General features: G+C 61.0%; 44 protein-coding genes and 7 pseudogenes (2 of these 51 only partly in view). 36 read left to right on the top strand and 15 right to left on the bottom strand.

The genetic code is table 11. From position 1 onward, the window contains the following. Together ACMGGN_RS09815 and ACMGGN_RS09810 are read left to right on the top strand one after the other, a co-directional pair. Window positions 1–643, top strand: a pseudogene (locus ACMGGN_RS09815) (RHS repeat-associated core domain-containing protein) (its annotated part extends 2,066 nt beyond the left edge of the window); the annotation flags it as partial. Beyond that, window positions 621–1,058 carry an NTF2 fold immunity protein gene (locus ACMGGN_RS09810; protein WP_414156718.1) on the top strand — a complete coding sequence of 146 codons (438 nt, stop codon included), beginning with the start codon at window positions 621–623 and terminating at the stop codon, window positions 1,056–1,058. The pseudogene ACMGGN_RS09815 and the gene ACMGGN_RS09810, both read left to right, overlap by 23 nt. 267 nt (window positions 1,059–1,325) lie before the next feature. On the opposite strand, the pseudogene ACMGGN_RS09805 reads toward ACMGGN_RS09810, so the two are convergent. Further along, window positions 1,326–2,234, bottom strand: a pseudogene (locus tag ACMGGN_RS09805) (IS30 family transposase); the annotation flags it as partial. Window positions 2,235–2,455: 221 nt separating this feature from the next. On the opposite strand from ACMGGN_RS09805, the gene ACMGGN_RS09800 reads away from it, so the two are divergent. From ACMGGN_RS09800 to ACMGGN_RS09775, 6 genes and pseudogenes are all read left to right on the top strand, one after another. Then, complete coding sequence (locus ACMGGN_RS09800; protein WP_414156717.1) at window positions 2,456–3,052, top strand: hypothetical protein; 597 nt, start codon at window positions 2,456–2,458, stop codon at window positions 3,050–3,052. Between the two features lie 296 nt (window positions 3,053–3,348). After that, window positions 3,349–4,824, top strand: a pseudogene (locus ACMGGN_RS09795) (RHS repeat domain-containing protein); the annotation flags it as partial. Window positions 4,825–4,826: 2 nt separating this feature from the next. Next, entirely contained in the window at window positions 4,827–5,273 is a 447-nt protein-coding gene (locus ACMGGN_RS09790) for a DUF6386 family protein (RefSeq protein ID WP_414156716.1), read from the top strand. A 216-nt stretch (window positions 5,274–5,489) separates the two neighbouring features. Further along, window positions 5,490–7,695, top strand: a pseudogene (locus ACMGGN_RS09785) (RHS repeat-associated core domain-containing protein); the annotation flags it as partial. Then, a complete protein-coding gene (locus ACMGGN_RS09780; RefSeq protein WP_414156715.1) occupies window positions 7,680–8,219 on the top strand; it encodes a hypothetical protein in 540 nt (179 codons plus the stop codon). The pseudogene ACMGGN_RS09785 and the gene ACMGGN_RS09780, both read left to right, overlap by 16 nt. 684 nt (window positions 8,220–8,903) lie before the next feature. After that, a pseudogene (locus ACMGGN_RS09775) lies at window positions 8,904–9,227 on the top strand (hypothetical protein); the annotation flags it as partial. Between the two features lie 29 nt (window positions 9,228–9,256). On the opposite strand, the gene ACMGGN_RS09770 reads toward ACMGGN_RS09775, so the two are convergent. Continuing rightward, window positions 9,257–10,276: an IS30 family transposase gene (locus ACMGGN_RS09770; protein ID WP_414156714.1), complete on the bottom strand. Its 1,020-nt coding sequence runs from the start codon at window positions 10,274–10,276 to the stop codon at window positions 9,257–9,259. 197 nt (window positions 10,277–10,473) lie between these two features. Between ACMGGN_RS09770 and ACMGGN_RS09765 the strand changes: the two are divergent. From ACMGGN_RS09765 to ACMGGN_RS09745, 5 genes and pseudogenes are all read left to right on the top strand, one after another. Further along, a pseudogene (locus tag ACMGGN_RS09765) lies at window positions 10,474–11,149 on the top strand (RHS repeat domain-containing protein); the annotation flags it as partial. A gap of 78 nt (window positions 11,150–11,227) precedes the next feature. Continuing rightward, window positions 11,228–11,548, top strand: coding sequence for an AHH domain-containing protein (locus tag ACMGGN_RS09760; RefSeq protein WP_414156713.1), 321 nt, complete (start codon window positions 11,228–11,230; stop codon window positions 11,546–11,548). After that, a complete protein-coding gene (locus ACMGGN_RS09755) occupies window positions 11,545–12,180 on the top strand; it encodes an imm11 family protein (protein ID WP_414156712.1) in 636 nt (211 codons plus the stop codon). Before ACMGGN_RS09760 ends, ACMGGN_RS09755 begins: the two co-directional genes overlap by 4 nt. 290 nt (window positions 12,181–12,470) lie before the next feature. Then, window positions 12,471–12,818, top strand: a complete 348-nt coding sequence (locus tag ACMGGN_RS09750; protein ID WP_414156711.1) for a hypothetical protein — start codon at window positions 12,471–12,473, stop codon at window positions 12,816–12,818. A gap of 189 nt (window positions 12,819–13,007) precedes the next feature. Continuing rightward, window positions 13,008–13,297 (top strand): annotated as a pseudogene (locus tag ACMGGN_RS09745) (hypothetical protein); the annotation flags it as partial. Window positions 13,298–13,478: 181 nt separating this feature from the next. Here the strand turns inward: ACMGGN_RS09745 and ACMGGN_RS09740 are convergent. Beyond that, a complete protein-coding gene (locus ACMGGN_RS09740) occupies window positions 13,479–13,748 on the bottom strand; it encodes a DUF3077 domain-containing protein (protein WP_281869777.1) in 270 nt (89 codons plus the stop codon). Between the two features lie 164 nt (window positions 13,749–13,912). Continuing rightward, window positions 13,913–14,155: a hypothetical protein gene (locus ACMGGN_RS09735; RefSeq protein WP_115274965.1), complete on the bottom strand. Its 243-nt coding sequence runs from the start codon at window positions 14,153–14,155 to the stop codon at window positions 13,913–13,915. A 476-nt stretch (window positions 14,156–14,631) separates the two neighbouring features. Between ACMGGN_RS09735 and ACMGGN_RS09730 the strand changes: the two genes are divergently transcribed. From ACMGGN_RS09730 to ACMGGN_RS09700, 7 genes are all read left to right on the top strand, one after another. Beyond that, the gene (locus ACMGGN_RS09730; RefSeq protein WP_115274964.1) at window positions 14,632–15,801 is read left to right on the top strand and encodes a M20 aminoacylase family protein; all 1,170 of its coding nucleotides are present in this window, start codon (window positions 14,632–14,634) and stop codon (window positions 15,799–15,801) included. Window positions 15,802–15,861: 60 nt separating this feature from the next. Continuing rightward, entirely contained in the window at window positions 15,862–17,172 is a 1,311-nt protein-coding gene (locus ACMGGN_RS09725) for a citrate-proton symporter (RefSeq protein WP_046786359.1), read from the top strand. Beyond that, complete coding sequence (locus ACMGGN_RS09720; protein WP_414156710.1) at window positions 17,169–18,626, top strand: amidase; 1,458 nt, start codon at window positions 17,169–17,171, stop codon at window positions 18,624–18,626. The genes ACMGGN_RS09725 and ACMGGN_RS09720 overlap by 4 nt, the downstream gene beginning before the upstream one ends. A 69-nt stretch (window positions 18,627–18,695) precedes the next feature. Next, complete coding sequence (locus ACMGGN_RS09715; RefSeq protein ID WP_115274961.1) at window positions 18,696–19,469, top strand: IclR family transcriptional regulator; 774 nt, start codon at window positions 18,696–18,698, stop codon at window positions 19,467–19,469. Between the two features lie 182 nt (window positions 19,470–19,651). After that, window positions 19,652–20,308: an ABC transporter ATP-binding protein gene (locus ACMGGN_RS09710; protein WP_125923090.1), complete on the top strand. Its 657-nt coding sequence runs from the start codon at window positions 19,652–19,654 to the stop codon at window positions 20,306–20,308. Then, the gene (locus ACMGGN_RS09705) at window positions 20,308–22,767 is read left to right on the top strand and encodes an ABC transporter permease (RefSeq protein ID WP_414156709.1); all 2,460 of its coding nucleotides are present in this window, start codon (window positions 20,308–20,310) and stop codon (window positions 22,765–22,767) included. Before ACMGGN_RS09710 ends, ACMGGN_RS09705 begins: the two co-directional genes overlap by 1 nt. After that, window positions 22,757–23,815 (top strand): lipocalin-like domain-containing protein, encoded by a 1,059-nt coding sequence (locus ACMGGN_RS09700; RefSeq protein WP_174141363.1) that lies wholly within the window; start codon window positions 22,757–22,759, stop codon window positions 23,813–23,815. The genes ACMGGN_RS09705 and ACMGGN_RS09700 overlap by 11 nt, the downstream gene beginning before the upstream one ends. Before the next feature lie 69 nt (window positions 23,816–23,884). Here ACMGGN_RS09700 and ACMGGN_RS09695 read toward each other — a convergent pair whose 3' ends face one another. Beyond that, window positions 23,885–24,880 carry an aldo/keto reductase gene (locus tag ACMGGN_RS09695; protein ID WP_039601454.1) on the bottom strand — a complete coding sequence of 332 codons (996 nt, stop codon included), beginning with the start codon at window positions 24,878–24,880 and terminating at the stop codon, window positions 23,885–23,887. Window positions 24,881–24,976: 96 nt separating this feature from the next. Further along, window positions 24,977–25,828, bottom strand: coding sequence for a LysR family transcriptional regulator (locus ACMGGN_RS09690; RefSeq protein ID WP_115274957.1), 852 nt, complete (start codon window positions 25,826–25,828; stop codon window positions 24,977–24,979). 196 nt (window positions 25,829–26,024) lie between these two features. Between ACMGGN_RS09690 and ACMGGN_RS09685 the strand changes: the two genes are divergently transcribed. The 14 genes from ACMGGN_RS09685 to ACMGGN_RS09620 all read left to right on the top strand — a co-directional run bounded on the left by ACMGGN_RS09685 (window position 26,025) and on the right by ACMGGN_RS09620 (window position 41,842). Then, window positions 26,025–26,936 carry a LysR family transcriptional regulator gene (locus ACMGGN_RS09685; RefSeq protein WP_115274956.1) on the top strand — a complete coding sequence of 304 codons (912 nt, stop codon included), beginning with the start codon at window positions 26,025–26,027 and terminating at the stop codon, window positions 26,934–26,936. Window positions 26,937–27,037: 101 nt separating this feature from the next. Next, complete coding sequence (locus ACMGGN_RS09680; RefSeq protein ID WP_161871605.1) at window positions 27,038–27,946, top strand: hydroxymethylglutaryl-CoA lyase; 909 nt, start codon at window positions 27,038–27,040, stop codon at window positions 27,944–27,946. Between the two features lie 11 nt (window positions 27,947–27,957). Beyond that, window positions 27,958–29,151 carry a CoA transferase gene (locus tag ACMGGN_RS09675; protein WP_323614806.1) on the top strand — a complete coding sequence of 398 codons (1,194 nt, stop codon included), beginning with the start codon at window positions 27,958–27,960 and terminating at the stop codon, window positions 29,149–29,151. Window positions 29,152–29,153: 2 nt separating this feature from the next. Continuing rightward, entirely contained in the window at window positions 29,154–29,678 is a 525-nt protein-coding gene (locus tag ACMGGN_RS09670) for a gamma carbonic anhydrase family protein (protein ID WP_046786350.1), read from the top strand. Window positions 29,679–29,743: 65 nt separating this feature from the next. Further along, window positions 29,744–31,060 (top strand): MFS transporter, encoded by a 1,317-nt coding sequence (locus ACMGGN_RS09665; protein WP_046786349.1) that lies wholly within the window; start codon window positions 29,744–29,746, stop codon window positions 31,058–31,060. A gap of 52 nt (window positions 31,061–31,112) precedes the next feature. After that, entirely contained in the window at window positions 31,113–32,396 is a 1,284-nt protein-coding gene (locus ACMGGN_RS09660; protein ID WP_251962759.1) for an OprD family porin, read from the top strand. A gap of 228 nt (window positions 32,397–32,624) precedes the next feature. Further along, window positions 32,625–33,362, top strand: coding sequence for a gluconate 2-dehydrogenase subunit 3 family protein (locus ACMGGN_RS09655; RefSeq protein WP_237858366.1), 738 nt, complete (start codon window positions 32,625–32,627; stop codon window positions 33,360–33,362). A gap of 3 nt (window positions 33,363–33,365) precedes the next feature. Next, window positions 33,366–35,150, top strand: coding sequence for a GMC family oxidoreductase (locus ACMGGN_RS09650; RefSeq protein ID WP_204917902.1), 1,785 nt, complete (start codon window positions 33,366–33,368; stop codon window positions 35,148–35,150). Window positions 35,151–35,161: 11 nt separating this feature from the next. Continuing rightward, complete coding sequence (locus tag ACMGGN_RS09645) at window positions 35,162–36,409, top strand: cytochrome c (RefSeq protein ID WP_204917904.1); 1,248 nt, start codon at window positions 35,162–35,164, stop codon at window positions 36,407–36,409. Window positions 36,410–36,659: 250 nt separating this feature from the next. Then, on the top strand, window positions 36,660–37,682 hold the full coding sequence (locus tag ACMGGN_RS09640; protein ID WP_046786344.1) for a LacI family DNA-binding transcriptional regulator: 1,023 nt from the start codon (window positions 36,660–36,662) through the stop codon (window positions 37,680–37,682). Between the two features lie 72 nt (window positions 37,683–37,754). Then, window positions 37,755–38,534, top strand: a complete 780-nt coding sequence (locus tag ACMGGN_RS09635) for a sugar phosphate isomerase/epimerase family protein (RefSeq protein ID WP_119688986.1) — start codon at window positions 37,755–37,757, stop codon at window positions 38,532–38,534. Further along, entirely contained in the window at window positions 38,527–39,477 is a 951-nt protein-coding gene (locus tag ACMGGN_RS09630) for a sugar kinase (protein WP_046786342.1), read from the top strand. Before ACMGGN_RS09635 ends, ACMGGN_RS09630 begins: the two co-directional genes overlap by 8 nt. 61 nt (window positions 39,478–39,538) lie before the next feature. Next, window positions 39,539–40,831 carry an MFS transporter gene (locus ACMGGN_RS09625; protein ID WP_237858370.1) on the top strand — a complete coding sequence of 431 codons (1,293 nt, stop codon included), beginning with the start codon at window positions 39,539–39,541 and terminating at the stop codon, window positions 40,829–40,831. Window positions 40,832–40,840: 9 nt separating this feature from the next. Next, window positions 40,841–41,842 carry a 2-hydroxyacid dehydrogenase gene (locus ACMGGN_RS09620; protein WP_414156708.1) on the top strand — a complete coding sequence of 334 codons (1,002 nt, stop codon included), beginning with the start codon at window positions 40,841–40,843 and terminating at the stop codon, window positions 41,840–41,842. Window positions 41,843–41,903: 61 nt separating this feature from the next. Here the strand turns inward: ACMGGN_RS09620 and ACMGGN_RS09615 are convergent, their stop codons facing one another. The 9 genes from ACMGGN_RS09615 to ACMGGN_RS09575 form a co-directional block, all read right to left on the bottom strand. Then, window positions 41,904–42,971, bottom strand: a complete 1,068-nt coding sequence (locus ACMGGN_RS09615) for an NAD(P)/FAD-dependent oxidoreductase (RefSeq protein ID WP_251962758.1) — start codon at window positions 42,969–42,971, stop codon at window positions 41,904–41,906. Continuing rightward, window positions 42,968–44,914: a LodA/GoxA family CTQ-dependent oxidase gene (locus tag ACMGGN_RS09610; protein WP_251962757.1), complete on the bottom strand. Its 1,947-nt coding sequence runs from the start codon at window positions 44,912–44,914 to the stop codon at window positions 42,968–42,970. Before ACMGGN_RS09610 ends, ACMGGN_RS09615 begins: the two co-directional genes overlap by 4 nt. A 27-nt stretch (window positions 44,915–44,941) precedes the next feature. Continuing rightward, window positions 44,942–45,949 (bottom strand): hypothetical protein, encoded by a 1,008-nt coding sequence (locus ACMGGN_RS09605; protein WP_119688990.1) that lies wholly within the window; start codon window positions 45,947–45,949, stop codon window positions 44,942–44,944. Between the two features lie 223 nt (window positions 45,950–46,172). Continuing rightward, window positions 46,173–47,360, bottom strand: coding sequence for an MFS transporter (locus ACMGGN_RS09600; RefSeq protein ID WP_182445295.1), 1,188 nt, complete (start codon window positions 47,358–47,360; stop codon window positions 46,173–46,175). A gap of 88 nt (window positions 47,361–47,448) precedes the next feature. After that, on the bottom strand, window positions 47,449–48,822 hold the full coding sequence (locus ACMGGN_RS09595; RefSeq protein WP_115274942.1) for an APC family permease: 1,374 nt from the start codon (window positions 48,820–48,822) through the stop codon (window positions 47,449–47,451). Between the two features lie 178 nt (window positions 48,823–49,000). Then, window positions 49,001–51,535 carry an HWE histidine kinase domain-containing protein gene (locus ACMGGN_RS09590; RefSeq protein WP_414156707.1) on the bottom strand — a complete coding sequence of 845 codons (2,535 nt, stop codon included), beginning with the start codon at window positions 51,533–51,535 and terminating at the stop codon, window positions 49,001–49,003. Between the two features lie 229 nt (window positions 51,536–51,764). Continuing rightward, the gene (locus tag ACMGGN_RS09585) at window positions 51,765–51,965 is read right to left on the bottom strand and encodes a hypothetical protein (RefSeq protein WP_414156706.1); all 201 of its coding nucleotides are present in this window, start codon (window positions 51,963–51,965) and stop codon (window positions 51,765–51,767) included. Window positions 51,966–52,159: 194 nt separating this feature from the next. Next, entirely contained in the window at window positions 52,160–53,167 is a 1,008-nt protein-coding gene (locus ACMGGN_RS09580) for a zinc-binding alcohol dehydrogenase family protein (RefSeq protein WP_414156705.1), read from the bottom strand. 134 nt (window positions 53,168–53,301) lie between these two features. Further along, a complete protein-coding gene (locus ACMGGN_RS09575; protein ID WP_346640653.1) occupies window positions 53,302–54,222 on the bottom strand; it encodes a bestrophin family protein in 921 nt (306 codons plus the stop codon). 169 nt (window positions 54,223–54,391) lie between these two features. Between ACMGGN_RS09575 and ACMGGN_RS09570 the strand changes: the two genes are divergently transcribed. Further along, entirely contained in the window at window positions 54,392–56,461 is a 2,070-nt protein-coding gene (locus ACMGGN_RS09570) for a PAS domain-containing sensor histidine kinase (protein WP_346640723.1), read from the top strand. A gap of 327 nt (window positions 56,462–56,788) precedes the next feature. After that, window positions 56,789–57,671, top strand: the start of a protein-coding gene (locus tag ACMGGN_RS09565; RefSeq protein ID WP_414156704.1) for a tetratricopeptide repeat protein. 1,472 nt of this gene lie beyond the right edge of the window; 883 of the gene's 2,355 nt are visible here — the first part of the coding sequence; its start codon is at window positions 56,789–56,791; its stop codon lies beyond the right edge, outside the window.

Below are 57,671 nucleotides of genomic sequence, written 5' to 3'. Positions count from 1 at the left end.
TTGGCAGGCCATATATCGTTCGTGGGGGGCGATTGAACATCTGACTGTCGATGAAATCGTGCAGAACCTGCGTTTTCAAGGGCAATATTTTGACGAAGAGACTCATCTGCACTACAACACATTCCGCTTCTATGATCCGGAGGTGGCTCGCTTTTTAACTCAAGACCCAATAGGGCTAGCAGGGGGAGACAACCTTTATAGTTTTGCTCCTAATCCTGGCGGCTGGCTTGATCCTTTAGGATGGTGCGTATCAACGAATGTAACCCGTGGAGTAGCAGGTCAGCCGCTTAAAGCCACAGCTAGGATCACCAAAGGAGACCTAAAAACTGGTACTGCAACTAACCAATCATCACGTGCTTGGGCGCGTATGCTGGGTAATTCAGACGACGATGCAGGCCACATCATTGGGAAGCTTTTGGGCGGTTCTGGAGGCAAGGGCGGTGTGTTCCCTCAGCTCTCAAAGGTGAACCGTGGGTTGTTCCGAGATTTTGAAAAGCAAATTGCAAAAGATGTATTTGATAATGGCCCGGTTGATGTTGAATTGATATTTAAATATGGTGCCGGAGGCACAAGGCCTACTAAGGTCCTCTATAACGTGTTCAGAAATGGTGAGCTGCTAGATGGAAAAATATTCAGTAACTAACTTGCGATATGAATATCGAGATGCACTGGTGGGATTCATGCGCGCTATGTATGAGTGGGAGTCATCCGGATACACAAAAAGTTTGGCGGCTTTTTCGGATGATTCCTTAGGCGAGGGTCTGGAGCAGAGTATGAAAAATGATCTTTTGCTGATTTTTAATAAATATGTTGTAGAGGAAGGTAGGAACTATGATCGGGTAGAAAATACGGTTTGCGGCAGATTTCCTGAGTATGATCTTGGAAGTGATGAAATTGAGGTGTGTGAAGATAATGGGAATTCGGTCTCAGTCATTGTCAGAAAAAAAACAGGGTTGCGCGCTTCCTTTAAATTGACTCTCACTATGGAGGGTAATGAATGTAAGGTTAGCAGAAGAGATCTGCAAGATGGTCGGAGATGGCAAAGAACTTATGTTTAGTGGCTGATGCGTGAAGAAATTTTGAGCTCTGGAAAGCGTGGCGTGTTGGGAAGTCTTGTGGAGGTGGTTGTTTTTCATGAGGCGTATTCTTTAAAATTGTAAGTTTTGATTACTGCTATATAAGCCGCCTTTGAACTAAGTAGCGAGTGTTTGCTGCTGCGCAGTACCGCAATTGGGCAGCCCCCTGCATCTTATCTCCCGCGGTTTGCCCAGCAGCCGCCAGAATGCCAAAGGGGCGATTTCAAAGGCTGAGTGCAACACCGGGCTTCATTGAATTAAGGATGGGCTCTCATGATGCCGAGCCATCATCTGCGTCATATCTCGATTGGGCATTGGTAATCAAAACGCTGGCGCGGCCGAATATTCAGTTCATACGCAATGGCATCCAGCTGCTCCTGGCTATGCCCAGACAAGTCGGTGCCCTTGGTCAGGTACTGCCTAATCAGGCCGTATGTTTTCATTGCTGCCGCGCTGCCAGGGGCTATGCGGGTCGCAGAAGTAAACAGCCACTCCGGTACGCTGGGTGATCTCGGCGTGACGCACCATTTCCCGGCCCTGGTCATAGGTCAACGTTTTACGCGCTGCCAGAGGCATGCGGTTCAAGGCGGCACTGAAACCTTCGACCGCCGAAGTCGCTGTGGCGTCATGCATCTTGATCAGCATCAGGTAGCCCGTGCTGCGCTCTACCAACGTACCGACCGCAGAAGCATTGGCTTTGCCCTTGATCAAATCGCCCTCCCAGTGGCCGGGCGTCAGACGATCTTCGGCCTCAGGCGGACGAACATGGATGCTGACGAGATCAGGGATTTGGCCACGGCGGTCTACCCCGCCAGTGCGGGGGCGACGACTGGTTTTACCTTGCCGCAAGCAAATGATCAGCTCCTTGCGAAGCTCACCCACCGGCAATGCATAGATGGCGTTGTAGATCGTTTCGCGGCAGACGTAAGCGTCTTCAAGCTTTGGGAATTCCATGCGTCGGAGTTTGCCGGCAATTTGCTGAGGAGAAAAGCGCTGTCGCAGCAGGTAGGCCACCAGATCGAACAGTTCGCCACCTGGTTCAAGCTTGCGCGCAGGTCGGCACGCCTTGCGGCGCAGGCGCATCTGTTGCTGAGCCTGGCTGGCAGAATAGGGCGAGGCACTGGCGGCATTACAGCGAAGCTCACGACTAATGCTCGAGGAATAGTGTTGAAGGTAATGGTCGGTTAGGTGAAGCATGGAAAGGTGATCCAAGGAATATTGTATTCCTTCAGAATGCCAACCATCCAAGCGGAATAGATGAGCACTTGAATGCCGGTCAGGGGCATCGCGGAAACTACAAGAATCCCGGAAAAGGGCGCCTGATCGACCGCCTTAGAAGTGCAACAAAGGGGTCTTGCGGGTAACTATTGGAGGCTGCAATGAGTGATATCAGAGATGCGCTGAAGGAATTGAGCTTGGTGCATGATAAATACCAGATTGATGGTGGTTATCGAGCGTCACATGCCGCTGGGTCTAATTGGCCTTCTGAGCTTCCTCGTTCTATTGAAACTGACATTTTCTATGATGAATATGAGCCTTGTGGTGTGCGGATTGAGACGGGACTTACTCCTCTTAAGATGTTTGATATAGCTTCATTAAAGAAAGCGCAGCTTGGCTATCGTTGGGTCAATACCGCCGAGGGTGTGGTCTTGAGCGATGACTGGTCACATCAAGATCTGGTCATAATGGATGATAGTGGCGGCGGCAAGCCAATCATCGCTGTCACTGATGTTGAAAAAACTCCGGTTTTCGCAAGTTATGATGTCGTAGAATCTTTCCAGGTTGCTGACTCTTTGGCCGACTTTATATTGGCGCTTTCGAGATTGGTAGATATAGTTTATGGTCGGTTCAACATATTTGATCTTTCTGATGATGAGGGCGTTAGTAGCATATTTCTCACGATGCTGAATGATGAAGTTGCTCCTATTCTAGGTGAGGATAATGCTGCTCGTTTTATAGACTATTTTTATGGGTAAGTAATTGCTGATAGCATTGGTTGACTTCTTGCTTGGTCGCGTATTATTTTGAGCCTGTAGGTTGCTCTTTAAGAGCTTATGCAGGTAGTGGCTGAGCGTTCAGCCACTACAAATTTTTAATGATCGGCAGTATCCGTCCGGATGCTGCCGCGAAGTTGACGACTTGGGTGCGTTGATCACGTATTGTAACAGCCAGTTCCCCCTGCCGCCCCAATCTTCGATGCAAACTCAAGTCCAAGTATTTGTGGTGGAATGCCTGCGCTCAGGTCGAGCGCTTCGACGACTGTTCGGGTAAACACCGCGAGGTGTATCGCACGCAGGGCAAGCTCACCAGTTGCTTTGGCTACGACGCTATGGGGCGCAAGGCGTGGCAGTTTGCGTCGACCCTGCCTGCAGAAAAGCTGTCGAAAGTGCAGAACCCCGGCATCAACACCTCACTGCTGGTGGAGCACGCCTACAACCCGATTCACCGTCGCTACCAGTACGATCCGGCAGGTGAACTGGTACGCACCCTCGACAAATTGCGTGGCGAAATTAAGTACGAATACGAAGCCAACGGCCAGTTGCACAGCCGCGATACTGGTTCCCTCGTAGGCAGCGAAGAGTTCCGCTATGACCCGGCTGCCAACCGCCTGGACTTCAATGCGCGGCAGTTGGAGAAGGTCAAGGACAACCGCATTAAGCGTTGGCGGGATCAGGAGTACCGCTACGATCCGTGGGGCAACCTGATCGAGAAGCGCTCGGGGCATAGCAAGCTTCAGAGTTTTGCCTATGACTGTGAGAACCGGCTGGTGCGTGCCGAAACGCTGGTCAACGGCAAGCTGGAAAGCACCGGCTCGTATCGCTATGACAGCCTGGGTCGACGGGTAGCCAAGCAGTCGGAAATCAACGGCATCACGGAGCAGAAGCGCTTCCTCTGGCAAGGACTGAGGATGCTGCGTGAGGAGACGCCGGGGCAGAACATCTTGTACCTGTACGAGCCAGGCAGTTATGCGCCGCTGGCTCGTGTTGATCAGGCGGAGGGACAAGATCCTAAGGTCTACTACTTCCATACGGACCAGATCGGGACGCCATTAGAGTTAAGTAACAGCGAAGGTGAGATTGTTTGGCAGGCGACGTATCGCTCTTGGGGAGCGATTGAGCAGCTGACGGTCACTGAAATCGAGCAGAATCTGAGATTTCAAGGGCAATATTCCGACAGCGAAACGGGGCTGTATTACAACACTTTTCGATATTACGATTCCGTAGCCGGAAGGTTTGTAACTCAAGATCCTATTGGCTTAGCGGGGAGTCTCAATCTTTACCAATACGGTCCCAATGCTCAGAATTGGGTTGACCCGCTGGGGCTGACATGCTCCACTGCTCTAACCGTAAATAAACCTAAAGCGTTGTCTAACTCCGAGCTTTCTAGCGTGGAAAGGACGTTTTTTGAAAAACAGTTTATGAAAAAGAAAAATGCGCTTAACAGAGCTGTGAAAAGGGGAGAGCTTGTTTGGTCCCCAGGCACACACGATGTCAGGATTTCTTCTCTGCAAGGTTCGTATCGCAAGGCGGTGAGTGATCGATACGAGCGAATGTTTGGTAAAGCACCTGACTTAACTAAATTCAATGCTGATCATCCTGTTGATTTGATTGTTGGCGGATCTGCAACCCAACGGCTGCAAATGCTCAATGAAACGATTAATAAAAGTGTTGGAAGTTCATTGAAAGGTGCTGGGAGGCGGGCTGGCCTTAAGCCTGGTGACATTATTAGTGAGATTATTTGGGAGTAACTATGACTACTGAGTTCTCGGTGATTACAGATACTGCAACATTGGCGATATTTGATCTTGGCGCAATTCGCCACCGTATGAGCGATACGTTTGATTGGTGGAGTATCCAACGCGATGAGATTTATGAGATGAATGAAGGTAATATAGCCTTTTTAAATCTCGTTGAGGATGGAAAGTACGTAGTAAAAGTTCTTGATGACTTGCCTGGTGCACTGGGTAGCCTCTTCTTGTCAGTCCCCTCCGGGCGTGTATTTATAGGCGCGGGCGAGGATACCACGGGAGGAGATTTAGAACCTGATATTTCTGATGCTATACAGGGGGCTTTTATTGATCTTGCTCCAGGTAATTATCAAATGTCATACGCTGCTGAATGCGGGGTAATTAAGTTATCCTTTGCATGTGCTGATAGTCATCGTAACAATTTTTCAGATTCAATCCGGCTTGGTTGAATTGCTAATGACCCAAAATGGTGGATGTAATTGAATAATGCTGATCTTTTTTTGAGAGGCTAGACAAGTCTGGCAGTGCTTTGGCTTGAATATTTGAAATTTGCAATAAGAAGTGTGTGTCGCTCTGCATTTTTTTGCTCCTAAGTTTACTGCTGTAGAAAGTGGTTCTTTAAAAATGAGCGTAAAAAGGCTGGGGCGTAGGTCCCAGCCCATCTTAAATTCGCCCGCCTGCTCGAAGAAACCGACCCGCTGGGCCGCACGATCGCCTACGAATACCATCACCTGACCACCCTGGTAACCAAGGTCACCTACCCGGACGGCAGCACCTGGCAGGCGCGCTACGACGACAAGGGCAACCTGCTCGCCGAAACCGATGCCCTTGGCCACCTGACCGAGTACCTCAATGGCGAAGATGGTTTGCCGCACACCATCATCGATGCGACGTACAAGTCCAAGTACCTGTGGTGGAACACCCTTGCCCAGGTCGAGCGGTATCAGGACTGTTCGGGTAAAAACACCTATTACCGCTACGACGACCGCCAGCACCTGGTGGCCGTGACCGATGCGCTGAACCAGACCACCACGCTGGAACGCAAACCGGACGGGGAGGTGGTCAAGGTCAACCACCCGGACGGTACGGCAGAGACCTTTACCTACAACCCGTACGGCCAGGTGCTGACCCATACCGATGGCAAGGGCCAGACCACGCGTTTGCTGCGCACAGCCCGAGGCCTGCCGAGCAGCCGCCAGGATGCCAAAGGTCAGCGGATTCGCTACGAGTACGACAAGGCCATACGCCTTACCGCGCTGGTTAACGAGAACAACGCGACGTACAGCTTTGCTTACGATGCGTCGGACCGGCTGGTGGAAGAAGTGCGGGTGGACAACCTGACGCGGCGCTTCACCTACAACGACGGCGGCCATCTTACCCGGCTGGATGAAATTGGTTACGGCGAGAACGGTGAACAGCCACAACGCGAAACGCTGTTCGAACGCGACCCCATTGGCCGGCTGATGGTCAAGCTCAACCGTGATGCCCGTCAGGATTATGCATACGACGAAGTCGACCGGTTGTTGAGCATTCAGCGGCAACCCAGCGGCATCGGCAAACAACTCGGCATCACCGAAGAAAAACTCGAATACGCCTATGACCTGCTGGGCCGACTGACCCAGGAAATCACCCCACAGGGCGTGCTCGGCTACGAATACGACCCGCTAAGCAACCTGACCACCCTGACTTTGCCGGACGGGCGCAAGGTCAACCACCTGTATTACGGCAGCGGGCACCGGATCATTGGTGGGCAGCGAAGAGTTCCGCTATGACCCGGCCGCCAACCGCCTGGACTTCAATGCGCGGCAGTTGGAGAAGGTCAAGGACAACCGTATCAAGCGTTGGCGGGATCAGGAGTACCGCTACGACCCTTGGGGGAATCTGATCGAGAAGCGTTCGGGGCACAGCAAGCTGCAGAGCTTTAGCTATGACTGTGAGAACCGGCTGGTTCGGGCGGAGACGCTGGTCAACGGCAAGCTGGAAAGTACGGGCGCTTATCGCTATGACAGCCTGGGGCGGCGGATTGCCAAAACCGCTGAAATCGGCGGCACCTCGGAACAAAAGCACTTCCTCTGGCAAGGGCTGAGGATGCTGCGCGAGGAGACGCCGGGGCAGAGCATTCTGTATCTCTATGAGCCGGGTAGCTATGCGCCGTTGGCACGGGCTGACCAGGCGGAAGGGGACGAGCAGAAGGTCTATTACTTCCATACTGACCAGATTGGTACGCCGATGGAGTTGACCGATAGCCAGGGCCAAATTGTCTGGCAGGCGAGTTATCGGTCTTGGGGTGCGATCGAGCAGATGACGGTCAATGAAATCGAACAAAATCTAAGGCTTCAAGGGCAATATTCGGACTCAGAAACAGGGCTACACTACAACACGTTCCGGTACTACTCACCTGACACTGGACGATTTGTTACACAAGATCCCATAGGCTTAATTGGTAGTGTTAACTTTTATGCGTATGCTGTAAACCCTGTTGGGTGGATAGATCCTTTGGGCTTGTCTGAGCTTTTAGCACTGGTTAGAGAAGCCCATGATCTACTAGATAAGACTGCCCAGAAATTTAAGACAACCGCTATAGGGCTTGATAAAGATGGTGGCATGTTTATCTCCTCAAGTGATAAAACTGTGCCAAGAATACAAAGGGAGTGGGCCCAGCAACGTGGGATATCAGTGGTGAGCGGGGTCGGGCACGCTGAAGAAACTATTATCAAGGCAGGCAAGGGGGCAACGACTATTGACGCATCACGAGGCGTGTGTTTGGATTGCGAGCATTTAATGAAAGAGCATAATGTAAAGACCAATACCCATACAACAGGTAGGAAAAGTAGGAAGCGTATTGGAGGCTCGACATGCAGTGGGGTGTGATTTTTGGAAGTGCCAGTATTCTACAGAGATTTTCTGGCTTGTCTGATAATGAGAAGGCTATAGTTGGAGCTGCTTATTTATATAGGCAGTTGCGGCTGATCGAGCAGTTCGATGCTTGTTATGACGAAGATTTGACTCAGGTGTTCAAGGAGGGGGTGGTCGCTTGTGCCAATACCAATTTAGCAGCAGTACAACTGGTGGAGCGCGTTGAGTCGAAGATTCCGGACACTGACGAGTTTCCGGAGGAAGAAGGGGCATACGCCCAGAATCTATTTATTGCATTGAAGTATCTATTGGAGTTTGTCTTTGAGGGGGGGGTAGAAGCTTTCGAAAGCGCTATTTCCATGGCTATGGAAAATATAGATGTAATCAACTATAATATCGATCCTAATTATGATGAGTCTGCTGCGTTAACTGGAGAGGTAGCAGTTGCGTCATCTATTATAGATAAATTGGCTCTCAGGAGGCAGAAAAGGTCTGGATTGGATCTACTGAACTGGCTCTGTGCAGGGAACTTCATCTGATCTATGTTGGTTGCATAAATCGACGGTGTTAGAGAGGGCTAGGTATGATCGATCTAGTGAAAAGCGATAATTACGATTATTGCTCCAATAACGCTGACTCGGATTAGTTACCCCTAAACGGCACCTGCTCGCGCTTTTCTTGTTTAGATCTGACCTTCAAAAGTTCCTAATGCGAAAGCGAATCTCGGGCTTGCATTCTTCACTTTCTTCTTATGCTACTGATGTTGGTCGGAGTTGAGTGGGTTCGATAGAGTAAAGTCGTTAAGTTGAAGCCAGAAATCCTGCAGTACGTCCGTGGGCTGTTGGTGGTAAGTGCTGAGGTAAAATAAGCCGATCTGACTCTTTGAAGACGCATATTTTAAACCAGCTTAAAGATTGCAGCGGTTGTTGTTCGGCTGATGAGACCCATTAAGTGGTGGTTCTAGTGGCGCTAGCGATTATCTGTCTCTAACTAAACCTCCGGCCGAGAATATGATGGCATGCGGAGCCGAACACACCAATGCCAACTAGTTTCTTGTGGGATGTGATGGATACAAGGTCAAGGACAACCGGATTAAGCGGTGGTCGGATCGGGAGTACCGCTACGATCCGTGGTTAGGTTTAAACCTAATGTTCTTTAACATTGAGTATTTTATGGGGGCATGTGGCCCCCTTAATACATGGCCTATTGACTACAGGGGCTAACGCTACGCCATCGACCTGGACGATTTCGGCAACATGGTCGGCCTGACCCTGCCGGACGGCAACCAGTTGGGCTTCAAGTACGACGAATACGCCCGCCTGCTCGAAGAGACCGACCCGCTGGGCCGCACCATCGCCTACGAATACCTCCACCTGACCACCCTGGTAACCAAGGTCACCTACCCGGACGGCAGCACCTGGCAGGCGCGCTACGACGAGAAGGGTAACCTGCTCGCCGAAACCGATGCCCTTGGCCACCTGACCGAATACCTCAATGGCGAAGATGGTTTGCCGCATACCATCATCGATGCGACGTACAAGTCCAAGTAGGCGGCCTCAGGTTCCAAGTGCAACAGTCAGTTGATAATGTTGAGCCGATTGGTTGCCAGCAGTTGCAGATGATCCGTCAACACTTCAACAGGGAATTTCCAGCCCAATGTCTGACGAGGTCGGGTGTTGAGCAAGTCGGCAATCTCGTCCAGCCGCTCCTGGCTAACCAGCGACAAATCGGTGCCCTTGGGTAAGTACTGCCGGAGCAGGCCGTTCGTGTTCTCGTTGCTGCCTCTTTGCCAAGGGCTGTGCGGGTCAGCGAAGTAGATCTTCATTCCCGTACGAGCTGTCAGCTCTTGATGCTTGGCCATCTCGCTGCCTTGGTCATGGGTCATGGTTTTCAGCAGCGCCGGTGCCATCCGCGAAAGTTCTCGCGTCATCCCCTCTAGCGCGGCGTCTGCGGTGGGCGCATCCAACTTGGCCAGGATCACGAAACGGCTCGTGCGCTCGACCATCGTCGCTACTGCCGAGCGATTGTTCGCGCCCATGATCAGGTCGCTTTCCCAATGACCTGGCACTTGTCGACCTTCGACCTCTTCAGGCCGGTAGCGAATATTCTGTTCAGCTGGATAGCGCTCGCGCCGAGCTGGCGCAGTGCTGCGAGTACGCCGCTTGCTGTCGCCCTGGCGCAGGTAACCAATGAGTTGACGCTTAAGCTCGCCGCGTGGGTATGCATAGATTGTCAGGTAGATCGTTTCGTGACTCACATGCCGCTCAGGATTATCAGGCCAGTAGTCCTTGAGTCTGGCGGCAATTTGCTGAGGAGACCAGCCCTTGGCCAACATGCTGTGTACGACCTGGAACAGTTCAGAACCAGGGGCAAGAATCTTGCTGCGCCTCGGGACGTGTCTGTGGGCACGGGCTCGAGCACCGGCAGTGCTGGCGTCATAGTGCCCAGGCTGCGACTGGCGCCGCACCTCTCGACTCAGCGTGCTGGGTTGGCGCCCAAGAACTTGGGCGATGGCTCGCAGCGAGGCGCCTTGCATACGCATGATCATTAGCGTTACGCGCTCTTCGATGGTCAAGTGGGTGTAGTGAGTAGTCATGCAGCACCTTACCTCGGGTGTTGCACTTGGTCACTGAGACCGCCTAGCCATGTAAGGCTCATCATGTAGCAGAGGAGTGGAAAGACCTAAGTGCGAATGCTGTTTATTGTTTTTTGGCGTCCGATTGGTCTTAGATGTATTTAAGGCAGTCGATCGCAAACCTGCAGTGTTAGCGGAAGTTAGACAAGATCAACTGTATCAACCGCTGGCGAAAACAATAGTATCGCTACGACCCGTGGGGCAACCTGATCGAGAAGCGCTCGGGGCATAGCAAGCTTCAGAGTTTTGCCTATGACTGTGAGAACCGGCTGGTGCGTGCCGAAACGCTGGTCAACGGCAAGCTGGAAAGTTCGGGCACTTATCGCTATGACAGCCTGGGGCGGCGGATTGCCAAAACCGCTGAAATCGAAGGCGCGACGGAGCAGAAGCATTTCCTCTGGCAAGGGCTGAGGATGTTGCGTGAGGAGACGCCGGGGCAGAGCATTCTGTATCTCTATGAGCCGGGTAGCTATGCGCCGTTGGCGCGGGTGGATCAGGCGGAAGGGGAAGGGCAGAAGGTCTATTACTTCCATACCGATCAGATCGGTACGCCGCTGGAGCTGACTGATAGTCAGGGCGAGATTGTCTGGCAGGCGACGTATCGGTCTTGGGGGGCGATTGAGCAGCTGAAGATCAGTGAGGTCGAGCAGAATCTGCGGTTCCAGGGCCAGTACTTTGATAGCGAAACGGGGCTGCATTACAACACTTTCAGGTTCTATGATCCTAATGTTGGCCGATTTTTGACGCAGGATCCTATAGGTTTGGCAGGCGGCTTGAATATATATTCGTACGCTGAAAATCCTATTCAAGAAATCGATCCCCTGGGGTGGTGCTCTACGAAACTGGGCAATAACATGGGGGCCAGAAAGGGCGATGGAATGGCTAATCATCATTTAATCCCCCGAAGAAATCATGAAAAAGCCTCGTTACGCGAAAATGTTTAGCAAACTTCGATCAATGGGTTTTAATGATGATGGTGCTTCCAATGGTGTATTTTTACCGGGTAGTAAGAAGTTAACGCAAAATATAGATTTGCCTGGGCATTGGTCAAATCATGCTAAATATACTAAGATCGTGGAGACTAAGGTTTCTGCTTTGAATGACGCCTTTAGGGCTGGTAAGATTTCTGATGCGCAATTGGTCTTAGGTATAGGTAAAATTCAAAGTTTCGCGAGAGAAAACCTTACAAATAATACATTTGTAGTGGATACGATCACTGAGAGGCTTTTGTGAGTAGTTCTAATTATTACGTTTTGCGCTATAATCCGAAAGATAGTGGCTGTCCAGTCGTGCTGTCGGGCTTCTTTAATTTTACTGAATTTGAATGGGATCCACTTGAACCAAACCCTATGGGGTTGAGTGTAGAAAAGAAATATGTTTTAAAGCTGTCCGGATTGGAAATGGAGTTATCTGAGTTGGAGTTTGATTACTATAGCATAGGTGATACCTATGTTTCTAAAAGGTTTTTAGAGGCTTGCGATAAGGTCGGGGGAGAGTACAAGGCTATTCCTTTGGAAATAACCTATAAGGAACAGTCTAGAAAAGGAGATTTTTTTATTTTCCTTCCTGGTGAAAGTTTGGCGGCTCTGGATAAGGCTGAGTCGTTGTTCGAGGCATCCAAGGACCTAGAAACCGGCCTCGAAATTGAAAGTCATATATATCCTGGGGCTGTGAATATTGATGCTATAAGTAAGTTTGTAGTTTCCTCGGAGCTGCAGTCGGAAATTTTTAGATGCCAGGAAACCTTAGAACTATTTTGTAGTGAGAGCTTTAAGTCAGCGGCAACTGGCTTGAAGGGTGTTTCGTTTGAAATAGTTGATGATACTTACTCGTATGATGCATGGACTGAGTTGAGAGATATTTGAAGGTTTTGAGTGTGTTTTGCAAGGAGTAAGGTATTTTCTATTGTTGTTCGTTACGCCAGATCCTTAAAAATATGCAGCTGCGTTGGTGCGGCCTAGCCAGTGGCAGGGCCAGCGTTGTTTTTTTCTGGTGCTTAATGCTGAAAATTAGCACAACGAGGATAGATTTTGTGGTGCGGGGTCTTAGGCGCTATGGCGCGTTTATTCGGATGTCACCAATTCAGAATTTCATGAGCTGATAGCTCTAAATAAATTAATGTATCCTGGGGTGCGTAAATAAAGGGTTGTGTGGCATGAAAGACAAACAGTTTGTAGAGGCAGTGTTTGGCGAGCTTTTTTACAAAAACTTTGAACAATACAAAGAGGCGCTCCTAAAGCCAGTCAACAAGGATGATGATGCATATGCGCGTGCACGAAATGCTTTGTCACTACTTGACAACACTCAAAAGCAAGATGTTATTGGTTTTCTCAAGCTAGTCATTGCAGATAGTGCCTCCGTCATTCTCGGAACCTTAGATGGGGTTCATTATCTAGATAATCTGGTAGAGGACTTTGTATTGATTTGCGATAGTGAAGAGATTCAAGGTGATTTGCAAGATATTTTCATTGAAAAAGCACAAGAGGAAAATGTTTATGGCTGATCGGCCGTGATCTGTGCCTCCGGTATGGCTGGCTTAGGTGTCGAAAAGTTCTTGATTAAATGGTCTGGTGTTGCGATATGATCTTTAATAAATGGGGTTATTGAAATTAGAAGGGGCTCTAATGGTCCCTTTTTTGTTTATTTTGTTAGGGCTCAGGTGTAATAGCATGTCACTGAAATCTCATTGTGAGACGTGCCGCTGCAACGCATCGAAAACGCCCTCGGCCACTTCCTGCACTTCACCCCACCGCCGAAGGCACGCTGACCGACATCAGCGCCACCGGCGGCACCCGCGTGCACCTGCATTACTAACATCCGCTGGGCCGGCTGACCGACATCAAACGGGTGGTGAATAACGAAGCGGTCGAAACCCTGGCTCAATACCGCTACGACGAACACGGCCAGCTCAGCACGGTGATCAACCGCAACGGCGACACCGTGCGCAGCTTCAGCTCAGCCGACGACGTGATGGCAAAGCATCCGCTCAAGTACCCTGCAACATACTCAAGCAACGCAACCGCCTAGAAAGTGAACAAACCCGGTACGCTGCCTGGAGTGCCCTCGGCCTCACCTTTCATCACTTATGCCATTGCACCTGAACACACACAGAGCTGGCCCAGCACAACCTGTCACACGAGAGGCCAGACTGAAGATTGGATACCTACCGCTGCATCCCCAACTCGGCATCATCCAGCAGCGCCTTGGCCAGCGCGCTCAGGTAATAGGACGCCCAGATCAGTTGCGGGTTTTCTTCCATCAGCCCGGTGATGGTCAGGTCGCGCACACACCCCATCAGCTCCGAGGCTTGCTCCCGGGCATCTTGGCAGGGGATGCCTGGGGCGATGCAGAACAGGGGTTGGGTTTTGCCCTCTGCCTGGTAGAACATGGTTTTGCCGGGTGTGGTGTATTCGTTTGTGCCGTCTTTTGGCATTGGTTGGCTCCCTGAAAATGCGGGTGCCTGGGCTGGCCCTTTCGCTGGCAAGCCGGGCCCACACGGGTTCACCGAGCGCCTAAGGGTCGTCTACAACCTCAGGGGCGGCGCCGTGCGAGTGGTTAGCCTTTGAAAGAGCCAGGCCAGGCCTGACATGATGCGACTTAGTGCAGCGTTCTCGGCTCTGTCGGCATTTGCACTTGCGCCAAGGCCACCTCAAGCAATTTGCGCAAGGTTTCGAGCTCGTGCATGGAGGTCATGATCAACAAGGAGGAGGGCGATTTGGGTTGCATCATCATCGCCTGCTGGGCAACGGCTTCTGCGCAAAGTGCGTAGTCCGCAGCCATCATGAGTGTGTCTTCCAGGGAGTGGGAAGTGTGGGGTGGATCGGGGACTATCTTCAGCATGCTTACGCTCCAACAATGGTTGAGCTGCAAGCCGCCTTGCTGTCAAACAAGAGGGAGGCAGCTGTACGCGGGTTGACAGACCGAGATTGTTGGCACTCGGCGCACACGAAGGTGCCCGCACGTACAGCCGCCATAAGCGTATGCACACGGACAACAATCGACGGCCTGTCAAAGCCGGTCGCTGAATTGGCAGCGACCGGCCGAGACTATGGCCCACGTTTAGCGCGTGCAACGAAAAACAGGCGTCGGCAGTATCTTTGGGAAACGGACTACAAGAAAGGGAATTAATCTGATTTTTTCAGCCGTTTTCTGTAGGAAAACATCCCCGCCCATGTGATGTTCCACCACGTGAAACCACATTCAATTGTGCTCCCGCCCCACTCGCGCTTATCTGTCCGCAACCACGACCTGCCCAAACCGTCGTGATCTCAAAGCGAACAACAAGAACGGGACCCACCCGCGCGAGGAGATTCCACATGCAGCAACACCAGCACATCCTGGCCTGGCTCAACGACGTGGCCAGCGACCTGCACGCCATCCGCCACGATATCCACGCCCACCCCGAACTCGGTTTCGAAGAAAGCCGCACCGCGGCCCTGGTCGCGCAACTGCTCAAAGACTGGGGCTACGAAGTGCACACCGGCATCGGCAAAACCGGTGTGGTCGGCGTGCTGCGCAATGGCAGCAGCCCACGCAAACTGGGCCTGCGTGCCGACATGGACGCGCTGCCCATCGTAGAAGCCACCGGCGCTGAATACACCAGCCGCCATCAGGGCTGCATGCACGCCTGCGGCCACGACGGGCACACCACCATGCTGCTGGGCGCGGCACGCTACTTGGCGGCCACGCGCCAGTTCGATGGCACGCTGACGCTGATCTTCCAGCCGGCCGAGGAAGGCCAGGGCGGCGCCGAGGCGATGCTCGCCGATGGGCTGCTGGAGCGCTTCCCGTGTGACGCCCTGTTCGGCATGCACAACATGCCGGGGTTGCCGGCGGGGCACCTGGGCTTTCGAGAAGGGCCGATGATGGCTTCGCAGGACCTGCTCACCGTGACCATCGAAGGCGTCGGCGGGCATGGCTCCATGCCGCACCTGACGGTCGACCCGTTGGTGGCCGCAGCCAGTGTGGTGATGGCCCTGCAAACCGTGGTGGCGCGCAATATCGATGCGCAGGAGGCGGCCGTGGTAACGGTGGGCGCACTGCAGGCAGGCGAGGCGGCCAACGTGATCCCGCAGCAGGCGTTGCTGCGTTTGAGCTTGCGTGCGCTGAACGCCGAGGTGCGCGCGCAGACCCTGGAGCGGGTGCAGGCGATCATCCTCAGCCAGGCCCAAAGTTACGGCTGCACCGCCAGCATCGAACACCGCCCGGCGTACCCGGTGCTGGTCAACCACGCCGACGAAAACGCCTTTGCCCACCAGGTCGGCGTCGAGCTGCTCGGCGCCGAGGCGGTGGACGGCAACACCCGCAAGCTGATGGGCAGCGAAGACTTCGCCTGGATGCTACAGCGCTGCCCCGGGGCCTACCTGTTCATCGGCAACGGCGTGCAGCGGCCGATGGTGCACAACCCTGCCTACGACTTCAACGACGACATCCTGCTGACCGGCGCCGCCTACTGGGGCGCCCTGACCGAGCGCTGGCTCAACTAGGGAAGCTTCAAGCTGCAGCCCGCCGCCGTTTCTGGCCAACAGATTGATGGAGTGTTCCGCATGCAGACTTCACACACAGGCGCGTCGCGTACCCGGCAAGTGGTCGCGGCGGTCATCGGTAATGCCCTGGAATGGTATGACTTTATCGTGTACGGCTTTCTGGCCAGCATCATCGCCCGCCAGTTCTTCCCCTCCGACGACGAGTACGCCTCGCTGCTGATGGCCTTGGCCACCTTCGGCGTGGGCTTTTTCATGCGGCCGGTGGGCGGGGTGCTGCTGGGTATCTATTCCGATCGCAAGGGGCGCAAGGCGGCGATGCAACTGATCATCCGCCTGATGACGGTGTCCATCGCCATGATCGCCTTTGCCCCCAGCTACCTGGCCATTGGCATGGGCGCGCCGCTGTTGATCGTGGTGGCGCGCATGCTGCAGGGCTTTGCCACGGGCGGTGAGTACGCCAGTGCAACGGCGTTTCTGGTGGAAAGCGCACCGGCCCACCGCAAGGGGCTATACGGCTCGTGGCAGCTGGTGGGGCAGTGCCTGGCGGTGTTCAGCGGGGCGGGGATGGTCGCGCTGGTGACCCACCTGTGCACGCCTGAGGCGCTGGACAGCTGGGGCTGGCGGATTCCGTTCGTGATCGGTTTGCTGATCGGCCCGGTGGGGCTGTGGATTCGCAAGCACATGGAAGAACCCGAGGAATTCCTGGAGGCGCGCAAGCAGGCCAAGGGCCAGGCGCCCGGCCTGTGGCAGGTGCTGCGGGAGCATCGGCGCAGCCTTTTGGTCTCGATGGGCCTGGCCTGTGGTGCGACGGTGTCGTTTTACGTAGTGCTGGTGAACATGCCCACCTTCGCCCACAAAAACCTTGGCCTGCCACTGGACCAGGTGCTGCTGGTGCAGATGCTGGCCGTGGGCCTGATGACCGTGGTCATCCCCCTGGCCGGAGCGCTGTCGGACCGGCTTGGCCGGCGGCCGGTGCTGATGGCCTTTACCCTGGCATTTTTCGTGATGGTGTACCCGCTGTACGTGTGGGTGGCCGCAGCGCCGTCGATCGAGCGCCTGCTGGTGATGCAACTGCTGCTGTGCACCGCCATTGGCGGCTTCTTCGGCCCGGCGCCAACCGCCTTGGCCGAGCAGTTCCCGATCGAGGTGCGCTCCACCGGGGTGTCGGTGGCTTATAACGTGGCGGTGATGGTGTTCGGCGGCTTTGCTCCGTTGATTGTCACTTGGCTGAGCAAGGTGCTCGGCACCCCGGTGGCGCCGTCGTTCTATGTGCTGTTCGCCTGCCTGTTGACGCTGCTGGGCACCTATTGCCTGAAAGAAGCACCCCGCGCTGGCAAGGCTGTCGCTTTCAACCTTGGAGTTAAACCGTGAACCCGTTAGCCATCGACCCGATCGTCGCCCTCGATGCCCAGGCGCTGTCCGAGGCGATCCACGCGCGCCAGTTGTCGTGCCGTGAAGTGATGCAGGCCTACCTGGGCCATATCGAGCGCTTCAACCCGCAGGTCAATGCGCTGGTGTCGCTGCGCGAGGGCGCGGTGCTGCTGGCCGAGGCTGAGGTGCGCGACCGCGAGCTGGCCGCCGGCCAGTCGCGTGGCTGGATGCATGGCATGCCGCAGGCAGTCAAAGACCTGGCGGCCACGGCGGGGCTGCGCACGACGCTGGGCTCGCCGCTGTTTGCCGAGCAGGTGCCGGTGCATGACGCCATCAGCGTGGCGCGGGTGCGGGCGAGCGGGGCGATCATTGTCGGCAAAAGCAATGTGCCGGAATTCGGCTTGGGCTCGCAGAGCTACAACACGCTGTTCGGCACCACCACCAATGCCTACGACCACCGCCGTGTGGCAGGCGGCAGCAGTGGCGGCGCCGCAGCGGCGCTGGCCATGCGCCTGCTGCCGGTGGCCGATGGCAGCGACATGATGGGCTCGCTGCGTAACCCGGCAGCGTTCAACAACGTGTTCGGCCTGCGCCCCTCGCAAGGGCGGGTGCCGTACGGGCCAACGCCGGAGCTGTTCGTGCAGCAGCTGGCCACCGAGGGGCCGATGGGGCGCACGGTGACGGACGTGGCGCGGTTGCTGTCGGTGCAGGCCGGGCACGACCCGCGCGCGCCCCTGTCGCTCAGTGACGGCCCACGTGACTTTGCCGCCGGGTTGCAGCGCGATTTCAAGGGTGTACGGCTTGGCTGGCTGGGCAACTTTGACGGCTACCTGCCGATGGACGAGGGGGTGATGGGCCTGTGCCAGGCGGCGCTGGCAGACTTCGCCGAGCTGGGCTGCGAGGTCGAGGCGTGCCAGCCTGGGTTCGACCTGGGGCGTTTATGGCAATGCTGGCTCACCCATCGCCACTTCCTGGTGCACGGCAACCTGGGCGCGGCGTATGCCGACCCGGGCAAACGCGCAATGCTCAAGCCTGAGGCGCAGTGGGAAGTGGAGGGCGGCCTGCGCCTGACCGCGGCGGACGTTTACCAGGCCTCGCTGGACCGCAGCGCGTGGTACCAGGCGCTGGGTAAATTGTTCGAGCGTTACGATTATTTGCTGTTGCCGGCTGCCCAGGTGTTCCCATTCGACGCAGCCGAGCCATGGCCGAAGGTGGTTGGCGGGCAGGCCATGGACACCTACCACCGCTGGATGGAGGTGGTGATTGGCCCGACCTTGGCCGGCCTGCCGAGCATGAGCGTGCCGGTGGGTTTCAACGCCGCCGGGCTGCCGATGGGCCTGCAGATCATAGGCCCGGCCCAGGCCGATCACGCCGTGCTGCAACTGGCCTATGCCCATGAACAACTGACGCGCTGGGTAGCGCGGCGGCCGCCTGGGTGTTTGCAGGCGCGCTGAAAGCCCTGGGCAGGCCCGTATCTTGCTGGGCATGATGACCAACCACGCACAGACAGGGAGGTCGAACCCATGGGTATTACCGCAGACAGCGGTGGCGTGCGCTCGGTGGAGCGGGCACTGGCGATCGTTGAACTGCTTGGCGAGCACCAGGCGCTGGGGCTCGAAGAGCTGCACTACCTGACGGCACTGCCCAAGGCCACGGTATCGCGCATGCTTGCCACCTTGCAGGAACAGGGTTGGGTTTACCGTGGCCTGAGCGACCGCCGTTACCGCTTGTGTGCCCGGCGCCTGTTTGGCGACCGCCAGCTGCGCTTGAAGCGCCAACTGGTGGAACGCGCGGCGCCGCTGCTGCTGGAGCTTTGCGAGCGCACCGGGTTGGTGGCGGACCTTTCTTCTTTCGACGGCGAGCGGCTGGAGGTGATGGAAAGCGCCATTCCGCAGGTGCTGCGCAAGCGCTACCCGCACAACTGCCAGCTCGTCGGGCAGCATGCCAGCTTGTTTCACTCGGCCATGGGCCGGGCGTGCCTGAAGGAGCTGGCGCCGGCTGAGGTGCAGCGCCTGGCGACGCATGAGCGGGTGGGCGATGAAGCACTGTTGCGCGATATCGAGGCCGATGGGCACAAAGGCTTTGGCCAGCGCACCGAAGGGTTTTGGGAATACCCCGTGCGCTTGCCTTTCCTGATCCGGGCGATTGCCTTACCGGTGCGGGTGGAGGGGCGGCTGGCGGGCAGCATTGCGCTGCACTGGCCGCTGGACCAGGCACCGGTGGAGCGGGTGCTGAGCTTGCACCTGAACAGCTTGGCGGCGACGGTGGGGCAGGTGCAGCACGCATTGGTGAACTGAGGCGGCTGTACCGGCCTCATCGCCGGCAAGCCGGCTCCCACCGGGAGCCCACTGCACTCGATAGCGGTCTGTAGGAGCCGGCTTGCCGGCGATGAGGCCAGTGAAAACAGCACAAGCCATTTGCCCCAAAGCGGCGTTTGCAGCTATGCCTACAGTCTGACCCGGCAAATAAGGCCCCCCCAATGTTGGTCGTCGAGAACCTGTGCAAGTCGTTCGCCACCGCCCAAGGCCCGCTGCAGGTGCTGCGCGGGGTGGACCTGACGCTGGCACGCGGCAGCAGCCTGGCCCTGATGGGCGAATCCGGCAGCGGCAAGAGCACCTTGCTGCACCTGCTGGCCGGCCTGGACCGCGCTGACAGCGGGCGCATCCTGATCGATGGCCAACCCCTGGACAACCGCGGCGAAGCTGCCTTGGCACGTTGGCGGCGCGAGGGCATCGGCCTGGTGTTCCAGCAGTACAACCTCATCAGCAGCCTGGACGTGGCCGCCAACCTGGCCTTCCAGGCGCGCCTGGCGGGGCGCCATGACCCGGCCTGGGTAACGCACCTGGCCACCCGGTTGGGGCTGGCCCCGTTGCTGCAACGCTACCCGGAGCAACTGTCTGGCGGGCAGCAGCAGCGCGTTGCCATCGGCCGCGCGCTGGCCAGCAGGCCCTTGCTGCTGCTGGCCGACGAACCCACCGGCAGCCTTGACGAGGCCAGCAGCGACGAGGTGTTGGCGCTGCTGCTGCAGCTGGTGCACGAGGCGGGTAGCAGCGTGCTGATGGTGACCCACAGCCAGCGCCTGGCCGCCATGCTGCAGCGCCGCTGCGTGCTGCAGATGGGCCGGGTGCAGGGGTGATGAACAGCTTACGGATCACCGTGCAGGCCCTGTGCAGCCATTGGTGGCGTCACCGGCTGCAGTGCATCAGCATCTTCACCGGTTTGTGGCTGGCCACGGCCCTGTGGGCCGGCGTTCAGGCGCTCAACACCCAGGCGCGCAACGACTATGCACAAGCCAGTGCGGTGCTCGCCGGGCCTGCCCGCCCGCAACTGGTGGCACGTTCGGGGCAGCGCTTCGACCAGGCGCTGTATGTGCAATTGCGCAGGCTGGGCTGGCCGGTAACACCGGTGCTGGAAGGGCGCTTGCGCCTGGCTGCAGCGCCGCAGGTTGCGCTGCGCCTGGTCGGGATCGAGCCGCTTGGCCTGTTGCCGGGCATGGCCGTTGCCGGTGCCAATGTGCAGGGTTTTGACCTGCAGGCGTTCGTGGGTACGCCGGGGCAAGCGTGGGTGGGCCCGGACACGCTGCGCCAGCTGGGGCGCCAACCCGGCGAGCAGCTGACCACGGTGGACGGGCAAGTATTGCCGCCGCTTACCCTGCATGCGCAGCTGGCACCGGGTGTGGTGGTGGTCGACATCGGCCAGGCGCAGGCCTTGCTCAATGCCCCCGGGCAATTGTCGTGGCTGCTCAGCGACAGTGACCAGCCACTGCCGAGCGACATTGCGGCGAGGCTGAAGCTGCAGCCGCCCGGGGATGATGCCGACCTGCAGCGGCTGACCGCCAGCTTTCACCTGAACCTCACCGCCCTCGGCCTGCTGGCCTTCGTGGTGGGGCTGTTCATTGCCCATGCGGCCATTGGCCTGGCGCTGGAACAGCGGCGCGGGTTGATCCGCACCTTGCGCGCTTGCGGCGTGAGCTTGCAGGTGCTGCTGGCAGCCCTTGCCCTGGAGCTGGGGTTGTTTGCCGTGCTGGGCGGCGTGGCAGGCGTGGCTGCAGGTTACCTGCTGGCCGCACTGATGCTGCCTGATTTCGCCTCCAGCTTGCGCGGGCTTTATGGCGCCCAGGTGGCGGGGGAGTTGCACTTGCCGGCCACGTGGTGGCTGGCAGGCATTGCCGTCAGCCTGTTGGGCGCGCTGCTGGCGGGGCTCGACAGCCTGCTGCGTGCCGCGCGCCTGCCATTGCTGGCCTTGGCGCAGCCCCAGGCCTGGCGCCTGGCGCAAGTGCCGTGGTTGCGGCGCCAGGGTGTCGCCGGCGCTGTGCTGCTGATGGTGGCGGCGGGCTGCGGCTACCTGGGCAATGGGCTGCCCAGTGCATTCGGCATGCTGGCGGCTTTGCTGCTGGCGGCGGCGCTGGTGTTGCCGGGGTTGCTGGCGCTCTTGCTCGGCGGCCTGGCGCGGGTGTGCAAGCGCCCGCTGGCGCAGTGGTTCGTTGCCGACAGCCGCCAGCAACTGCCGGCCTTGAGCCTGGCGTTGATGGCGCTGTTGCTGGCCTTGGCCGCCAGTGTCGGGGTTGGCGGCATGACCGAAGGCTTTCGCCGCACCTTCATCGGCTGGCTGGACCAGCGCCTGGCCGCCGATGTGTACGTCACGCCCCGCGACAGCGCGCAGGCGCAGCAGATCTACGCGCGCTTGCTGGCAGACCGTACCGTCAGCGCGGTGCTGCCCAGCTGGCGGGTGGACTGGCGCCTGCAGCAGTGGCCGGTGCAGGTACAGGGGGTGGATGATCACCCGTTCTACCGCCAGCACTGGCCACTGCTGCAGCAGGCACCGGGCGCCTGGCAGGCGCTGGCCGCCGGCCGTGGTGCAATGCTCAGCGAGCAACTTGCCCGGCGCCTTGGCCTGGCTGTAGGGCAGACGCTGCAGTTGCCTGGCGAGCCGCCCCAGGCCATGACCGTGGTGGGCGTTTATGCCGACTATGGCAACCCCAAGGGCCATGTGCTGGTCAACGCCGGTTGGTTGGGTAGCCATGCACCAGCGGCCAGCCTCGCGGGTTTCAGCCTGCTAGTGCCGCCTGAACGGGTGGCTGCGCTGAAGGATGAACTGCAACGGCGCTATGCCCTGGATGACAATCAGGTGGTGGAGCAGGCCCGCCTCAAAGCCTGGTCCAGCGAGGTGTTCAGCCGCACCTTTGCGGTCACGGCGGCATTGAACAGCCTGACCCTGGGGGTTGCCGGCGTGGCGTTGTTCATCAGCCAGCTGACCTTGAGCCAGCGCCGCCTGGGGCAGTTGGCGCCGTTGTGGGCCTTGGGTGTACCACGGCGCTGGCTGGCCTGGCTGAGCCTGGGGCAAACGCTGATGCTCAGCTGCTTCACCGTGCTGCTGGCGATCCCCTTGGGCCTGCTGCTGGCCTGGTGCCTGGTGGCGGTGGTGAATGTGCAGGCGTTCGGCTGGCGTCTGCCTTGGCATGTATTTACCGGGCAACTGGTGCAGCTGGCCGTGCTGGGCCTGTTGACCAGCCTGCTGGCCAGTGCCTGGCCGTTGTGGCAACTGGCACGCAGCCAGCCAGGCGCGCTGTTGAGGCAATTTGCCGATGAGAGCTGAAACCTTGCTATTGATGGCTTGCCTGCTGCTGGCAGGGTGCGACCCGCCTGCGCCAGAACCCAAGAGTTATGCGGGCCTGGGTGACGATGCGGCGGCGTTCAGGCAGGTGATACCAGGGCATGCGCTGGAATTTCCACGTGACCATGGCGCGCATGGGGGCTTTCGTATCGAATGGTGGTACGTCACCGCCAACCTGCGCGATGCCCAGGGCCGTGACTGGGGTGTGCAATGGACGTTGTTCCGCTCGGCCTTGCGGCCTGGGCCTGAGACCTGGAACTGGAACAGCCCCAACCTGTGGATGGGCCACGCCGCGCTGACCGGCCCGGGCGGCCACCAGGTCAGTGAAACGCTCGCGCGCGGTGGGGTTGGCCAGGCGGGCGTCGAGGCACAACCGTTCCGGGCGTGGATCAACGACTGGTCGCTGCAGGGCAAACCCGGAGTCGACCGCCTGCAGATGCGGGCCAGGGGCCAAGGGTTTGGTTATGACCTTGCCCTCACCAGTGATCAGCCGCTGCTGCTGCACGGTGTGCAGGGTTACAGCGAAAAATCCGGCAAGGGCCAGGCGTCGTACTACTACAGCCAGCCGTTCTACACGGTTAGTGGCGAGGTCGAGCGCGAGGGGCAGCGGGTCGCCGTCACAGGGCAGGCCTGGCTTGACCGGGAATGGAGCAGCCAGCCGTTGGCCGCCGGGCAAAGTGGCTGGGACTGGTTTTCGCTGCACCTGGGCACGGGCGCCAAGCTGATGCTGTTCCAGGTGCGCGAGGATCACGGGCCGCCTTACCGCGCGGGCACCTGGGTCGATGCCCAGGGGCAGGCGCGTGCGCTGCAGGGCGGGCAAATCGAGCTGACACCGCTTGCCTGGACGCGGCAGGACAATGGCAAAAAGGTGCCCACCCGTTGGCGGGTCAAGGTGCCAGCGGTACAGGTGGATGTCGAGGTTGATGCGCTGGAGCCCAAGGCCTGGATGGGCACGCGCTTCCCTTACTGGGAAGGCCCGGTGCGTGTGGGTGAGCAGGGGCGTGGGTATCTGGAAATGACGGGCTATTGAGGTACTGCACCTGCCTGGGTGCAGTACCTGTGCGGGCATCGGTATGCCGCTGGTGAGGCCCGGGCAGGCCTACTTGAAGCCCGTCACGGCATGCGGCACGTAGGGCGCTTGCAGGCGCTCCACTTCTTCGGCGCTGAGCTCGAACTGCAACGCGCCAATCGCATCATCGAGCTGCGCCACCTTCGACGCGCCCACGATCGGCGCCGAAACCCCTCGCTTGCCCAGTACCCAGGCCAGCGCCACCTGCGCCATGGGCACGCCACGCTCGCGGGCTATCTGTTCGACCACATCGATCACCCGGCCGTCTTCCACTTCGGTTTTTTCATAGAACGACCGGCCGGAAATGTCGGTGCGGGTACGTTCAGTCTGCTGGCCATGCGGGCGGGTCAGCCGGCCGCGGGCCATCGGGCTCCAGGGCATCAGGCCCACGCCCTGGTCCAGGCACAGCGGGATCATTTCGCGCTCTTCCTCGCGGTAGATCAGGTTGAGGTAGTTCTGCATCGACACGAAGCGGCTCCAGCCGTTGCTGGCCGCCACCTGCTGGGCTTTGGCGAACTGCCAGGCATACATCGAGGATGCGCCGATGTAGCGCGCCTTGCCGGCTTTGACCACATCGTGCAGCGCCTCCATGGTCTCCTCGATCGGGGTGTGGTAGTCCCAGCGGTGGATCTGGTACAGGTCGACATAGTCGGTCCCAAGGCGGGTGAGGCTGGCGTCGATGTTGGCCATGATCGCCTTGCGTGACAGGCCCTGTTCGTTGGGCCGGGTGCTGCCTTCCCACATGTTGGCCGGGAAGAACACCTTGGTGGCGATCACGGTTTCTTCGCGGCGGGTGAACGCCTTCAGCAGCTTGCCCAGGATCAGCTCCGAGGTGCCGGCCGAGTAGCTGTTGGCGGTGTCGAAGAAGTTGATGCCTTGCTCCACGGCGTGGCGGATGATCGGGCGGCTGTCGGCTTCGCCGAGGGTCCAGGGGTGGGTGCCGGCGCCCGGCTCGCCGAAGGTCATGCAGCCCAGGCACAGTTTCGAAACATCCAGGCCGGTGTTGCCCAACTTGACGTACTGCATCTGCTTCTCCTCGGTGGTCGTTTGCGATGGGGGAAGCTTAGCGGGGCTGTGGGCGTGCGGAAATCCCGTATCGGTGCAGGCGAGCTCTGCAGAAATTCACAAGCGCAGCAGTGGCTTGACCTGTTGCTGCAAAAAATCGGTTACAGCCTTGATGCGCGGTGTGTTGCGCACGTCTTCATGCACGGCCAGCCATAGTTCGATGCTCATGGTCTGTGTTTCGTCCCCGATGGCCTGCAGGCCATGCTCCTGGGCCATGAATGCCGGCAGGCAGGCAATGCCGATGCCGCCGGCAGCGGCCTGGGCCTGGATGCGCAAATCGTTGCTTTGCACTACAAAGGGCTGGTGGTGGGTCTGGGCGAGCAGCCACTGTTGCTGCGCCGACTTGGCCTGGGACTGGTCGTAGCCGATATAGCGCGGCGTGCTGGTGCTGCGCAGGTAGCCGGGGGCGGCGTACAGGCGGTAATCCAGGTAACCCAGCAGGCTGGCCACCAGGGTGGGCTCGCTGGGCCTGGCCAGGGCCACGCTGATATCGGCCTCGCGGCGTGCCAGCGAGGCGCGCGACTTGCTGCCGACCAGTTTCAGGTGCAGCTGCGGGTAGCGGTTGCACAGCGTGGCCAGGCGCCGCGCAATGAGGCTGCCGAGCAAGGCGGGCGGGGCGGCCAGTACCACCTGGCCTTCAACCTGCTGCTGGCCTGCGCTGGCGAAGTGTTCCAGGGCGAAGGAGGCCTGGGTCATCTGCTCGGCGTAATCGCCCACCCGGCGGCCTTGCTCGGTCAGCACGTAAGCCCTGGGGCGGCGGTCGACCAGCTTGAGGTTGAGCGCAGCTTCCAATGCGGCGATGCGCCGGGCCACGGTGGCGTGGTCGACGCCCAGCTGCTTGGCTGCGGCCGACAGGGAGCCGGTGCTGATGAAGGCGCAGAAATGGCGCAGGTCTTCCCAATCGAACATGGCGGGCCTCTGTGGTGGAGGGCCATGATAAAGCCTCCTGGCGATTCCCACGACCTGAACCGGCCCCAACGCCGGCACACACGTTTCGCGTCAATTTCAAAAGCACCGCCATCGCTGCCAGGGCCGGCTTGCCGGCGATGGGGCAACACAAATAACTGATGCTAGGATGGCTGCCTCTCCTTACCCGGATACCGCCATGCAGCCCCTCGACCACCTGTCCTTGCACCTGTTCATCGTGGTCTGCGAAGAGGGCACCATCGCCCGCGCCGGTGAGCGGGCGTTCATGGCGCCTTCGGCTGTCAGCAAACGTATCTCGGACATCGAAGCGCGCTTTGGCACCACGCTGTTCAAGCGCAGCAAGCGCGGGGTCGAACCCACCCCGGCAGGGCTTGCCCTGTTGCGCCATGCCCGCGGCCTGACCCGGGCCATGGAGCGCCTCGACAGTGAGCTGAGCGAATACGCCGAGGGCGCACGGGGGCATGTGCGGGTGCTGGCCAATGTCTCGTCGATCATGGAGTTTCTGCCCGAGGAACTGTCGGCCTTCATGCTGGAAAACCCGTTGATCCAGGCCGATATCGAAGAGCGCTTCAGCCCCGATGTGGTCCGTGGCGTGGCGGAGGGCAATGCCGACCTGGGTATCTGCAGGAAGCCCACCGCAGTCGGCGGCCTTGAGTTCGTGCCTTATCGGCAAGACCACCTGGCGGTGGTGGTCGGTGCCAGCCACCCGCTGGCAGCGCGCACCAGCATTACCTTTGCCGAAACGCTTGGCTACGAGCACCTCGGGCTGTCGGCGTTCGCCACGTTGAACAGTTTCATGTGCAAGAGCGCCGAGGCAGTTGGCAAGGAACTGCGTTTTCGCTCGTACGTGTCGTCGTTCGATGCGGCCTACCGGCTGCTGCAGTTCGGCCTGGGCCTGGCGGTGTTCCCGCAGGAGGCGGTGGCGCGTTATGCGCCACTGTTCGACTTGCGGGTGATCCCGCTGACCGATGACTGGGCGTTGGGTGAGTTCGTCATCTGCATGCGTGACCGGCACGCGCTGTCGCTGTCGGCGCGGCGCCTGCTGGACCACTTGCTGCTGCGCGCGCCGGCCTGGCAGGTTATGCCCTGATATCCATCGCGGCTGACGATGGATCAGCCCGTGAAAGACGTCTTTTCTGCCCGCCATGCGGCTCTTAGTCTGGCCACACGCTTCAGACAGAGAGCCCCCTGATGACAACAATAACAATCAATGAAGTCGGCCTGCGCGATGGCCTGCAGAGCCTGCAGACGGTCATGCCGACTGCCGCCAAGCTGCGCTGGATCGACAGCGCGTATGCCGCTGGCGTGCGCCACATGGAAGTTGCCTCGTTCGTGCCGGCCAGGCTGTTGCCGCAGATGGCCGACGCCAAACAGGTGGTCGCCCACGCGCTGACCTACCCAGGCCTGCTGGTTACGGTATTGGCCCCCAACCTGCGCGGTGCCCAGGATGCACTGGAGTCTGGTGCGCAACGCGTCGTCGCCCCGGTGTCGGTAAGCAACGCCCACAGCATGGCCAACGTACGCCGCACGCCGCAGGAAATGGTTGAGGAGCTGGGGCGCATGTGCCAGCTGCGCAGCGAGATGGGCCGGCATGACGTGCAGATGATCGCCGGCATGTCAGTGGCCTTCGGCTGCACCCGTCAGGGTGATGTGCCGCTGGGTGACCTGTGCGCATTGACACGCCAGGTGATCGAGGCGGGTTGCGACCTGGTTTCGCTGGCCGACACCACCGGCTACGCCAACCCCGGGCAGGTAGCCATGGTGATCCCGGCGGTGCGGGCCATTGCCGGGGAGCGCCTGCGCGCCGCGCACTTCCACGACACCCGTGGCCTGGCGCTGGCCAACAGCCTGGTCGCCGTGCAGCAAGGTATCCGCGAGCTGGACGCCTCGCTGGCCGGCCTTGGCGGTTGCCCGTTCGCGCCAGGTGCCTCCGGCAATACCGTGACCGAAGACCTGGTGTTCATGCTGCAAAGCATGGGTTACGACACCGGCATCGACCTGCAGGCATTGATCGACTCACGCCAGGTGCTGCGTGATGCCTTGCCCGATGAACCCCTGTACGGCGCGCTCGCCCGCGCCGGCCTGCCGCTCAACTACTAAGGGCTACCCGCATGTCCAGACTCCCCTTGGACGGCATTCGTGTCGTTGAGATTTCGCACATGGTCATGGGCCCCACCTGCGGCATGATCCTCGGTGATCTTGGCGCTGAAGTGATCAAGATCGAGCCCACCCGTGGCGATGGCACACGGCGCTTGCTCGGCGCAGGCGCCGGGTTTTTCCGCACCTTCAACCGCAACAAGCAATGCATCGCCGTGGATGTGCAAACGCCCCAGGGCCGGGATGCCGTGCTCGCGCTGATCGACACGGCCGATGTGTTCATCGAGAACTTCAAGCCAGGGCGCATGCATACGCTCGGCTTTGACTACGCCGCGCTACGCGAGCGCAACCGGCGGTTGATTTACGCCTCGCACAAGGGCTTTCTCAACGGCCCTTACGACAATCGGCTGGCACTGGATGAAGTGGTGCAGATGATGGCGGGCCTGGCCTACATGACCGGGCCGGTGGGGCGGCCGCTGCGTGCGGGCAGTTCGGTGAACGACATCATGGGCGGCATGTTCGGGGCCATTGGTGTGCTGGCCGCGCTCAACGAGCGCAACAGCACCGGCGTTGGCCGCGAGGTGCAGAGCGCACTGTACGAGAACTGCGTGCTGCTGGCCGCCCAGCACATGCAGCAGTTTGCGGTCACGGGGGAGGCGGCAGCGCCAATGCCCAACCGCATCAGTGCCTGGGCCATTTATGACGTGTTCACCTTTGCCGGGGGGGAGCAGATGTTTGTCGCCGCCACAGGGGAGGGCCAGTGGCAGGCGCTGTGCACCGTGCTTGGCCAGGCGGCATTGCGCGACGACCCCACCCTGGCCAGCAACAACGACCGGGTGTTGCAGCGGCCGCGTTTGCTGGCGCACCTGGCCGAGGTGTTCGCCACACTCGATGCGCAGCAACTGGCGGTCGAGCTTGAGGCCAATGGCATCCCGTTCGCGCCGATCCGTCGCCCGGAGGAGCTGTTCGATGACCCGCACCTGATGCAAAGCGGGGGCATGGCTGACCTCACCCTGGAGGACGGCAGCAGCACGCCGATGCCACTGCTGCCGCTGGCGCTCGATGGCCAGCGCCTGCAACCGCGCCGGCCGATCCCGCGTATCGGCGAGCACACCCAGAAAGTCATGCGCGAGCTTGGTTACAGCGATGCGCACATTGCCGAGCTGTGCGCCGCAGGCGTGCTCAAGACTGACGAGCAGGAGCGCTGAAAATGGCCATCTACCGATACGACACGCTTGTCCCGAACCTGCACCCGGAAACCTTCGTTGCCGAGCAAGCTACGGTGATCGGCGATGTCACGCTGGCGCAAGGCGTTAGTGTGTGGCCGCAAGCGGTGCTGCGCGGCGACAATGAACCGATCCACATTGGCCAGCACAGCAATGTGCAGGAGGGCGCGGTGCTGCATGCCGACCCTGGTTTCGCCCTGACCGTGGGCAGTGGCGTGACCATCGGCCACCAGGCGATGCTGCATGGCTGCACGATTGGCGATGGTGCACTGATCGGTATACAGGCGGTGGTACTCAACGGCGCGGTCATCGGCCGCAATTGCCTGGTGGGGGCGGGTGCCATCGTCACCGAAGGCAAGGTCTTCCCCGACAATTCACTGATCCTCGGTGCACCTGCCAAAGTGGTGCGTGAGCTATCGCCTGAGGCCATCGCGCACATGCACGCCAATGCCGCCGACTACGTGCGCAAAGGCCAAGCCTGCAAGGAAAAGCTCGTGCGTATCGGCTAACCCCCTTCAGTGGCGCCCTGAAGGGCGCCGCCGCTCTCCAATAATTACAAGAACGGAGATCCACCATGGTTGCCTTGACCGGTGTTCTGGCGCGTGAGCGCAATGAGCGTCACATCAATGAACTGCTGCTGTACCGGCGGGTGGCCTGGCGCATCATGCCACTGGCCATCATCTGTTTCCTGTTCTCCTATTTCGACCGCATCAACATCAGCTTCGCCAAGACCCAGATGCAGGCCGAGCTTGGCCTGAGCGACGCGGCCTACGGGCTGGCCGCGAGCATGTTCTTCATTGGCTACGTGCTGTTCGAGGTGCCGAGCAGCCTGGGCCTGAAGCGCTACGGCGCGCCGGCGTGGATATGCCGGATCATGGTGTCCTGGGGGCTGGCCACTGCGGCTCTGGTATTTGCCTATACCCATTACACCCTGTACTTCCTGCGTTTTCTGATCGGTGTGATGGAGGCCGGTTTCGGGCCGGCCATCCTGTTCTATCTGGCCTGCTGGTTCCCCCGCAAGCACCTGGCGAAGATGAACGGGCTGTGGTTCCTGGCCGTGCCCTTGGCTGGCGCGGTTGGCGGCCCTGCGGCGGGCTTTTTGCTAGGGACCATGGACGGTGTGCTGGGCCTTGCCGGCTGGCACTGGCTGTTTCTGATGTCGGGCCTGCCGTGCGTGGTGCTGGGCGTGCTGGTGCTGTGCAAGCTCGATCGCGACATTGCGTCGGCCAAGTGGCTGACCCTTGAAGAGAAAGCCCTGTTGCAGGAAAACCTTGCCCAGGACAAACGCGCGGACAAACCGGTGCTGGGTTCGCTGTGGCGGGTGCTGCTGACCCGAGAAGTGGCGATCATGGCGTTCATCTACTACGTGATCAAAAGCGCGTCCTATGGCCTGAATTTCTGGATGCCGCACCTGATCAAGTCATCAGGGGTACAGGACATGCTGTGGGTCGGTGTGTTGTCTGCGCTGCCTTATGCGGTGGCGTGCGTCGGCATGGTGCTGCTCACCCGGCGCTCGGACCGCACCGGCGAGCGCAAGCGCTACCTGGTGTACTGCCTGCTGGCCGCAGCCGTTGGTTACTTGCTCGCGTGCCTGTTCTCGGGCTCGTCGTGGGCGATGATGGCGGCGCTGGTAATGGCGACAGCGGGTACGTTCATTGCCATTCCGATCTTCTGGACTATCCCGCAGTCGACCTTCTCCGGGTTGGCGATTGCAACCGGCACTGCAGCAATCAACTCCGTGGGCCAGCTCAGCGGCATCGTGGCACCGGTGATGGTGGGGCAGATCAACGACATCACAGGCAGCACGTACATGGGCATGCTCTCGATTGCACCGCTCATCCTGCTTGCCTGCCTGGTGGTGATGCGCTACGTCAGAAACCCCAAGGTCTGAACCTGGCTCGCCCTTGACGCTGAACAACAAGAACAATAACAAGGCATAACCCATGAACACTTCCGTCTCACGGCGGGCATCACTGATGCTCGCGGTGTTGTGCTGTGCGTGGCAATCGGCCCAGGCTGCCTTTGTCGCTGACGGCAAAGGCAGCCTGGAGCTGCGCAATTTTTACTTTGATCGTGACTTTCACGGTGCTGCTGCCAGCCAGTCCAGGCGCGGTGAGTGGGCCCAGGGCTCTTTGCTCAAGTGGCAATCGGGCTACACCGAAGGTGTCGTCGGGTTTGGCCTGGACGCGGCAGGGATGCTCGGCGTCAAGCTCGATTCGTCCCCGGACCGCAGCGGCAGCGGGCTGTTGCCCCGCGGCAGCGACAGGCGCGCGGTGGATGGCTATGGCAAGGCAGTTGCCACCGTCAAGGCGAAGCTTTCGCAGACCCACCTGCAGCTGGGTGGTTTGAGCCCCCAGTTACCATTGCTGGTGTCGAACTACAGCCGGTTGTTCCCGCAGTGGTTCAAGGGTACGCAGTTGGTCAGCAAGGACTTGGACCGTTTCACCTTTACCTTGCTGCAGGTCGATGCCACCAAGCTGCGCGACTCCACCGACTTTGAAAGCCTGACCGCCATGGCGCAACAGGGCGCCTATTCGGCAACGGTGACCAGCGACCGCCTGTACTACGCGGGTGTCGATTATCAGCCGGCGAAGAGCCTGACCCTCAGCGTGCATACCAGTCAGCTTGAAGACCTGTTCCAGCGGGAATTTGCGGGGTTCAAGTACAGGGCCGGCCTTGGGCCGGGGGAGGCATTCACCGAATGGCGCTGGTTCAACGCGCACGACCAGGGCAGGGCGTTGCTGGGCGAGGTGGATAACCGGACCTTGAGCACCAACATCGGCTATGGCCTGCACGGGCATACCTTCAGCGGTGGTTACCAGAAGGCCAGTGGAAATACCGCCTATGCGTACGTTGGCGGGACCGATACCTACCTGTTCAGCGAGCAGCAGGTGAGCACGTTTGCCCTGGCCAACGAGCGTGCATGGATGCTGCGTTACGACTACAACTTTGCAGCATTGGGCATCCCGGGGCTGACGTTCAATGTGCGCTACGTCAAGGGTGACCAGGTCGACCCACAGCGGATTGCCAGCAGCAAAGGCCGGGCGCTGGCCGCGCGAGGTGGCGAAGGTGAGGAGTGGGAGCGGACCACCGACATCAGCTATGTCGTGCAGTCGGGGGTGTTCAGGAACCTGTCGCTGCGTTGGCGCAATGCGACCATGCGCTCCAATTTTGCCGATGCGGCGGATGAAAATCGGGTGATCGTGGGGTACACGGTCGAGTTTTGAGCGTTGGAGTACAAATGTGCTCTTAGGTTGATATCGGGTGTGTTGGAAGGGGCCGTTCTGGGCGCATGTCATCAAGTTAACGGCGTTGGGAGGGCCTAACGCCCTCTATGAAACCGGTTTCAAAATGTTTCCGAACCAGCTAGATTACGCGGCTTTCTCAGGGCCTCTCCCTGATCTAAACCCAGACGGCGCAACCCAAGGCCGCCCCAATGCTGATGAGGACTTGCAATGCCTGAGCATGCCCCCGACAACCCGCGCCGGGACTTCCTGCGCAAAACGTTGACCCTTATTCCCGTGGTCACCGTGGCTACCAGCACAGGCCTTGGCGCCGGCCAGCTGCTGGCCCAGCCGGCCCGCGAACCCAAGGTGCCCGCTACACCGCCCGCTGGCCATTACCAGCCGACTTTCTTCACCGCCGAAGAATGGGCCTTCGTGCAGGCGGCGGTGTCGCGCATCATCCCCGCTGACGAGCTGGGCCCCGGCGCGCTCGAAGCAGGCGCCGCCGAGTTTATCGATCGCCAGATGAACACCCCCTATGCCACAGGTGCCCAGTGGTACATGCAGGGCCCGTTCAAGGCCGACGCTGCGCCAGAGCTTGGCTACCAGCTGCAACTGAGCCCCCAGCAGATCTACCGCCTGGGCATCGCCGCTGCGGATGCATGGTGCAAAAACGCCAGCGGTAAAACCTTTGCCGAGCAAGATAGCGCTACCCGAGACAAGGTTCTCGGCAAGATCGAAGCCGGTGAGATCGTTTTCGAACAGCTGCCTGCCAAGGTGTTTTTCAGCCTGCTGGTGCAGAACACCCGCGAGGGGTTCTTCTGCGACCCGATTCACGGTGGCAACAAGGGTATGGTCGGCTGGACGCAAATCGGCTTCCCCGGCGCCCGTGCAGACTTCATGGACTGGGTCGAGCGCAACGAGCCTTACCCGTTTCCGGCAGTATCGATTCGTGGCGAGAGGGCGTAAGGCATGGCCAATGCAATGAAGAAGGTCGATGCGGTGATCGTCGGTTTCGGCTGGGCGGGCGCCATCATGGCCAAGGAGCTGACCGAGGCCGGGTTGCAGGTGGTCGCGCTGGAGCGCGGGCCGATGCAGGACACCTACCCCGAGGGCAGCTACCCGCAGGTCATCGATGAGCTGACCTACAGCGTGCGCAAGAAGCTGTTCGTGGATGTCTCCAAAGAAACCGTCACCATCCGCCACAGCGTCAACGATGTCGCGCTGCCCAACCGCCAGCTCGGTGCCTTCCTGCCCGGCAAGGGCGTGGGCGGCGCAGGCCTGCACTGGTCCGGCGTGCATTTTCGTGTAGACCCGATGGAGCTGCGCATGCGCAGCCACTACGAAGAGCGCTACGGCAAACGCTTCATCCCTGAACACATGACGATCCAGGACTTTGGCGTGAGCTACGAGGAGCTAGAACCCTGCTTCGACTTCGCCGAGAAGGTCTTCGGCACCTCGGGCCAGGCCTGGACCGTGAACGGCAAGGTGGTCGGCGAAGGGAAGGGTGGCAACCCTTATGCACCGGACCGCTCCAACCCCTTCCCGCTGGTGTCGCAGAAGAACGTGGTGTCGGCGCAGCTGTTCCAGAAGGCAACCGCCAGCCTGGGCTACAAGCCCTACAACCTGCCTTCGGCCAACACATCGGGGCCTTACACCAACCCCTATGGGGCGCAGATGGGGCCGTGCAACTTCTGTGGCTTCTGCAGCGGGTACGTGTGCTACATGTACTCCAAGGCGTCGCCCAACGTGAACATCCTGCCGGCGCTGCGCCAGGTACCCCATTTCGAGCTGCGGGCCAATGCCCATGTGCTGCGGGTGAACCTGGACGACAGCAAGCGCAAGGCTACCGGGGTGACCTACATCGATGCCCAGGGGCGGGAAGTGGAGCAGCCGGCAGACATCGTCATCCTTGCCGCGTTCCAGTTCAACAACGTGCGCCTGATGCTGCTGTCGGGCATCGGCAAACCCTATGACCCGATCAAGAACGAAGGGGTTGTGGGGCGCAACTTCGCCTACCAGAACATGGGCACGGTGAAAGCGTTCTTCGACAAGGACACCTACACCAACAACTTCATCGGCGCCGGCGGCAACGGGGTGGCGATCGACGACTTCAACGCCGACAACTTCGACCATGGGCCGCACGGTTTCGTCGGCGGCTCGCCGATGTGGGTCAACCAGGCTGGCAGCCGGCCGATTGCCGGTATTGCCAACCCGCCCGGCACGCCCGCCTGGGGCAGTGCCTGGAAGAAGGCCACGGCCGATTACTACACCCACCAGCTGTCGATGGACGCCCACGGCGCGCACCAGTCGTACCGCGGCAACTACCTGGACCTCGACCCGACCTACCGGGATGCCTACGGCCAGCCGCTGCTGCGCATGACCTTCGACTGGCAGGAAAACGACATCAAGATGAACCAGTTCATGGTCGACAAGCTGAGCAAGATCGCCCAGGCGATGAACCCCAAGGCCATCGCTGTGCTAGGCAAGAAGGTCCAGGAGCACTTCAACACCGCCAGCTACCAGACCACCCACCTCAACGGCGGCGCGATCATGGGCTCCGACCCCAAAACCAGTGCCTTGAACCGCTACCTGCAAAGCTGGGACGTGCACAACGTGTTCGTCCCGGGCGCATCGGCGTTCCCCCAGGGCCTGGGTTACAACCCCACCGGCCTGGTGGCTGCGCTGACCTACTGGTCGGCGCGGGCCATCCGGGAGCAGTACCTGAAAAACCCCGGCCCGCTGGTTCAGGCTTGAGGAGCGATGGCATGAAAAAACTGTTGATCGCGACCCTGCTGCTGGGCACGGGCCTGGCTGCCCAGGCTGATGAAGCTACCGATGCGCTGGTGAAGAAGGGCGAGTACCTGGCCCGTGCCGGTGACTGCGTGGCCTGCCATACCGCCAAGGGCGGCAAGCCCTTTGCCGGTGGGCTGCCGATGGAAACCCCCATCGGCACCGTGTACTCCACCAACATCACCCCGGATGCCACCGGCATCGGCCAGTACAGTTTCGAAGACTTCGACCTGGCCGTGCGCAAAGGTGTGGCCAAGGACGGCAGCACGCTGTACCCGGCCATGCCGTACCCGTCCTATGCGCGGGTCAAGGACGAGGACATGCGCGCCTTGTACGCCTACTTCATGCAAGGCGTGCAACCGGTGGCGCAGCCTAACAAGGCCACCGACATCCCTTGGCCCCTGAGCATGCGTTGGCCGCTGGCGATCTGGCGTGGCGTGTTCGCACCAGAGGTGAAAGCCTGGCAAGCGCCGGCCGGTGCCGACCCGGTGGTCAGCCGCGGCGCCTACCTGGTGGAGGGTTTGGGCCATTGTGGCGCGTGCCATACCCCGCGCGCCCTGACCATGCAGGAAGAGGCCCTGAGCCCCGCGGATGGCAAGCAGTTCCTGGCCGGCAGTGCGCCGTTGGAAGGCTGGATCGCCAAGAACCTGCGCGGTGACCACAAGGACGGCCTGGGCAGCTGGAGCGAAGAGCAGCTGGTGCAGTTCCTGAAAACCGGGCGCAGTGACCGCAGTGCCGTGTTCGGCGGCATGAGCGATGTGGTCGAACACAGCATGCAGCACTTGAGCGATACCGACCTGACGGCCATTGCCCGCTACCTCAAGACGCTACCGGCAAGCGACCCGCACGACCAGCCGCATGTGTACGACAAGCACGTGGCACAGGCTTTGTGGAACGGTGATGACAGCAAGCCGGGTGCGGCGGTGTACATCGACAACTGCGCTGCCTGCCATCGTACCGACGGCCAGGGGTATACCCGCGTGTTCCCGGCGCTTGCCGGCAACCCGGTGGTGCAGACGGCCGATGCCACCTCGTTGATCCATGTGGTGCTGGATGGCGGCACGGTGCCGGCGACGCATACGGCGCCGTCGAACCTCACCATGCCAGCGTTCGGCTGGCGCTTGAGCGACCAGGAAGTGGCTGAGGTGGTGAATTTCATCCGGACCAGTTGGGGTAACCAAGGCAGTGCTGTTTCGGCCAGTGATGTGAAAGCCATCCGCTAAGGCCGGCGCCCGGCGTCATACCTTGAGGGGCTTGCCGGCGATGCAGGCGCTGCGGTCTAGGGCACCGGCTTTGCCGGTGATCGCCGGCAAGCCGGCTCCTACAGGATTGGCGTCGGCTGTAGAAATTCGGTGGGGCAGTGCGCCGGAAAAGGTAGAATCCCGACGAACGGTAGGTGACGAAACCGCGCGGTTTTGATGTATTGAAACCGGTTTCAGTCACCGTCACCGACAATAATCACAAGGGACCGAAATGACCGACTTGCCTGCCCATTCCCGCGAACGCGTGACCATCAGTGAGGTCGCACGCGTTGCCGGCGTCTCCAAGGCCACCGTGTCGCGCTACATTGGCGGCGATCGCCAACTGCTGGCCGAAGCTACCGCCAAGCGCCTTGAAGAAGTCATCGAGCGCCTGGGCTACCGGCCCAACCAGATGGCCCGCGGCCTCAAGCGTGGCCAGACGCGTTTGATCGGCATGCTGGTAGCAGACATCCTCAACCCCTATTCAGTCGCGGTGATGCACGGCGTCGAAACCGCCTGCCGTCAGCACGGCTACAGCCTTGTGGTATGCAACACCAACCGCGACGACGAGCAGGAGCGCCATCACCTGGCGGCCCTGCAGTCTTACAACGTCGAGGGCCTGATCGTGAATACCCTTGGCCATCACCCCGGCGAACTTCTCAACCTGCAGCGCGACATGCCCATGGTCCTGGTAGACCGGCAACTGCCGGAGCTGAACGTGGACCTGGTAGGGCTGGATAACGCCCAGGCCATCGAGCAGGCCCTGGACCACCTGCAGGCGCGTGGCTACCGCGACATCCTGGCGGTCACCGAACCACTGGACGGCACCAGCTCCCGGCTCGAACGCACGCTGGCGTTCACCGCCTCGATCAGCCGTCGCGCCGGCATGCGTCAGCAACTGGTGGAGATCGACAGCAACCTGCACGCCCGGCTTGATGCCTTCCTCGGCAGTAATGGGCACGGGCCCCAGGCTATTTTTACCTTCAACGGCGTGGCCACCCTGACGGTGACCCGTGTATTGCACGACGCGGGTTGCAACCTGTTCCAGGACGTCGGCCTGATTGCGCTGGACGAACTGGACTGGTACCCGCTGGTCGGTAGCGGCATTACCGCGCTCGCCCAACCCACCGAACGCATCGGTGTGGCCGCCTTCGACTGCCTGCACGACCGCCTGCGCGGCGAGAGCGGGGCGCCACGGCGCCTGGACTTCAAGGCAGAGTTGATCGTCCGAGGTTCCACTCAACTACGCGAATGAAGAAACGGCTGGCAACGACGCCGGCCATTGCTGCAGCCAAAAAATGAAACCGGTTTCATAAGGACAAGAACAATGCACGAGAACCCCGTTTCCATCAGCCTCTCCAGCTACGGTGCCAGCTTGGTCCGGGAGCGTGGGCAGGAGAGTTTCCTTGAACTGCTGGCCGCTGCCGGCGTGACACGTGTCGAACTGCGCGAAGAGTTGTTCGACGCGGCCCCGGATGCCGCCGCGCTGTCGGCGGCAATCAACGCGCTGCAGTTGCAGTGCCTGTATTCCTCGCCACTGGAACTGTGGACCCCTGAAGGGCAGCTGGACGCGCGCTTGCCTGCCAAGCTGGCGCTGGCCCGCGCACTCGGCGCCGTGGCGCTGAAGGTGTCGTTGGGGCATTACGCTTGCGCATGCGACCTGGCGGCCTTGCAAGCGCAACTGCGCCCTGGTGACCCACTGTTGCTGGTGGAGAACGACCAGACCACGCAGGGCGGGCGCATCGCGCCGCTGCTGCAGTTCTTTGAGCGCTGCGAGGCCCAGGGGCTGGCGCTGGGCATGACCTTCGATATCGGTAACTGGCAATGGCAGGGCGAATCCGCCGCGCAGGCAGCGCGGTTGCTCGGCCGCTGGGTGCGTTACGTGCATTGCAAGGCAGTGCAGCGCGAGGCCAGCGGGCGCCTGGTGGCCGTTGTGCCGCAGGCCCGGGACCTGATGGCCTGGGAGGCAATGTTCGCCGAGTTCACCCCCGGGCTGATGCGCGCCGTGGAGTACCCGCTGGCCGGCGCTGACTTACTGGCTTTGACCCGCGCCCAGGTCAACAACCTGGCCCGCATCGGCATGAGCGAGGAGGTGAGCCATGCCTGAGCATGACGTGCTGTGTTTTGGCGAAACCATGGCCATGTTCGTTGCCGAGCAGGCCGGTGACCTGGCGGCTGTGGGGGCGTTTACCAAGCGCATTGCCGGCGCCGACAGCAATGTGGCCATCGGCCTGGCCCGGTTGGGTTTCCGGGTGCGCTGGCTGAGCCGGGTGGGCAACGACTCGCTGGGCCGCTTCGTGCTCGACACCCTGCAGCAGGAGGGCCTGGACTGCAGCCACGTGGAGGTCGATGACCACCACCCGACAGGCTTCCAGCTCAAGGGCCGTTGCGACGATGGCAGCGACCCTGTGGTGGAGTATTTTCGCCGCAACTCCGCGGCCAGCCACCTATCGCTGGCGCAGTTCAGCCCGGCGTTGCTGCAGGCCCGCCACCTGCACGCCACCGGTATTCCGCTGGCGCTGTCGGCCGGCTGCAGGGCGCTGGCCCATGAGCTGGTCGAGCGCATGCGCAGCGAGGGGCGCAGCATTTCCTTCGACCCCAACCTGCGCCCGTCGCTGTGGCCTGACCGCGCCAGCATGGTCCGTGAAGTCAACGCGCTGGCGATAAAGGCGCACTGGCTGCTGCCAGGGCTCGAGGAAGGGCGGTTGTTGACCGGCCTGCAAACCCCGGCGGACATCGCCGCGTTCTACCTCGACCGTGGCGTCGAGCACGTAGTCATCAAGTTGGGCGGTGAGGGTGCCTACTACCGCAATGCCCAGTGCCAAGGGCAGGTCGCCCCTGTGCCGGTGGCCAAGGTGGTGGACACCGTCGGTGCCGGCGACGCCTTTGCCGTTGGCGTGGTCAGCGGCCTGCTCGAAGGCCGCCCGCTCGCCGAGGCGGTGGCTCGCGGCAACTGGTGCGGCAGCCGCGCCGTGCAATCGCGCGGCGACATGGAAGGCTTGCCACTGCGCCGGGAGCTGGAAGCGTACGCATTACCCAAGAGTGCCTGAAACTTTGATCGCCGGTACGCCGGCCGGTTGCTACAAAAACAACAAGCTCAGGAGCCGCATCATGCAATCGACAAGCCTCGCCCCACGCCGTTGGTGGTACATCATCCCGATCGTCTTCGTCACTTACAGCCTGGCCTACCTCGACCGCGCCAACTACGGCTTCGCCGCCGCCTCGGGCATGGCCGATGACCTGAAGATCACCCCGGCGCTGTCGTCCCTGCTGGGGGCGCTGTTTTTCCTCGGGTACTTCTTCTTCCAGGTGCCTGGTGCCATCTACGCGCAAAAACGCAGCGTCAAAAAGCTGATTTTCGTCAGCCTGATCCTCTGGGGCAGCCTGGCGACCCTGACCGGCATGGTCAGCAATGTCTACCTGCTGATCGGCATCCGCTTCCTGCTCGGGGTGGTCGAGGCGGCGGTGATGCCGGCGATGCTGGTGTACCTGTGCCACTGGTTCACCCGCGCCGAACGCTCGCGCGCCAATACCTTCCTGATGCTGGGCAACCCGGTGACCATCCTGTGGATGTCGGTGGTCTCGGGGTACCTGATCAAGCATTTCGACTGGCGCTGGATGTTCATCATCGAGGGCCTGCCAGCGGTGCTCTGGGCGTTCATCTGGTGGCGCCTGGTGGACGACCGGCCAGCCCAGGTGGGCTGGCTGAGCGAGCAGGAAAAAGCGGCGCTCGAACAGGCCCTGGCCGCTGAACAGCAAGGCATCAAACCGGTTAAGAACTACCGCGAGGCGTTTCGCTCGCCGCAGGTCATCGTGCTGTCACTGCAGTACTTCTGCTGGAGCATCGGGGTGTACGGCTTCGTGCTGTGGCTGCCCTCGATCCTCAAGCAGTCGGCGAACGTCGACATCGTCGAGGCCGGTTGGCTGGCCTCGGTGCCCTACCTGGCGGCGGTCGTGGCCATGGTCGGGGTGTCGTGGGCCTCTGACAAACTGCAGAAGCGCAAGCGTTTCGTCTGGCCACCCTTGCTGATCGCCGCGTTGGCCTTCTATGGCTCCTACGCCTTGGGCACCGAGCATTTCTGGGCGTCCTATGCGCTGCTGGTGCTTGCCGGGGCTTGCATGTACGCCCCCTATGGCCCGTTCTTCGCCATCGTGCCGGAGATCCTGCCCAGCAACGTGGCCGGTGGGGCCATGGCCCTGATCAACAGCATGGGCGCGCTGGGTTCGTTCGGTGGCTCGTGGCTGGTCGGCTATCTCAATGGCGCCACCGGTGGCCCTGGCGCTTCTTACCTGTTCATGTGCGGTGCGCTGCTGACGGCAGTGGCGCTCACGGCTGCGCTGAAAACATCACAAACCTCCGGCCAGGCCAAGCCCCGCAGCCAGCGCCTGGCAATGAGCCAATAGGAAACGGCTATGAAAAAGCGAATCGTCCTTTACAAGCGCCTGCCCGAGGCCCTGCTGGCGCGCCTGCAACAGCAGGTCGAGGTGACCTGGGTGGATACCTCCGGCAGTGATGGCCTGGCCCGGCTGCGCGATGCCTTGCCCGGTGCCCATGGCCTGCTGGGCGCCAGTTTGCGGCTGGACAGCAGCCTGCTGGACCTGGCGCCACAGCTTGAAGTGGTGGCCAGTGTGTCGGTTGGCGTCGACAACTACGACATTGCCGAGCTGACCCGCCGTGGCGTGATGCTGACCAACACCCCTGATGTATTGACCGAGACCACCGCCGACACCGGCTTTGCCTTGATCCTGGCCACTGCCCGGCGGGTGGTGGAGCTGGCCGGCTGGGTACGTGACGGCCACTGGCAGGCCAACCTTGGGCCGGCGCATTTTGGCAGTGATGTGCATGGCAAGACCTTGGGCATCGTCGGCATGGGGCGCATTGGTGAGGCCTTGGCCCGCCGTGGTGCGGCCGGGTTCGGCATGCGCGTGCTGTACCACAGTTCGCGAGCCAAGCCAGAGGTGGACGCCCGCTATGGTGCCCGGTATCGCACCCTGGACGAGCTGCTGAGCGAGGCGGATTTTGTCTGTTTGACGGTGCCCTTGAGCGCCAGCACCGAAGGCCTGATCGGCGCACGGGAGCTTTCGCTGATGAAGCCCGAGGCGATCCTGGTGAACATTGCCCGCGGGCGTGTGGTGGAAGAACAGGCACTGCTTGCGGCGTTGCAGGCCAAGCGCATCCGCGGCGCCGGGCTGGATGTGTTCGTACAGGAACCACTTCCGGCCCATTCGCCGCTGTTGCAACTGGACAACGTGGTGGCCACGCCGCACATCGGCTCGGCGACCCACGAAACCCGTGAGGCCATGGCGCGCTGTGCGGTAGAGAATCTGTTGAGCGCGTTGGCGGGCGAGCGGCCGGCGAACCTGGTGAATGAGGGCGCGTGGCGAGCGCCAAGCCCCTCTAGGTCGCAACCCTGACGCAAACGCTGTAGCAACGGGGCAGCGGCAAGGCCGGTGCCGTGCACTGCAACGCCCCAGGTCAGGCGCGCAGTGCCTCATTGCGACGCAGGCGCCAGAAGTGCGCCTGCGGCCAGCGTGTCTGGGCCTGGTAGTAGTAACGCACACGGCGCAGGTAATGCTCGCGCACCTGGTGCAGTTGGCCAGAATACGCTTGCGCGCCCAGTTGATCGCCGCGATGGTGAGCCACCACGGCTTGCGCACCGCGCAGCGCTGTGTACAGCGCGTTGAAAATGCCCTGCGAAGACAGCGGGTCGAAGGCCAGCGCCGCATCGCCCACCGCCAGCCAGTCAGAGCCTTGCGCCGTGCACAATGCGCCACCGCCTGCACCGGTAGCGCTCAGCGGGCTCCAGCCCTCGCTGGCCCGGCACCAGTGCTGCAGGTACCGGGTACCGGCAAGCCCCTGATGCCATAGCGACGGCGTGTGAATCAGTCGCGAGGCGTTCCCGGCATCGGTATGCAACACGGCAATACGCCGGCCGCCAGGCAGGCAGGCGCTGTACCACCAGCCCTCGGGCGTGGCTTCCAATACCGTACGGTGATCCTCATGGGCGTCGCGCGCGCTGGCATACACCGCCACCAGCGGCGTATCGCAGATGCGTGCAAGCCCCAGCCGGCGACGCAATACACCGTGTCGGCCACTGGCATCGACGACGAAGCCTGCGCTGAAGTCGCCCGCTTGAGTGCCAACGCGCCAGCCTTCGGGCAGACGCTGCACGCGGTTGACCTGGGCGTCTATATGCAGCACGCCATCACTGCGCGCCGCCTCAAGCAAACAGGCGTCGAAACGTGGCCGGTCCAGGTGCCAACCCAGGCCGTGGGGGTCTTGAATGAAATCGGTGGGCTGCAGGGTGTCGTTGTCCCAGCTCACCAGGTTGCCCAGATTGGGCAGCGGTGCGCTGTGGTCCAGGACGCTCAGCAGGCCCAGGTCGCGCAACAGCGGGCGGGCCGCGCCAGGCAGGCTTTCGCCAGGCCGCAAGCCTGCCCCTGGTCGGCCCACCAGCAGCGTAGCCAGGCCGGCGCGGTGCAGTTGCCGCGCGATGACGGCGCCGGCAGTACCGGCGCCGATCACCAGCACATCGACCCTCAATGCCGGAACCGGCTCAGGGCCTGGCGATAGTGCTCCAGGCTTTCCCAGCCTGCTTCGCGCAGCGAGCGGTCCAGCGCCGGGTTGCCGGTGGAAACCGCTGCGCGCAGGCGCGGGGTGCGGGTCAATGCCGCGTTGCGGGTTTCCACTTGCATCAGCGCGGGCAGTTCAGGGTCGTCGAGTACGCCGGGACGCTCGCCGACAATGCCGATGTCGCCGAAATGCTCGGCCATGCACTGGGCCTTGTCGGCAAAGGTATCGCCTGCGAGGTTGCGGTCCCAATGCGCGCGGCGGTTGAATGCGGCCAGCCGTTCTTCGCGGGGCTGGCTGCTGTCGATGGCGATACGATAGTCCTCTTCGGTCAGCACCTGGTTCGGTACCCGCGCTGGCCAGAACGTTGGTAGGTAAGGGTCGTACTGATGGTCGTAGCCCGACCGGCAACCGGCGGCATCGACCTGCCACGGCAATGCCATCCAGCGGCTGATGCCGCCAGGGCGCTGGCCGTTCAGCGGCCCCGTAGGGGAAAGCACCTGGGCCTGGGACAGGTGCGGGCCGTAATCGGGTTCGCCAGCCTCCCCATCGTCATGCTTGATCCGCCAGGGCGCGCTGTACAACGACAGGTTGCGCATGGGCCAGCTCATCTCGATACCCGGGTGGAAGGCATCGGCCACACAATGGTCCAGCGCAGCCTGGTCGAGCATCGCGGGCTGCTCGCTGACCTTTACCTTATCGAACGGCAGGTGCGAGGGCAGCTTGCGGTCCCAGTCGTCGACGAAATCGCCTGCCACCCAGCGCGCGAGCACCTGGTCGCGCACGCCGGAAGCGCTGAGCATATCGGTGGGCGAAGGGACCTCCTCGCCAAAGGTGTCGCCGTAGATCCATGGCCAGGTACGCGGGTCGTACACAGGGTTGTCGCTGGCACGAAAGGCGTTGTACACCGTACGGCGCAGTTGCCCGTAGGCATCCTGGGTTTCACTGTCGGGGACGGCGGCCAGTTTGCCGAGCAACGCCGGGTCGTTGAAATCGAAAGGGCCGCCACTGCCGAACATCGCCGCGAAGCCCTTGTTGACCCACTGCAGGCCACTCATGCGCAGTAATACAGGCAGCACGTGCTTGCGGAACGACACCTGTTCCGGTGCCTGGAGCCAGCCGTACTGCACATAGGTATCGAACAGCAGGTCGTACATGGTCCGCCAGCTAAGGGTGTTGGGCGAGTAGTTGGGCTGCGCGCAGACCACCCAGGCGCCTTCGACTTGCAGCTCGCTGCCATTGATGCTGACCGTTGCGGTCACCGGACCGTCCGCTGTGTCGTCGTGCCAGCCCGGCGCGTTGGCAAAGGTCGAGGGGTTTGCCGGGTCGAAGATGGGCGTACCTTGCGGCGACCCTGAGCTGCCAAAGCCGCCCAGCACCAGCAGGCGCCCGGCTTCGTCGGTGCGCAGTTCACCGAGCGGCACGGGGGTGCCGAGGAACCGCCCGGAGTCGAAGTGGTACTGTTCACCCTGCTGCTCGAAACCGCTGATACTGCGCGGGCCGGGGTCGATGGCGAGTTGCTCGCGCTGTTCGCCGAGCACTTGCGGGTTGCGCAAGGGCACTTGCAGGTCGCGGGCGGCGGGCACGTCCAGGGCCAGCACGAAGGCGTACCACTGCGCCTTGCGGTTGGCCAGATGCACATTCCACTTGATGGTGGCGTTTTCTGCCGTGAGTTCGGCCACCACCTCGCCTGCGGCATTGTAGCCATACACCCTGAAACGTGCGGCCTGGCGCTTGATAGCACCGTTTTGGTCGCGCATCGACTGCGCGTCGATGGCTGTGGGCCCGGTGGTTTCGGGGCCGATGAAATAGCCGTCGGGGCGTTGGCTGTTGCCCAACCGGGCGATGCCGATGGCCGGGTGAATGGCGGCTCGCACGATGCTGTCGAGGGCGGCAGCGTGGTAGGTGTCGGTCATGTGTGCGCTCCTTGCGGTGGGTGGGTGTCAGCGTGCGCTCGGCACAGGGGGGGTGACCGGTAGTTCGGTAGGGCGCGGGACCTGAGGCTCGCCGACAGTCTGGCCGTTGACGTTGCGGCGCAGGTCCGCCGAGACGCGGTAGATGTGCCGGCGTGCTTCAGCGATGCTGCCCACTGCTTCAAACCCTTTGAGCGTGCGGGCCGGGTTGAACGCCAGTGCTTCACCGTAATCGGCCTGGGTATGGGTGGTGATGTCCTGGGCTGGAATCACCAGGGTAGCCACGTGCAAGGGCACGGAAAGCTGCTCGTCCCAACGTGCGGTGGCGCGGTCCAGCGGCATGTCATCGCCGCCCACGCGGCGTTGCATGAGCAGCCGGTAGCGGAACGGCTGAGCGGCGAGGCGTTGCTCAAGGTCCTTGGCCAGGTAGTTGGGGTCGTTGTAGTCGGGGTTGCCGGGTGTGGGCGCCTGCTCCGGTTCAAGGATGTATTTGCACCAGGTATCGCTGTACTTGAAGGGAATCACGCTCCAGACTTTTTCGCCCAGGGCGGTGGGGACGGTCTTTTCCATCTCGTCTAGCAGTTGGCCGGTCAGCGGATGTTTGGCGATGTAGGCCTCGGAGTCTTGCAGGAAACTGCAGAAACCGGCGGCGTCATCGACGAAGAACACCGGGAAATTCTGGAACAGAAAGTCCAGTGTCGGTGCCTGACCGTCGGGTTCGAGGCTTTTTTCACCGGGCACGTCGAACAGCTTGAACGAGACGCCTACGGTGCTTTTGAGGTCGGGGCGGTCATCAGGGATATCACTGGAGAAACGCACCCATGCCGGGTAGCTGGCGGGCCTGGCGAACAGCCCTGCGGGCGTCACGCCTGCAGGGGTAGGCAACACTTCAAGCGTGGCATGCGCCACGCCATGCAGCCGAAGGAAGACGGGGCGGCGTGCCGGGCACTGGCCGGCAGCGATGCGTTTTTTCTGCACCTGGTCGATGAAAACGTTTTCGATGCAGGCTATGGCCGAATCACAGTCGGTACGGTTCATGGCAACATTCCTTGTCTTGTTTTCGGGGGCTGCATCCTGGGCCCGCAAGTGCTGCCCGGGGGAGGCCTTTCACTTGAGATTTGGAGTCTAGCCGAGCGGGGCGGTTGGCAAGCACCGGTCGTCGGCAGTGCTGCCGAAGGCTTGTTGGGAAGGGGGCATTACCAAGGGCTACCGGGCATTGCGCGCCAGTAGCCCGGTTTGGCGGGGGCTGCGACCAAGGGGCTTAGTGGCCGCCCTTCATGCGCCGTGCTAGCAGGTAAATCCCTAGCCCGACCAGCGCCGCAGCGGCGCCGATATAGCCGGTGCTGGTCCAGCCCAGCCCGGCACTGATGGCCATGCCGCCAAACCAAGGCCCCAGGGCATTGGCCAGGTTGAAGGCTGCATGGTTGGAAGCCGCTGCCAGGCTCGGGGCTTCGTGGGCAATGTCCATCAGGCGGATCTGCAAGGGGGCGGCCAGGGCGATCATGGTGCCGACCAGGCCGATGCCCAGCAGCAGTGTCCACAGCGAATGGGCAGCGATGGTGAAGAACAACAGCACGGCGGTCGACCACACCAGCACGATGCCCACGGCGCGGAACTGCAGCCGGTCGAACAGCTTGCCGCCGGCAATGTTGCCGATGATGCCGCCAATACCGAAGGCGGCCAGGCCAAAGGGGATCCACTGGGGAGCGACCTGAGTCACCTCCAGCATGGTCGGCGCGAGGTAGCTGAACACACAGAACATGCCGGCAAAACCGATCGAGGCGATGGCCAGCGCCATCCACACCTGCGGCAGGGTGAACGCTTGCAGCTCCTTGCGTGGGTCGCTGCGTGTTTCATCGCGCCGCTGCGGCACGTACTGCCAGACCAGCGCGATGGTGCACACAGCGATCAGGCCCACCAGCAAAAACGCCGAGCGCCAGCCGAAGTACTGCCCCAGCAAGGTCGCCACAGGGTTGCCCAGCAACATGGCCAGCGTGAGGCCCATCATTACCCGGGCCACGGCACCGGCGCGCTGGTTGCTCGGCACCATGCTCGAGGCAACCACCGCGGCGATGCCGAAGTACGCCCCATGGGGCAAGCCGCTGATGAAGCGGAAGGCCACCAGGCCTGCGAATGACGGGGCGAACGCGGTAGCCAGGTTGCCGACGGCATACAGCGCCATCAACAAAAGCAGCATGTGCTTGCGCAGCAGCTTGGCGCCGAGAATGGCCAGCGCCGGTGCACCCACCACCACGCCCAGCGCGTAGGCGCTGATCGCATGGCCTACCTGCGGTTCGCTCAGTTGCAGGTTGCCGGCGATGTCCGGCATCAGCCCCATGATCGCGAATTCGCCGGTGCCAATGGCAAAACTGCCCAAGGCCATGGCGGCTTCCATCTTGCCGATTTCGCCTTTGGAGAGGGCGAGCGGCGGTATTTCCTGAACAGACATTTGAGTCCCTATTGAAACATGCTGAAACGTTCAAGTCGGGATCATAGTCAATTCGCGCCCTGAGCGTCGAGGATGACGGCTTGCCGGATCAGTCCGTCATCTGCAGGTCGGGCAGCTTCACCCGGAAGGCGCGGGTCAGCCCCAGCAGGCAGACGAAGCCTGCGGCCATCCAGCACAGGCCGATGGTGAACGACATGCTCGACAGGCTGCTCCACAGCCACAGTGTGCTCAAAAAGCCCAGCGCCGGCAGCGCGCCATATAGCAGGCAGTTGCGTGTGCCACGCAGCTTCTGGTCGACCAGGTAATGCTTGACCACCGCCAGGTTGACTGCAGAGAAGGCGAACAGCGCGCCGAAGCTGATCATGTTGGCGACGGTGTCCAGGGTGATGAACAGGGCGACCAGCGACAAGGTGCTGACCAGCATGATTGCCGTGGCCGGCACGCGCTTTTTCGTCACCAGGCGGCCAAAGGCCCGCGGCAATGCACCGTCGCGGCCCATGGCGAACAGCACGCGGGACACGCTGGCCTGGGACACCATGGCCGAGGCGAAGCAGCCGGCCACGTAGGTGGCGGTAAAGCCGGTCACCAGCAGTTCGCCACCGACATGGCGCATCACATCCACCGAGGCGGAGTCCGGGTCAGCGAAAGATGTCCAATCGGGGAAGACCATCTGGGCGCAGTACGACACCAGCAGAAACAGCAGGCCACCGATCACCGACACTGCCATGATGGCCTGCGGGATACGCCGGGTCGGGTCGCTGGTTTCCTCGGCCATGGTCGACACTGCGTCGAAACCCAGAAACGACAGGCACAGCACCGCAGCGCCGGCCATGACCAGCGCAACGCTGAAGCCCTCATGGTGGAACGGTGCCAGCAATGACACCGGCGCGCTCTGGTCGCTGAGGTTGCGCACCGACAGCGCGACGAAGACGACGATGAACACCAGTTGCGCTACCACCAGTATCCAGTTGACCCGTGTGATCGATTCGATGCCTATCAGGTTGAGGAAGGTGACCAGGGCGATCGAGCCGAGCACCCACACCCAGGCAGGCACCGCCGGGAAGTACTCGGACATGTAGATGCCGATCAGCAGGTAGCTGAGCAAGGGCAGGAAGATGTAGTCGAGCAGCAGGGTCCAGCCGGCGATGAAACCAAAGTGGCTGCCGAAGGCTTTGCGGGTGTAGGTGTAGACCGAGCCGGAGTAGGGGTGGGCCTGGACCATGCGGCCGTAACTGTAGGCGGTGAGCAACATGGCGGCGAGGGTCAGCAGGTACGCGGTGGGCAGGTGCCCTTTGGTCATCTGGGTGACCAGCCCGTAGGTGGTGAATACGGCCAGGGGGACCATGTAGGCGAGGCCGAACAGCACCAGCGCGGTCATGCCCATGGATTTTCTGAAGCGGCCTGAAGCGGTGGGGTGCGACGCAGGGTGGGGCGGATGGGCTGTATTTGTTGTTGTATGCATTGCTGACTCCTGGTTCTGGATGCAGGACGCCGCAATATGCGAGCAGGCTCGATACTGTTGATGGCGTTGGATCAGGGGCAGAGCTTGAGGTGGGACGTGGGAATGCTCCCACACTCGCGGCGCACCCGAAATCACCCTTTGGGGGGAGCCTGTACGGTACCCACACGCAGGTGACGCGCTAGGCCAGCAGGCTTTCCAGGTTGTGCAGGATCGAGGCTGCGTCGTAGGGCTTGCGCACCACCGGCACATGCTTCAAATGGTCAGGGATGTTCATGCTGTCGCCATAGCCGGTGGCGAACAGGAAGGGGATACCCAGGCTTGTGAGGGCTTCGGCCACGGCAATGGAGGTGCCGGTGCCCAGGTTGATGTCCAGTACTGCGACATCCGGCGTGTGGCTGGCAATCAGCTTCAGGGCTTCGGCTTCAGAGCTTGCGGTGAGCACATCCTGCACCTGCGCATCGGCCAGAATCTGCTCAAGGCCAACCGCAATCACCAACTGGTCTTCGAGTATGAGCACACGCGCATTGACCAGGCTGCTGCAGTCTACCTGTGGCTGCTGTGCAACCGCCGGGGTATCGCTGGCGAGCTCTTCGGCCAGCGTCAGGTGCTTTGCCGGAATCCGGAAGAACCCTTGCAGGCCCTCTGGTCGGTATTCAAGGGTGCTGCTGCCACCGAGGTCGAACGGGATGCTTCGTTCGATCAGAACCGAGCCGAAGCCGCTGCGCGTCGGTGCCCGTACGGTTGGCCCGCCGCTTTCGCGCCATGTGATGTCGCAGGCCCCGCCCGTGTCGACAACCCAGTTGACGGTCAACTTGCCGCCCGCCCTGGACAGGGCGCCGTACTTTGCCGCATTGGTCGCCAGCTCATGAAGCACCAGAGCCATCACCGAATAGGCGCGGGCATCGAGCAGCAGCCCCGGGCCCTTGAGCACCAGTGCATCGGCGCTGGTGCGGTACGGCGACAGCTCGGCCTCCAGCAAGCTGGCAAAACGGCCGCCACCGTCACCCCGGACCACCTGATCATGTGCCAGGGACAACGCCTGGATACGCCCCTTGAGCGTCGCCACATAACCACTGAGCGTCTGGTTTTCCGAGGTGGGGTGGGCGACCAGCGCACCGATGAGCGCAAGAATGTTCTTCACCCGGTGGTTGAGCTCCTCGTTGAGCATCCGCTGGCGAACATCCGCCCTGGAACGCTCATCGGCCAGCAGCTCACTGTTATGCAGCGCGACCTCGACCACCGCCGCACGGATGGCTTCGCCAAACTGGCGGTCTTGCTCGGACCAGGGCAGGCAGTGGTGGTGGACTGTCTGCTTCCACACGGCGAAGCTCTTGCGGGGGGTGAGGCGGTCACCCAGGGGGCCGTTCTCGTAGGTCTTGTTGGGGTCGCCGGCCCAATCCAGGGTTTCGATCACCTCCTTGCGAAACAGCATGAGGTAGTCCCGTGGGTGCTGCGACATCGGGATGATCAGTACCCCCGAGACCTCCATTGCATAGTCCTGGGCTGCAGGGTGCGCCAGCGACAGGCAGTTCGACGCCCAGGTGCGGCCTTCGGCGACACCCTCGGCGAAGCTGAGCAGCCCGGGCACCGCCTGCCTTGGCGGCGTCAGCCCGGCTACGGTCCATTGGCCTTGCAACGACATGCCAATGCCATCGCAGGGGATGAGGGCCTGGAAGTCGCTCAGGCGAGCGCGCAGCAGTTCATCGATGGCCGTTGTGCGGTGAGCATCGTGCAGCAGGTTGTCCAGCACCTGCCGGGCGTGGGCAGCGGCCTCCAGGGTTTGCCTGGCCTGCAGTGTCTGGATATGCAGGGAAAAGAACTCGCCGAACATTTCTGCGGCCACCCGTTGGCCCATGCTCAGCGTGCGTGGTGCGTAATGGTGGCAGGCGATCAGCCCCCAAAGGGCACCGTCGACGATCACTGAAATGGACATGGATGCGCCCACGCCCATGTTGTTCAGGTATTCGCAGTGAATCGGTGAAACGCTGCGCAGGTGCGCGTAGGACAGGTCGAGCGGCTCGCCAGACAAATCCAGCACCGGCTCGAGCGGCACGGTCTTGAAGTTGGCGTCGGCAATCACCCTCACAGGGTTGCGCAAATACAGTGCACGGGCCTGCTGGGGAATATCCGATGCCGGAAAGTATTGCCCCAGAAAGCTTTCAAGCCCACTACGCCGGGCTTCGGCTACAACCTTGCCCGCGCCGTCGGCGCCGAGCTGATAGATCATCACGCGGTCGTAACCCAGCAGTGCACGAACACGCTTGGCGGTATCGGCCACAAGCCTGTCGGAGCGGTCGATCTCGCGCAACTGGGCGATGACCGTGCGCACCAGTTCGATCGGTTCGGCGATGCTCTGGCTGGCGGGCTCGAACTCGAGGATGACAGTGCCCTTGAACAGGTGGGCAGACACATCGAACGCCTGGCCTGAAGCCAGCGGCACGCCGAACGACAGCGCTGGCCTGGAAGCTTCCTTCACACGTGCCAGGGAGTTGCGAACCGTGTGGGCTGCCTCTACACCGATGATCGCCTCCAGTCGTTGACCATTGACGCCGCCGGCCACGCTAAGCATTTGGGGGGTATTTGCGGAGTGGCGCAGGACCAGGCTGGCAGAGGCGTCGCAAGCGAGCAGACAGCCGTGTGGCTGAATGCTGCCCGGTATCTGGATCGGCTCGCGATCACAATTGGTCAAGTTGACGTGAGGTTGCAAGGTCATGGGTTCCCGCCGGCAGTGCATAGGCCGGCTGCCTGTGTGACCGCCGAGCATGTTCAAGCAAACGCAGTGTTTACAGTCGTATTCATGGGCGAGTCTAGCCTGCGCCTATGGCTTAGTCACCTTGGCGTCGTAGAGGTTTCGCGAGCTTTTGCCCAAATGGCCATCAGTGGGCACCGGTGTATTGGCGTGGATGTGCAGGCTTGAGCCAAGGACGCCGGGGCGGGCCTACTTATGCCAGAAAGTGCGGTTCGTTGGGCGCATCATTGTGTGCATCCTGGCGGATGTCGAGATATACGGCAGCTGCGCACACGCCGACCAGGCCTACCGTGGCGATCACGATGTCACCCAGCAGCATGCCAGCGAGCAGGGTCAACAAACTCAGCCTACAGAACAGCGCCATGGCCACCTCCTTGGCAGTTTGGTTGCGCAATGCCCCGTACCATAGCGCCCAAGGCTCAAGGATGCAGCCTGGCCTGGCTGCTGTGGCACTCCTTGCGCCTGCTTTGGCAGAACAAGCGCCTTCGGGGCACAGCAGTGATGCTCCCATGTGATCCGGTATCCGGGTGGCCAACACGCCGATGCACATCATCACCGGGTGCTGCAGTTTTGCCATGAACCTTTGGTTCAGAAACCTTCCAGCACGATCTTTCCGCGGGCCTTACCGCTTTCGAGCAGGGCATGGGCGCGCCTGAGGTTGTCAGCGTTGATCGCGCCGAAGTGCTCGCCTACGGTGGTTTTGAGCACACCCTCGTCGACCAGGGTCGATACGCGCTCGAGCAACTGATGCTGCTTGATCATGTCTTCGGTGGTGTAAAGCGAACGCGTGAACATCAGCTCCCAGTGCAGGGACAGTGACTTGCGTTTGAGCGGCACGACGTCCAGTTGTGCGGGGTCATCGATCAGCGCAAGCTTGCCTTGCGGCCGCAGCACTTCCACCAGTTGCGCCAGGTAAGTGTCGGTGTGCGTCAGGCTGATCACGTAATCCACTGGCTCCAGCTTGAGTTCCGCCAGTTGTTGTGGAATCGAAACCGTGTGATCGATGACGTGGTGGGCGCCCAGTTCGCTGACCCATTGCTGGGTTTGCGGGCGGGAGGCCGTGCCGATCACGGTCAGTTGGGTGAGCTGCCTGGCCAGTTGCACCAGGATCGAGCCGACGCCGCCAGCGGCGCCAATGATCAGCAGGCTTTGCCCCTTGCCACCGTGCTGCTCGACGCTCAGCCGGTCGAACAGCAACTCCCAGGCGGTGATGGACGTCAGCGGCAAGGCTGCAGCGCTGGCATTGTCCAGGCTGCGGGGTTTGCGCCCGACGATGCGTTCATCCACCAGGTGGAACTCGCTGTAGCTGCCAGGGCGGTCGATGGCGCCGGCATAGAACACCTCGTCACCGGGCTGGAACAGTGTCACGGCGTTGCCCACCTCGCGCACGATACCTACCGCATCCCAGCCCAGCACCTGGGGTTGGTCGGCGCTGCGTGACGCGCGCACTTTGGTATCGACCGGGTTTACCGCAATGGCCTTGATTTCGACCAACAGATCACGGGCACCCGGGGTTGGCTTGGGCAGGTCTGCCTCATACAGCGATTGCGGGTCTTCAATGGGCAAGCCGGGCTGGTTGAATACAATGGCCTTCATTGCCATTACCTCGATAAGGGGGAGTGCTGGTCAGGCTACCTGCATTGCGTTAAGTCAAAAACAGGGGGAGTGAGATAAGACTTTCACTTTTTCAGTGAAAATCCGGCGATGCCTGCATGTTTCGATCAGCGCGGTCAAAGCCTCTTGAGCGCTGGCGTAAGCTCACCGCATACCGACAGCACCCCTCGTTCTGGCGAGTTGAACATCGACTTGAGGTTGCTTTCGATATTGCGGCAAAAGTCTTCGGTGCGGATGCGGTGCTGGCTGTTGCCGAAAGGCGCCTGAAGGTCCGTGCCGATGCGCTCCATGGCCAGCAGCATGCAGCCCACGACTGTCGACACGACCGGTGTGAACCAGCCCAGGGACGGGACTAGGCTCAGCGGCATGATGATGCAGAACAGCGTGCCAAACAGCCTTGGGAAATACACATAAGGGTAGGGCAGCGGTGTATTGGCGATACGCTCCATGCCACCTTGCCAGTTCGAAAGGTCCACCAGCGTCGACTCGATGCGCGCCAGCCTGATGCTGTCCAGCCGGCCTTCGTTGAACTCGCGCGTGATCAGTTCTGCCGAACCGCTGAGAATGTCGTTGGGCAAATTGCTGGTTCCCGCCAGGCGGGCCCGTTCACTTTCAGTGAGCAAAGCGGCCAGCGCTTCAGGGTTCTTGTCACCGCCCAGGTGCATGCGCAGGGCATGCAGGTAAGCCACATGCCGCCGCATGAGTTGGGCTTTTACCGGGTTCAGGTCATGGGTATCGTCGATGAGGGTAAGTACCTGCCTGCCCAGGCTGCGGGAGCTGTTGACCATCGAGCCCCACAGTGTCCTGGCCTCCCACCAGCGATTGTACGCACTGGAGTTGCGAAAGCTGATAAGCACCACCAGCGCGGAACACAAGAGCGTCAGGGGCATCAGGGGCAGCTCAAGCCCGTAGCCTGTGACCAGCATGGCATCAAACGTAACAACTACGTCCCACAGCAATAACCAGAGCAGCGACCAGCCGACGTATGTCACCGTCCTGGCCAGGCATTTCCATTTCATATCCAGTGCATGGGTCATGGCAGAACTCCTTGTAAGCCCAAAAAGGCGGGGGAAAGCGCCTTTGCTGGGGACAGGTTAAGGTGCCAGACTTAATCGCAGCTTAATCTTGAGCCTAAGTATGGTGAGCCTTCCGGCGCTTGGCGCAGGTATGCGACCATGGCCGACAGTTGCCATTAAGAGACAGGTTATGGATCGCGAACGTCCTGGCATTTACAGCCCTACTGGCGCATCTGCAGCGCAGAGCCAGGAACATGCGTTTCCAACCAATACTGCCGAGCGATTGCAGCTGGCGCTCGATGCAGGCGCGATCATCGGCACCTGGTTATGGGATATCCCCAATAACCAGGTCACAGCCGATGAACGCTTCTCCCGATCCTTCGGGCTGCCCGCCGACAGGTGCATGGCGGGCATACCGATCGAAGAAGCGTTTGCCTCGATTCACCCGCACGACCAAGAGCGTGTCTGGGCCGACATCCAGCAAGCGATGGGCCGCGGTGGTGCGTTCAGGTGCGAATACCGGGTTAGACACGATGATGGCGGCTATCGATGGGTCGAGGCCAATGGCCGTGCACAGCTCGACCCACAAGGTGTGGCAGTGAGGTTCCCTGGCATACTCATGGATATCGAATCGCGCCGCTCGGCAGAGGCTGAGCGCGACAGGATGTCGGCCCTGCTGCGAACATTCACGGCAGCGGTGCCAGGGGTTGTCTATGCCAAGGACCTGGCAGGACGCATGCTGGTGGCCAATCATGGTGCCACGCAACTGATCGGCAAGCCGCCGGCGTTCTACCTGGGAAAGACCGATATCGAGTTCCTGGAGGACAAAGCCCAGGCTCGCCAGGTGATGGAAACAGATCAGCGCATCATGCATGGTGGGGTAGCCGAGCAGATCGAAGAGCAGGTGGACATGCCCGATGGCTCGGCAACTTACTGGCTTTCCATCAAGGCCCCGCTGTTGAGCGACACCGGAGAAGTCATGGGGCTGATCGGGTCCTCTATCGATGTAACGGCCCGGAAAAATGCTGAATCCAAGTTACTTGAGCTCAACCGCACGCTGGAAGCACGCATCGAGCAAGCCGTTGCCGAACGTGAAGCGGCGCAGGCGGCACTTCGTCAGTCACAAAAGATGGAAGCGGTCGGCCAGCTGACCGGGGGGATTGCCCACGACTTCAACAACCTCCTGGCAGGTATCACCGGCAGCCTCGACCTGATCAAGCTGCGCCTGAAACAGGGTCGAGTCGCCGATGTGGAGCGCTACTTGTCGGTGGCGCAGGGGGCGGCGCAGCGGGCTGCCTCGCTCACGCACAGGTTGCTGGCCTTCTCTCGTCGGCAGACGTTGCTGCCCGAGCATACAGATGTGAATACGTTGATCAGCGACATGGAAGAGCTGATTCGTCGGACGGTCGGCCCTTCGATTCACCTTCAGGTGGAATTGGGTGCCCAGGCAAGCACCTGCCTGGTTGACCCGGCGCAAGTCGAAAATGCGCTGCTCAATCTTTGTATCAATGCCCGTGATGCCGGTGGCAGCGAGATAGCCGTCACTACTTCAAACCAGTTTCTGCCGCAGGGGCCTGGGCTGGATCCAGAGCTCAACGCCGGAATGTTCCTGACCATTTGCGTGGCCGACGATGGTATCGGCATGAATGCCGAGACACTCAGCCGCGCATTCGAGCCCTTTTTCACGACCAAACCAGTTGGCGCAGGCACCGGGCTGGGCTTGTCGATGATCTATGGGTTCGCCAAGCAGTCCGGGGGCCAGGTCAAGATTGAATCGCAGGAGGGCGCCGGCACACGCGTCTTCCTTCAGTTACCCAGCCACGCCGCCCAGGTCGACAGGGAGGTGTGTGAGCAAACACCGGTCAAGGTGCCAACAGCGTTGTCCGGTGAAACGGTATTGGTGGTCGACGACGAGCCCTCGGTGCGCATGTTTGTCAGCGAAACCCTGGGCAGCTGTGGTTACGTAGTGATTGAAGCCGCTGACAGCTTGGCGGGCCTGCAACTGCTGCGCTCGGATACCCGTATCGACCTTTTGGTTACGGACATTGGCTTGCCGGGCGGTATTGACGGTCGGCAGATGGCGCAGACCGGCCGCCTTTGCAGGCCTGGGTTGCCGGTGTTGTTCATGACCGGGTATGCGCAGCCGAATGTGCTGAGCGACACGCCGATGGAGGCGAATACGGCAGTGCTCACAAAACCGTTCGCGCTCGACGCGCTGACACTGAACGTGAATGTTTTGCTGAAACAGACAGGCCGGTAGTTCTGCACTCGGGCAAACCAGGCTGAGTTATTTTCCCATGCCGACTTTTCTTGCCCGGGTTGTGCGCTAGTCTGATCACGCAGATGTAGGTGAATGGGATGTCACAAGAGTTCAAGGGGTAACACCAGTCAGCCAAACGATTTGGGGCCGCTCTGCGGCCCATCGCCGGCAAGCCAGCTCCTACATGTATAACGCAGACCTCAAGAACTGCGCGCTCCGGGTGGGAGCTGGCTTGCCAGCGATGGGCTGCGTAGCAGCCCTGATAACCCTGACTGACTGGCATTGCGCCCAACGGGCCGTTTTGAGCATTGACCGTGGAGCTTAAGGATGGGGCGTTGCAACGAAGGGAAAGGCGCGTTTTGGTATTTTGGTATTGGCTGGTGTTTGGCTGTTGTGATCACGCTGTTGCTCGGCCCGAACGCGATAGCGGTTGCGGCTGAAGGCCCTGGCCAGTTACCGGGGCTTGCAAAGGAAACCGAAGGCTATGTGGCGACCGCTACATGCCTTGGCTGCCACACCACGCAGGCCCAGGCCTGGAAAGATTCGGACCACGGCTGGGCCATGCGCGAGGCTACCGAGACCAACGTGCTGGGCAACTTCAAGGACGCCGCCTTCGATGAGGCTGGGGTAAAGGCCCGCTTCTTTCGCAAGGCAGACGGTTTTTTCGTCAATACCGAGGGTGAGGATGGGCAGCCGGCAGACTTCCAGATCCTCTACACCTTCGGCCACTACCCGTTGCAACAGTACCTTGTGGCGCTGCCCAGAGGGCGCCTGCAGGCTCTGACCATCGCCTGGGATAGCCGGGCACAGGGCGAGGGCGGGCAGCGCTGGTTCTCACTGTATCCAGGGCAACGTTTTGCCCCCGACGACCCCTTGCACTGGACCGGCCGCTATCAGAACTGGAACGGTATGTGCGCTGACTGCCACTCCACGCAGTTGCTGAAAAACTACGATGATCGGCAGGACAGCTTTGCCAGCACCTGGAAAGAGCAGAATGTCGGCTGCCAGAGCTGTCACGGGCCTGGGCAGGCGCATGTCGACTGGGCGAAGCAGGCCGCGCCGGGCGACCATGCCCAAGCGTCGGCCAAGGACATGGGCCTTGCGGTGGACTACAAGGCATTGGGCAGCCAGGGCCAGGTCGAACAGTGCGCATTCTGCCATAGCCGCCGGCAAACGCTGGGCGTTGGCCAGCTGCCCGGCCACCCGCAGC

Origin of the sequence: Pseudomonas sp. BNK-30 (assembly GCF_047456185.1) — a bacterium.
Classification (GTDB): domain Bacteria; phylum Pseudomonadota; class Gammaproteobacteria; order Pseudomonadales; family Pseudomonadaceae; genus Aquipseudomonas; species Aquipseudomonas putida_E.
This window is presented reverse-complemented; position numbering and strand designations above follow the sequence as displayed.

Coding starts and splice junctions, on each gene's coding strand:
- ACMGGN_RS09810 (WP_414156718.1), top strand. CDS start 621: ATGGAAAAATATTCAGTAACTAACTTGCGATATGAATATCGAGATGCA.
- ACMGGN_RS09800 (WP_414156717.1), top strand. CDS start 2,456: ATGAGTGATATCAGAGATGCGCTGAAGGAATTGAGCTTGGTGCATGAT.
- ACMGGN_RS09790 (WP_414156716.1), top strand. CDS start 4,827: ATGACTACTGAGTTCTCGGTGATTACAGATACTGCAACATTGGCGATA.
- ACMGGN_RS09780 (WP_414156715.1), top strand. CDS start 7,680: ATGCAGTGGGGTGTGATTTTTGGAAGTGCCAGTATTCTACAGAGATTT.
- ACMGGN_RS09770 (WP_414156714.1), bottom strand. CDS start 10,276: ATGACTACTCACTACACCCACTTGACCATCGAAGAGCGCGTAACGCTA.
- ACMGGN_RS09760 (WP_414156713.1), top strand. CDS start 11,228: ATGAAAAAGCCTCGTTACGCGAAAATGTTTAGCAAACTTCGATCAATG.
- ACMGGN_RS09750 (WP_414156711.1), top strand. CDS start 12,471: ATGAAAGACAAACAGTTTGTAGAGGCAGTGTTTGGCGAGCTTTTTTAC.
- ACMGGN_RS09740 (WP_281869777.1), bottom strand. CDS start 13,748: ATGCCAAAAGACGGCACAAACGAATACACCACACCCGGCAAAACCATG.
- ACMGGN_RS09735 (WP_115274965.1), bottom strand. CDS start 14,155: ATGCTGAAGATAGTCCCCGATCCACCCCACACTTCCCACTCCCTGGAA.
- ACMGGN_RS09730 (WP_115274964.1), top strand. CDS start 14,632: ATGCAGCAACACCAGCACATCCTGGCCTGGCTCAACGACGTGGCCAGC.
- ACMGGN_RS09725 (WP_046786359.1), top strand. CDS start 15,862: ATGCAGACTTCACACACAGGCGCGTCGCGTACCCGGCAAGTGGTCGCG.
- ACMGGN_RS09715 (WP_115274961.1), top strand. CDS start 18,696: ATGGGTATTACCGCAGACAGCGGTGGCGTGCGCTCGGTGGAGCGGGCA.
- ACMGGN_RS09710 (WP_125923090.1), top strand. CDS start 19,652: ATGTTGGTCGTCGAGAACCTGTGCAAGTCGTTCGCCACCGCCCAAGGC.
- ACMGGN_RS09705 (WP_414156709.1), top strand. CDS start 20,308: ATGAACAGCTTACGGATCACCGTGCAGGCCCTGTGCAGCCATTGGTGG.
- ACMGGN_RS09700 (WP_174141363.1), top strand. CDS start 22,757: ATGAGAGCTGAAACCTTGCTATTGATGGCTTGCCTGCTGCTGGCAGGG.
- ACMGGN_RS09695 (WP_039601454.1), bottom strand. CDS start 24,880: ATGCAGTACGTCAAGTTGGGCAACACCGGCCTGGATGTTTCGAAACTG.
- ACMGGN_RS09690 (WP_115274957.1), bottom strand. CDS start 25,828: ATGTTCGATTGGGAAGACCTGCGCCATTTCTGCGCCTTCATCAGCACC.
- ACMGGN_RS09685 (WP_115274956.1), top strand. CDS start 26,025: ATGCAGCCCCTCGACCACCTGTCCTTGCACCTGTTCATCGTGGTCTGC.
- ACMGGN_RS09680 (WP_161871605.1), top strand. CDS start 27,038: ATGACAACAATAACAATCAATGAAGTCGGCCTGCGCGATGGCCTGCAG.
- ACMGGN_RS09675 (WP_323614806.1), top strand. CDS start 27,958: ATGTCCAGACTCCCCTTGGACGGCATTCGTGTCGTTGAGATTTCGCAC.
- ACMGGN_RS09670 (WP_046786350.1), top strand. CDS start 29,154: ATGGCCATCTACCGATACGACACGCTTGTCCCGAACCTGCACCCGGAA.
- ACMGGN_RS09665 (WP_046786349.1), top strand. CDS start 29,744: ATGGTTGCCTTGACCGGTGTTCTGGCGCGTGAGCGCAATGAGCGTCAC.
- ACMGGN_RS09660 (WP_251962759.1), top strand. CDS start 31,113: ATGAACACTTCCGTCTCACGGCGGGCATCACTGATGCTCGCGGTGTTG.
- ACMGGN_RS09655 (WP_237858366.1), top strand. CDS start 32,625: ATGCCTGAGCATGCCCCCGACAACCCGCGCCGGGACTTCCTGCGCAAA.
- ACMGGN_RS09650 (WP_204917902.1), top strand. CDS start 33,366: ATGGCCAATGCAATGAAGAAGGTCGATGCGGTGATCGTCGGTTTCGGC.
- ACMGGN_RS09645 (WP_204917904.1), top strand. CDS start 35,162: ATGAAAAAACTGTTGATCGCGACCCTGCTGCTGGGCACGGGCCTGGCT.
- ACMGGN_RS09640 (WP_046786344.1), top strand. CDS start 36,660: ATGACCGACTTGCCTGCCCATTCCCGCGAACGCGTGACCATCAGTGAG.
- ACMGGN_RS09635 (WP_119688986.1), top strand. CDS start 37,755: ATGCACGAGAACCCCGTTTCCATCAGCCTCTCCAGCTACGGTGCCAGC.
- ACMGGN_RS09630 (WP_046786342.1), top strand. CDS start 38,527: ATGCCTGAGCATGACGTGCTGTGTTTTGGCGAAACCATGGCCATGTTC.
- ACMGGN_RS09625 (WP_237858370.1), top strand. CDS start 39,539: ATGCAATCGACAAGCCTCGCCCCACGCCGTTGGTGGTACATCATCCCG.
- ACMGGN_RS09620 (WP_414156708.1), top strand. CDS start 40,841: ATGAAAAAGCGAATCGTCCTTTACAAGCGCCTGCCCGAGGCCCTGCTG.
- ACMGGN_RS09610 (WP_251962757.1), bottom strand. CDS start 44,914: ATGACCGACACCTACCACGCTGCCGCCCTCGACAGCATCGTGCGAGCC.
- ACMGGN_RS09605 (WP_119688990.1), bottom strand. CDS start 45,949: ATGAACCGTACCGACTGTGATTCGGCCATAGCCTGCATCGAAAACGTT.
- ACMGGN_RS09600 (WP_182445295.1), bottom strand. CDS start 47,360: ATGTCTGTTCAGGAAATACCGCCGCTCGCCCTCTCCAAAGGCGAAATC.
- ACMGGN_RS09595 (WP_115274942.1), bottom strand. CDS start 48,822: ATGCATACAACAACAAATACAGCCCATCCGCCCCACCCTGCGTCGCAC.
- ACMGGN_RS09590 (WP_414156707.1), bottom strand. CDS start 51,535: ATGACCTTGCAACCTCACGTCAACTTGACCAATTGTGATCGCGAGCCG.
- ACMGGN_RS09580 (WP_414156705.1), bottom strand. CDS start 53,167: ATGAAGGCCATTGTATTCAACCAGCCCGGCTTGCCCATTGAAGACCCG.
- ACMGGN_RS09575 (WP_346640653.1), bottom strand. CDS start 54,222: ATGACCCATGCACTGGATATGAAATGGAAATGCCTGGCCAGGACGGTG.
- ACMGGN_RS09570 (WP_346640723.1), top strand. CDS start 54,392: ATGGATCGCGAACGTCCTGGCATTTACAGCCCTACTGGCGCATCTGCA.